Below are 57,671 nucleotides of genomic sequence, written 5' to 3' on the forward strand. Positions count from 1 at the left end.
CCTCTAAACATAATGGCCAAGGTTGAGGTAAAAAATTTGGTGGACATTCCAACCACGGCACTAACCCACATCCAGAAAACAGCTCCCGGACCACCAATGGAAATGGCCACGGCAACCCCTGCAATATTCCCCATGCCAATAGTAGACGACAATGCCGTAGTTAAAGCTTGGAAATGACTGATTTGCCCCGGGTCGTTTGGGTCGTCGTACCTGCCGCGAAGCACTTGAATGGCATGCCCAATTAAACGAAATGTTCCGAACCTCGACCGAATGAGTACATACAATCCGCCACCAATAAGAAGTATAAGCAAAGGCAATCCCCAAACTGCACTGGAAAAATCGGCAGTCAGTTGTGTAAGTTGTTCCATAAAAATGAATTAGTTTTCGTTATAAATGTATGAAAGATGCGTGAAACTATTAAAAATGTTTATACTTTAATAGGAATATGTCATAAAATTTATTGAAATAAAAATTACCTTAGCGTACGTTACTAGCTAATTAAAACACGCTTTTGTATGGCATACGACGAATTTTTAGCCGATAGGATACGGCAACAATTAAAAGAAAAACACGTGATTTTTACCGAACTGAAAATGATGGGTGGCCTATGTTTTAAGGTCGATAACAAAATGCTTTGTGGGATACATATCGATAAGAAATTTGGCGATAGTTTGCTTATGGCCAGAGTTGGTGAAGAAGCTTATGCACACGAAATTAACCATACCCATTGTTTACCCATGGATTTTACGGGTCGCCCCATGCGCGGCTATATTTTTGTAACCCCAGAGGGTTTTGATGCCGAAGTTGATTTGTCGCGTTATTTAGATTTGTGTTTGGCCTTTAATTCTTTGGCAAAAGCGAGTAAAAAGAAAAAATAATTAAGACTTTAAGTTTTATATTTGTTGATATTTATGCTTATTTCTATAGTTGGCCACCATTTAAAATGCCACAATCCTAATAATGATAATTGCAATAGACGAATCCGGTAGTTTTAATAAAGATTCAAATGATTTAAATTTATTTGTTGCTGCCCATATATTGTCTGAAAATGGACAATTGGAAATAAAGAGAAAACAATTTGAAAATTGGGAAAATGGCATTGCAGAAAAATTTATAGATAAAAATGGCGAAGTTAAGGGACAATTATTGGGTAAAGTTGAATTAAGAGATTTTCTAAAGAATGTGGTTCTTCAAAAACCTGAAGTTGGATTTTCAATTGTATCGATAATTCCAAAAAATAATAATTCAGAGGTAATAAACAAACATCATCGTTCGCAAATCGTGCAATTAGATTACAGCAAAGAATTATTTATAGAAAATAATGCGATTAAGAAAAACGTGAATTTTTTTGACCAATTCACAAAATGGCTGAATAAAAGAAATGAATCACAATTTCTTAAAATGCTTTGTTTAAAAAACTGTATTTATGAAAGCTTCTATAATGGTTTTGTCTTTGGCATTATAACTGAATTGAACGATGAGTTAATAAATCTCAAATTTAAAATAGACAATGATTTCATTTCCAACGACAACAAATATTGGAAAGGTTATCTTCTCAAATTCCTTGAGGAACACAGTAAAAGAAAACTTATACCAATATTAGATACTTGGACGGATAATCACCCTGTAATTCAAAAATATGTGAAAAACGGTAGATTTAATTTGAATATCCCGTTTAAGGAAAATCTTGATTTTTTTGATTCTAAAGATAATTTTGAAATTAGAATTGCAGATATTGCTGCTATAATTGTAAACAGAAATTTTAATTCGCAAGGATATAAATCTCTATACCAAAGTTTAAGAAAAAGATTATTAGGAAAAGATGGTCATTCCCAATTAGTTTTTAATGATTTTAATTTTGATAAAACAATGGAACAATTTAAGAGAGATTCCGAAAAGAAAAAAGGTGGTTAACAACGAACCAAGTTAAAAAACAAGTAATTTTAAGCTAATTTAGAAACAAGTTCTCATCATAAGGTAATCCGAATTTAGCAATGGCAAAAGCTTGTTTTAACAACTTGTTCACTTAATCATGAAACAACCCATATACAAACGCGCTATGATGAAAAACCTCATTATAATTTTACACCTACTTTTTGGTTTTAATATCGTTGTTTCACAAAGTTCCCAAATTTTAATTACGGGAAAAGTTTTAGAAAGCAATAACAACCTTCCTATTGAATACGCTACAATAGCCATATTGGATAATAATTCCAAAAAACCATTAACGGGCACAATAACTTCTGAAGATGGTACATTTTCCATCCGTACAACCGGCACTAATTACTATATTGAGGTTAGCTTTATGGGTTATGAAACAAAGATTTTTAACGATTTTGAAATAATAAACAACACGATAGATTTGCAGACCATTATACTGTCGGTAGACAATCATGCTTTAGATGAGGTTGTGGTTCGTGCCGAAAAATCCCAATTGGAATTTAAGTTGGATAAACGTGTGTTTCATGTCGGTACAGATTTAAGTTCTACTGGTGCCAGCTCATTAGAGGTTTTAAATAGCATTCCCTCGGTAAATGTGAATATTGAAGGCGAAGTTAGTTTAAGGGGCAGTCAAGGCGTGCAAATACTCATAAACGGAAAGCCGTCGGTTTTAGCCACTGCAGATGGCAATGCGCTAGGTAGTATTACTGCAGATATGATTGAAAAAATAGAGGTTATTACCAATCCTTCTGCTAAACACGACGCTGAAGGCACATCGGGAATTATAAATATCATTATTAAAAAATCAGAAAAACGCGGTGTAAATGGGTCGGCGACTTTAAATGTTGGCGTACCAAATAGCAATAGTTTTGGTTTAAGCGTTAATAAACGTACCGAAAAATTCAACCTGTTTAGCCAATTGGGTTTTGGCATTCGCACCTATCCGGATGAACGAAAATCTATTAATCAAGATTTAATAAACGGCACAACAATAACCAGTTTTGGCGAAAGTGAATTTGATGAAAAATTTGCAAACATCCTTATTGGAACCGATTATCACATCAATGCTAATAACGTGATAACGCTTTCGGGTTCTTATGCTTACGAGGTTGAAGACCAGTTCTCAAAAACCAATTTTAGTCAAACCGATGCTTCCAATTCGGCTACCGATAGCTGGCTGCGCAACGAAATAACCGAAGCAGACAACCCCAAATTGCGTTACGAATTGCAATACAAAAAGAATTTTAAGAGACACAAAGATCAAAGTTTATTGTTTAGTGCTTTAGGAAATTCTTTTAGAAAAGACCAATTTTCAGATTTTGAGAATACCGTTGTTTTAGGTAACGATGATGATTTTAAACAAAAAACACGTACGGATTACACCTTGGAAGATTACACGTTTAAGTTGGACTATACCCATCCTTTTTTAGAAAAATACACGATCGAGACAGGTTCGCAGTATGTTATAAATAGCGTGTCAAACGATTTTGCAGTAAGTGATTTGGTTAATGATGAATGGATTAACAATCCTGATTTAACCAATGTATTCGATTTCAACCAAAAGGTTTTGGGTATTTACACCACTGCCGCGTACGAAGGCGATACTTGGGGAATTAAACTAGGTGTAAGGCTTGAAAACACCAATCTTGATACCTTGTTGCAAACAACTAACGAACAAAACGGAGATAATTATACAAACTTGTTTCCCAGCATTCATACGTCTTATAAAATAAACGATAATTTTTCATTACAAGCCGGCTTTTCCAAAAGAATACGACGCCCTGGTTTAAGGGAATTAAATCCGTTTTCAAACATTCGAAACAATTTTAGCATTTCTACCGGTAACCCCGATTTAAAACCGGAATACACAGATTCATACGAGATTACCAGCATTCATAAAATTGGTAAAACCACATTAAATTTTAGTTTATACAACCGCTATACCGTTGATGTGGTTGAGCGTATTTCTACTTTTAGCAATAACGTAAGCACTTCGAGACCAGAAAATGTAGGCACAAATACCACCACGGGTTTTGAAGCCAACGGAAAATATGCTCCAACCAATTGGTTTTCCGTTAATGGCGATTTTAATATAAATTATTTTTACAGAAAAGGGGTGTTTGAAACAGTTTCTTTCGATTTTAAAGGCAATCAATGGGCAACGAGCTTAACGACAAAATTTAAACTTCCTTCCGAATTTGATTTAGAAATATCGGGCGATTATAGGTCCAGATACAAAACGGTGCAAAATGAAATTGCCGATAATTTTTTTACAGATATGGGCTTAAGAAAAAAAATCCTAAAAGGAAAAGTTATTTTAAATTTGAGTATTCGCGATGTTTTTGCTTCTAGAATAGATGAATCGACCACCAATCAACCAGATTTTTATTTGTTTAATAGCAGAAAGCGCGGACGTTTTGTAATATTTGGTGTGAGCTATGGCTTTGGAAAAGGCGAAGCCATGGAATTTTCAGGACAAAGAAGACGCTAGATTAACTTAAAAATTTTAACAATGAAAAAAGTATACTCCGTTGAAGAATACATTGAAGAAAACGCTCTTTTTAGTGAAGCGTTAAACATTTTACGAGCTATAATAAACTCGACCGAACTTGAAGAAACCGTTAAATGGAGCGCACCCGTTTATACCTTGAACAATAAAAACGTTATTGGTTTAGGAGCTTTTAAAAACCATTTCGGGATTTGGTTTTTTAACGGCGTGTTTTTAAAAGACAAGCACAATGTATTGGTAAACGCCCAGGAAGAAAAAACAAAAGCCTTACGACAAATGCGTTTTGAATCGGTTAGCGATATCGATAAAAACGTGGTTTTAGCTTACGTTAAAGAAGCCATTGAAAACCAAAAATTGGGCAAAGAAATTAAACCGGACCGAAGCAAGAAAGAAACCGTTGTTCCGCCAGAGTTAAAGGCTGTTTTGGTAAACGATTTAAAAATCGGTTTTGAAAGTTTATCGGCTTACAAACAGCGCGAATATTGCGAATATATCAGTTCTGCAAAACGGGAAGCCACCAAACAAACACGCTTGGAAAAAATCAAGCCCATGATTTTACAAAGTGTTGGTTTAAATGATAAGTATAAGAATTGTTGATTTTAAAAATTATGTCTTTCCGAACACTTTTGAAATCAAAATATATTTTGATTGCGCATACTTAAGCGAAGCTTATGAGGAGGCATCTCATAATTAAGAGAATTCTCGTCGCTGGTTCCTCGCTCTGTTGAAATGACACATCAAATGATAAACAATAAAAAAAAGCTTCCGATTCGGAAGCTTTTTCTGTTAAACTGAACTTGTTTCAGTTTCTTATTATTCTATTAAAAGTGTTCTGCGATTCTGAAATACTGATATAAATTCAGCACAAGTGAATTCAGAATAACAATGTCTAAACACCTATTTTTTTGCTACTACCGGTGCATTTAGTTTGCTACTCATTTCCATAGAAATCGCAGAGCGTTCAAACTTTACTTTCCCAGACATGGTTTCAATAACACAGCTGCCATCTTTATCGTTAAGCTCTAAAATTTTACCGTGCATACCGCTTTTGGTAATTATTTTATCGCCACGTTTTAATTCGGCTGCAAACTTCTTTTCTTTTTTTGCACGTTTCATTTGTGGTGCAATCATAAAAAAGTAGATCACTACAAACATTAATATAAACGGCATAAATTGCCCTATTCCTTCTCCCATTGTTATTGTTTTTTAATCGTGGTTGTGCCCTTCGTGACCTGGTCGTGTACTAGATTTTACCGGTTTACTTGGTGCTGTTAAAGTTGGTTGTGGTGTTGTGGTTTTAGCGTTTGGATCTGGTTTTACAAAAGCTGAAATTCTTACAACCTCTGTTCCCTTTTCGGTATTTGCTGTAATCGTTACGGCTTTTGAGACTTTGTTTTGCCCCGTGCCGTTAAATTTTACTGTAAATTCTCCAGACTCGCCTGGTGCTAATGGCTCCCTGCTCCAATCTTGAGGAACGGTACAACCGCAAGTACTTTTAATATCGGTAATTACTAAAGGTGCATCACCGGTGTTTGTATATTTAAACACTGTTTCCACGTTTGTTTTCGCTTCAATTTCGCCAAAATCGTGTTCTGTTTTATCAAACTCTAATTTTGGGAATTTAGACGATACGGCATCTCTTTCTGCTGCTGCTGCCAAATTGCTTTCTTCAATTTTTTTAGCGGCATTTTCTTTACATGATGTAAAAGCGATTAAGCACATGGCGCTCAATCCTAATATTACTTTTTTCATTTTAAATGGTTTTTATCATTTGGGGTGTAAAAATAACAATTATTTAACCGATTAAAAACTTTTATTATACTCTTAACAGATTATTACATTAAGCCGCGCCCTATTTTATTCAAATTCCCGTCGGCGGTATATTCTTTTACCAACTTATCTAAAATACCGTTAATAAAAATACTGCTTTTTGGGGTTGAATATTCTTTGGCTATTTCTAAATATTCGTTAATGGTTACTTTTACGGGAATTGAAGTAAAATGCTTCAGTTCGCAAATGGCCATTTGAAGCAACACATAGTCTACATTGGCAATACGGTCGGTATCCCAATTTTTGGTTTTTTGTTCTATCTCTTCACTTAGCGCCGTTTTATTTAAAAACGTTTTTCTAAACAGTTCAATTGCAAATTGTTTATCCTCGGTATCTTTATACAATTGGGGCGTGAAATGATTTTCCGGCGATGTGAGCTTAACTTTTCTAAGTAACTTTAAAATCGTGGTGTTTACCGTTGGAAGATCGTCTAACCAAGTTAGGTTTTTGTCTTCCATATAATCGTAAAGCTTGTCGTTTGGCGCAATGATTTCTTTAAAAATATCAACTATAAAATTTTTGTCTTCTTTAAAATCAGACACTTTGGTTTGCATATATTCTTTGTACAAATCACTGGAAATAATAGCTTTAAATATAATATCGACATACTCGTTATCTAAATTCCAATTGGTGATTTTGTACGTTTCAAGCTGATTTTTTAGCATCGTATTGCTTTTAAGTATGTGCAATACTTGATTGTTAACAAATTTCCGGTTCGGGTCTTTGTCTTCTTTGGTTGCTAAATGTTTATTCTGTTTTTTTTGTAAATCGGTTTCGGCTCTTTTTTGCACTTCAATAAGTAGCGCCATTAACAATAGGTACAGGTTGTACATATTATCTATACTAAACAGTAAAAACTTCTGGTCCTTGCTAAAGTCGTCGCTTTCGCCGCCTTTAAAGGCATATAGGGTTTGCATTACTTTTACACGAATATGTCTTCTGTTTAGCATCATTACAAAGAACTTTAAATTATAAAAACGAAAATTTAAGTGATTTTTCGTGCTGCAAAAATAATACTATTTTAAAAAAACACTTCATATTAAATTAATTTATTTAGGCTTTATTTAACAATGAGAAGTTTAAAGGTAAATCGATTAATGGTTTTAATCTATTATCTTTGTTTCTTCAAATTAAAGTACCGATACCGTTATACATGAAGGAACTTCAGCATTTAAACAAATACTTTTTAAAATACAAAACACACCTTTTAATAGGTAGCGTAATTACTGTTGTTGCCCGCATTTTTTTGCTTTTTACACCGCGTTATGTAAAAGAAATTTTTGTAACCATTGAAAGGTATACTGATAATATTATCACCAAAGATGTGTTTAAAGCAGAATTAACCGAAGCTATTTTGTACATTGTTGGAGCCGCTGTATTTGCCGGCATACTTACTTTTTTTATGCGCCAGACCATAATAAATGTGTCGCGTTATATTGAATACGATTTAAAAAACGAAATTTATGCGCAGTACCAAAAACTCTCGTTAAATTTCTACAAAAAAAACAGGACAGGTGATTTAATGAATCGGATAAGCGAAGACGTAAGTCGTGTGCGCATGTACGCAGGTCCTGCTTTAATGTACAGTATCAATACCGTAACGCTTTTTATAATTGTATTAATTTACATGTTTAATGCGGCTCCAAAACTGGCGCTGTACACCATTGCGCCCTTACCCGTTTTATCGATTGCGATATATAAATTAAGCCGGGAAATACATAAACGCAGTACCATAGTGCAACAATACCTATCGAAACTATCAACTTATACACAAGAGTCTTTTAGTGGTATTTCGGTAATAAAAGCTTATGGTATCGAACCTTTAACGGCTACAAATTTTAAAACCCTTTCGGCTACCAGTAAAGAAAAACAGGTTAGTTTGGCTAAAGTGCAGGCTTTGTTTTTTCCGATGATGATTTTACTTATTGGCGTGAGCAATTTGTTGGTGATTTACATTGGTGGCATGCAGTATATAAATGGCGAAATTGAAAGTTTGGGTACCATTGCAGAGTTTATTATTTACGTAAATATGCTCACATGGCCTGTGGCTACGGTGGGTTGGGTAACATCCATAGTACAGCAGGCTGAGGCATCGCAAAAACGTATAAATGAGTTTTTAAAGATTGAACCCGAAATAAAAAACAACACGGTTAATCATACCGAAATTACTGGAGATATTACCTTTAACAAGGTGTCTTTTACTTATGACGACACCAATATTCAGGCTTTAAAAAATGTAAGTTTCGAAATCAAAGAAGGCGAAACACTGGCAATTTTAGGGAAAACAGGCTCGGGAAAATCCACTATTTTGGATTTGATAGGAAGGCTTTACGATATTGACGCGGGGTCGATAACAATAAACGGTACCGAAATACATCAGCTGAATCTTAACGATTTGAGAAACAACATTGGTTATGTGCCACAAGATGCTTTTTTGTTTTCAGATTCCATAAAAAACAACATCAGGTTCGGAAAAGAAGATGCCACAGACGAGGATGTTATTGAAGCGGCAAAAAACGCACAAGTACACAAAAATATTATAAAATTTAACGAAGGCTACAACACGGTTTTGGGTGAGCGCGGGATTACACTTTCGGGCGGACAAAAACAGCGTGTATCTATTGCACGAGCCATTATTAAATCGCCCAAGATTTTATTGTTTGATGATTGTTTATCGGCGGTCGATACCGAAACCGAAGAGAAAATCCTTGAAAACCTGAACAAATTATCAAAAGGAAAAACAACGCTGATTGTAAGCCATAGAGTGTCTTCTGCCAAAAATGCCGATAAAATCATTGTGCTGGAAAACGGTGAAATTGTACAAAAAGGAAATCACGATTCACTGATTAATGCCGACGGTTATTACAAAGATTTGTATTTAAAACAACTAAGTGAAGCAGACTCCAAATAAATGGGAAACTAACTGGAATTAAGACAGATACATTGTTCTATTTTTCAATAAAACCCAACAAATATGAACTTAAAAAAAAGAAAACTCAATATTTGTTGGTTAATATGCGATTTTTTTAGATTTTTGATACAAATAACAAAGTATTCAACAAATTTCTAAATAACTATGAATAATAATGACATGATGGAGCGCGAAGAGATTTTTTCAAAAGTATTACGAGCTGGAAGACGCACCTATTTTTTTGACGTAAGAGCTACTAAAGCAGAAGATTATTACCTGACTATTACCGAAAGCAAAAAGTTTACTAATGATGATGGTTCTTATCATTATAAAAAACATAAAATATATATTTACAAAGAGGATTTTGCTGAATTTAAAGATATTCTTGCTGAAATGACCGATTATATCATTAAAGAAAAAGGCGATGAAGTGATTAGTGAACGTCATCAAAAAGACTTTAAAAAAGAATATAACAACAATGAACCAAGGGTTACTGAAGATGAGTTAAAAACCCCTGAAAGTTTCACGGATATAGATTTTGAAGATATTTAACAGACTTCTTTAGTCTTCAATAAATTATAAATAACGCGCCACCATTTCACCATTTATCTTTATGGGTGGCTTTGTGAATCATGTATGTTTTACAGGGCGAATAGAGTAGTGCTAAACGCCCATCCAAACCATATAAACTACAAAAAGGGAATAGCCGTAGTAATTCTTTTAAATATGCAAAACTACTAACGGTGTTATAGTTTACCTTTTGTTTTTAAGAGTTTTTGCTGTTGCTTAATGGTAAGTGTGCTTCCGTCATGGCTCCAACCTGGAGCAGCAAAGGCGTACATGAATTTATGGTACCAGTTTTTAGACTTTTTCATGTCGTTCCAAATATCTTTATATTCATGCGTTAAAATAATTAATGGATTATATGAATTTGGAGCTTTTGAAACACCATATTTAATATCGATGGTGTCGTCAAGCTCTTTCCAAGTTCCAAAGATTTTATCAAAAATATTTAAAAACCCGCCATGATTTTTATCCATGTATTCTAAATTTTGAGCATGATGTACTTGATGCATGGTATGGGTGTTGAACACTTTTTCAATAATACCCATTTTAGGAATATAAACAGAATGTAATTGAAATTGCCATAAGGCTTCAATGCCCAAACACACCACCAACATTTCCGGAGGAAAACCAAGTGCCGGTATCCACATATAGAAAAAGGGTTTGTAAAAAATAGTAAACCAACCGTTTCTTACGGCAGTACCCAGATTAAAATTATCTGAAGAATGATGCACCACATGGGCAGCCCAAAGAAAGCGTACATTATGGTTTTGGCGATGAAACCAATAATAACTAAAATCGTCAAGTAGTTGGCAAATTATCCAAATATACCATGCATATCCAAACGATTTCCATCCCATGATATTGGTGCGAATACCGTCTATTTCCGGATTGAAAACTTCGTAAACAAAATTAAAAAGCACAATGGCAGCTATGGTTTTTGTAAGGGGTGCTATAATGGTAGAGCCAATGCCCATTGTTAAACTCGCGGCCAAATCTTTCCAATGGTATAAATCTTTTTTGTCTTTTTTGTGTTTGCTATAAGATAATTCTAGTAAGATAAAACCAAGAAAACAAGGAACACCATAAACTAATGGGTTAGTAAAATTCATTAAAATATTATCGTTTGCTCAAAAATAGGTCGATTTTTATCCTTAGGCAGTTTATATTAGATTTTTTTGAAAACAAAAATCCTGTATCTACTTTAACGGGTAGATACAGGATAAATTATATTTATGCTATGTTATTTAGCTAAAACAGTTTCTTTTTTATTTGAAAAATCAACTTCAATTTGATTATTTAAAATATCATCAAAGGTTTCTCTTTTTCGTATTAAATGCGCTTTGTTATTATACCATAAAACCTCTGCAGGTCGGTAACGCGAGTTGTAATTGCTGGCCATTGAAAAACAATAGGCACCGGCATTTTTAAAGCATAAAATATCGCCTTCGCTAATTTCATTAATACGCCTGTTGTTTCCAAAGGTGTCGGTTTCGCAAATATAACCTACAACGGTGTAAAAACGCTCGCGACCGTTAGGGTTGGAAATATTAATAATATCGTGATGCGACCCATAAAACATGGGACGAATTAAATGGTTAAATCCAGAATCAACTTGAGCAAAAACCGTTGAGGTGGTTTGTTTTACAGCGTTTACGGTGGTTAAAAACCTTCCGGATTCACTCACTAAAAATTTTCCGGGTTCAAATGCTAGGGTTAACTCCTTACCGTAATCTTTACAAAATTGATTGAATTTTGAAGATAGCTTTTTCCCTAATTCTTCAATATTGGTTTCAATATCACCGTCTTTATAGGGTACTTTAAAACCCGAACCAAAATCGATAAAGTCTAAATTTTTGAATTGTTTTGCAGTTTCAAAAAGTATTTCGCTTGCATATAAAAACACATCAATATCTAGAATATCGCTGCCCGTATGCATATGAATTCCATTAATGGTCATTTTGGTATTCTCAACAATGCGCAGTAAATGCGGAATTTGATGAATTGAAATGCCAAATTTGGAATCGATATGACCCACAGAAATATTGCTGTTTCCGCCAGCCATAACATGCGGGTTAATACGAATACAAACCGGAACATTGGGGTGCTTCGTACCAAATTGCTCTAAAATAGCGAGGTTATCAATATTTATTTGAACACCTAATTTTGCAGCTTCTTCAATTTCAGAAAGCGACACGCCGTTGGGTGTAAAAATAATTTCTTCGGGTAAAAAGCCTGCAGCTAAACCCAATTGAACCTCTTGGATGGAAACGGTATCAATTCCAGAGCCTAAGCTTTTAAAAAGTTTTAAAATTGAAATATTCGATAAGGCTTTTACGGCATAATTCAACTTTAAGGTTTTAACATTCTTAAAAGCATTGGTTAAGCGGTTATATTGTGCTGTAATTTTTTCAGCATCGTAAACGTAAACAGGACTTCCGTATTCTTTTGCTATGTTGAGCAACTGATTATTGGTCATAAGTACAACATTATTTTTTTCAAAGATATTTCATTATTTTCAAAATAAAATTAATAAACACAAAATTAATTAAATTACACAAAATGTTAAATATATAACAAATTATGGGGTGCAATTTTAATTTTCCTCATTCTTAAATAAAACATTAGTGTAATTAATAGCGATTATTTACATTTGTGCATCTTAAACTATTAAGCAAGTTATGAATTTACACGAATATCAAGGTAAAGAAATATTAAGCACCTTTGGAGTGCGTATTCAGCGCGGAATTGTTGCTCAAAATGCACAAGAAGCGGTTGCAGCAGCAAAACAATTAACACAGGAAACAGGTACGAGTTGGCATGTTATTAAAGCACAAGTTCATGCCGGCGGACGAGGTAAAGGTGGCGGTGTAAAGCTTGCAAAAAATTTACAGGAAGTAGAAACCATTGCTGGACAAATTATTGGGATGAACTTAATTACTCCCCAAACTTCTGCCGAAGGTAAACGCGTGCATCAGGTTTTAATTGCCGAGGATGTGTATTACCCAGGCGAAAGTGAAACCAGTGAGTTTTATATGTCGGTTTTATTAAACCGTGGTACGGGGCGTAATATGATTATGTATTCTACCGAAGGTGGGATGGATATTGAAACCGTAGCTGAAGAAACACCACATTTAATTTTTACCGAAGAAATAGATCCATCGGTAGGTTTAATGCCGTTTCAAGCAAGACGTGTGGCTTTCAATTTAGGATTATCCGGATTGGCATTTAAGGAAATGACAAAGTTTGTTTCTAATCTTTATACGGCTTATGTGAAATCGGATTCGTCTTTATTTGAAATAAATCCCGTTTTAAAAACAAGCGATAATAAAATAATGGCTGTTGATGCCAAGGTAACCATTGACGATAATGCCTTATACAGACATAAAAATTATGTTGATTTACGTGATATTCGCGAAGAAAGTGCCATTGAAGTTGAAGCGGGAGAACTCGGTTTGAATTATGTGGATTTAGACGGAAACGTGGGTTGTATGGTTAACGGTGCTGGTTTAGCCATGGCTACCATGGATTTAATTAAACAAGCCGGTGGTGAGCCAGCAAACTTTTTAGATGTTGGCGGAACTGCTGATGCCGCACGTGTTGAAGCGGCTTTTAAAATTATTTTGAAAGACCCAGCGGTTAAAGCTATATTAATTAACATTTTTGGAGGTATTGTACGTTGCGACCGTGTGGCGCAGGGTGTTATTGATGCGTACAAAAACATGGGCAATATTACCGTACCAATTATTGTGCGTTTACAAGGTACCAATGCAGATATAGCAAAGGAATTAATTGATAATTCCGGTTTAGATGTAATGAGTGCTACGGAGTTTCAAGAAGCTGCCGATAAAGTACAGGAAGTTTTGGGTTAATAAACCTATAGTTATATAATAAAAAAAAAGAGCAACTATATCAGTTGCTCTTTTTTTGTGTTTTGGCTTCGCCCTTTTTTGGCATAGGCCCTCGTAAATGAATCACCAAACCATTTAAAAAATTTCTTAAAATTTGGTCGCCACATTCCATGTATTTGGGGTGGTCTTCTTTTCTGAAAAAAGCTCCAAGTTCGCTTTTGGAAATTCTAAAATCCACAAGACTTAAAATCTTTACAATATCATCATCTCTCAGTTTTAGAGCGACTCGTAATTTTTTTAAAATATCGTTATTAGTCATAAATAATAATATATCGTTTTTTCAATCAATGCATTTCATCGATTTAATTTTCAAGAATACACGTTCTTGACGTTTTTAATTTTTCATAAAGATACTTTAAATAATGATTTTATGCTCAAATAATAAATGCTAAAATTATTCATTTAATTTATTGATAATGAGAAAATTAGTTAAAAAAATGCTTTAATGGCATGTTATTTCACCTCTGTGTTTTACGTAAAAATCGGATAAAAAAAATGGGTTTATGATGAAATAATTAAAATCTTCGATTAATAACGCCCTGTTTTTCGATAAGTTACATTATATCTACGATTATCAAAGAACTCTTCTGTGTATCTTTATACTATAATTAATTAATCCCTTCAAGTCATGATTAATAGAGTCGAAAAATTGAGTCTTCTATCCGAAATGATTGCTTTTGCAAAATATGATAAAGACATAAAAAACATAGAATATAACTTTTTGTTGGGTGTGGCCAAACAACTTGAAATATCTCGTGAAGATTTTGAATATTTAATAGAACATCCAGTTACTTATACACATTTAAAATCGCATAGCGAGCGCATCGTTCAGTTTCACAGGTTGGTTTTACTAATGAATATTGAACAGGAATACGGCGATGAAAACAACTCTGCGGGTGTTGTAAAGCTTTATAATTTTGGGTTGAGAATGGGATTGAGCCACGAATCGATAACCAAGGTTTTGTATTTAATGGAAAGTTTTCCAAATAAGATTGTTCCACCAGACGTATTAATAGATATTTTTAAAACACAGTACAATTAAATTTTTATCTGCTAAGTTTAATTTACTTGTGTTGTGAAGCCCTTTTTGGGTTATGGAAAAGCTAAAGGTTTACACTTTTAGCTTTTCTAGTTTATTTTGGTAGCTTTTTATTTCGTCTCGTAGTTGGGCCGCCACAATAAAATCCAGGGCTTTAGCGGCTTCTTCCATAATTTTGCGCTTTTCGCGAATTTTCTTTTCCAGTTCTGGTTTACTTAAATAGGCGCTTTCCGGTTCGGCGGCTTTGGCGGCTTCCAATTCGTAACTATAGGTGCTTACCGAGTTTTTAGATAAGGCATTGTCCAAACTTTTGTTCAGTGCCGTCGGGGTAATGTTATTTGCCGTATTGTAAGCAATTTGTTTTTCACGTCGGTAATTGGTTTCATCAATGGTTTTCTGCATGCTTTTGGTAATTTTATCGGCATACATAATGGCCTTCCCGTTTAGGTGTCGTGCGGCTCGTCCAACGGTTTGGGTCAGTGAACGGGCCGAACGTAAAAAGCCTTCTTTATCGGCATCTAAAATAGCAACAAGCGATACTTCGGGTAAATCTAACCCTTCACGAAGGAGGTTTACACCAACTAAAACATCAAACAAACCTTTACGTAAATCTTGCATAATTTCAACGCGCTCTAAAGTATCGACATCACTGTGAATATAACGACAACGTATTTGAATGCGATCCAAATATTTGGTCAATTCCTCAGCCATACGTTTGGTTAACGTGGTTACCAAAGTACGTTCGTCTTTTTCAACACGTTGCTGAATTTCTTCAATTAAATCGTCAATCTGGTTTAAGCTTGGTCGAACCTCGATAACTGGATCTAGCAATCCCGTTGGACGAATCACCTGTTCCACATAAATACCATCGGATTTTTGAAGTTCGTAATCTGCGGGCGTCGCACTTACATAAATAACTTGATTTTGTAAGGCTTCAAATTCCTCAAATTTTAATGGCCGATTATCCATAGCGGCGGGTAATCTAAAACCATATTCCACTAAGTTTTCTTTTCGGCTTCTATCGCCGCCATACATAGCGTGCACTTGCGAAATGGTAACGTGGCTTTCATCGACCACCATTAAATAATCCTCTGGAAAATAATCCAATAAACAGAATGGTCGGGTTCCGGGTTGCCTGCCGTCCAAATACCGCGAATAGTTTTCAATACCTGAGCAATAGCCCAATTCGCGTATCATTTCCAAATCGAATTCGGTGCGCTCTTTCAGGCGTTTTGCCTCCAAATGTTTACCGATTTCTTTAAAATAATCGTACTGTTTTACCAAATCATCCTGAATTTCTTTGATGGCACCTTGCAAAACTTCAGGCGAGGTTACAAACATGTTCGCTGGATAAATGGTAAGGATGTCATATTTTTCAATGACTTCGTTGGTTTGTATGTTAAAGGATTCAATATCTTCAATTTCATCGCCAAAAAAGTGAATTCTAAAGGCATCATCGGCGTAACTCGGAAAAATATCAACCGTATCGCCTTTTATCCTAAAATTACCGTGATTGAATTCGCCTTCGGTACGCGAGTACAAACTTTGTACCAATTGATGCAATAATTTGGTGCGCGAAATTACCTGATCTCTTTTAAGGGTGATGACGTTTTTTTGAAATTCGACCGGGTTCCCAATACCATATAAACAGGATACGGATGCCACAACTATAACATCACGACGGCCAGAAAGCAACGAAGATGTTGTACTTAAACGCATCTTTTCGATTTCTTCGTTAATGGATAAATCTTTTTCTATGTAAACGCCTGAAACGGGAATGTAAGCTTCGGGTTGATAATAATCGTAATACGATACAAAATACTCGACAGCATTCTCAGGAAAGAACTGTTTAAACTCAGAATATAATTGCGCGGCGAGCGTTTTATTATGCGCCAACACCAAAGTAGGGCGTTGCATGTCTTCAATCACATTGGCAACGGTAAAGGTTTTTCCCGATCCGGTTACACCGAGTAAAGTTTGGTACTTTTCATCCGTATTAATGCCATTGACCAACTGCTTTATGGCTTGCGGTTGATCGCCGGTAGGTTTGAATTCTGAATCTATTTTGAATTTCATTTTGCAAAATTACACAAAATATATGGGTTAGCGTTTTAGGGTGAAATGCCCCATAAACTGCCTGCCATCTTCGAGAAAAACTTTAAACCAATAATCGTCGGCGTTTAACAATTCGCCATTAAAAGTACCGTCCCAACCAGCAGATGCGGTTTGAATTTGTTTAATTAATTTTCCGTAGCGATCAAATATTTGAATGGTGCTATGGGGTTGAAACTGATTATTTACACCTAAAATTTGCCAATAGTCGTTATCGCCATCGCCATTGGGTGTAAAATATTTAGGATAACCTATAACAGATATTTCAATGGAACTTGTGCCACAGCCTTTTTTATCCCGCACATAAATGGTGTGAAAACCTGCTTTTATATTATCGAAAAAAGGTTCGTCTTGATAGAATGAAAACTCTTCATCCAAAGCATACTCATAATCTCCGAGTCCGAGATTGGTTTCATTTATGGTGATTGAATTATTATCTGAAATATCAACAATCGAAATATCATTTAAAGTAATGGTAGCAAGTTCCGATGCATTTACAAAAACATCACGAGTTCTTGAGCATCCGGTGCCATCGGTTTTTGTGAGTGTAATGGAATAAGTTCCGGGTGTTGAAACCGTTAAAGTAGGGGTGTTGGACAGTGTCGTTCCATCTTCGTAAACCCATTCATAAAGATAATTTTCTGAAGAATTAGCTTCCAAAGGATCTAAAAAAATTGTAAAAGTGGGGTCGGAAGAACAAACAATTTGGGGCGTTTCAATAGAAAAATCGGGTAAAGGATTTACTACAAAATCAATATTTGTAGATGCTGTACAGGTAGGATTTATGGGGTTTACAACATCAACCCTAATGCTTTGCGTTCTCGAAACAAATGGATTTGGTAGCGACGGACTATTGGTAATTTGATTCCCGAATTCATCTAAATACGTATAGTAAACTTCCATGCCCGTTTGCATCCCCAAAATGGTATTTTGGATGGTTGAGGTATCAAAATGATGTAACCCATCTGCGTCATCTAATCCATCATCGCCATCGCAAACTGCGGGTATGGTAACGAGGTTTGCAACAGGTTGTGCGTCAACAATAAACGTAATGGTTGTTTCATCGTAACATGGGCCATCGGGGTCTGCTGTTGCATTATTTGTTACACGAGCGGTAATGGTTTGGCTTGCTGTTAAAAAAGGGTTTGGTAACGGACTTGGTAAAGGTGTATTGTTTTCATCAAAATAAGTAACCGACACATCAGCAAGCGACTGCCCGTTGAGTATATCGGTTTCAATTTGTGACGTGTCAAACGGGTAGTTTATTACCGTATCGGTTGTGTCGAAATCACATTGTCTATCAACCGTTACAGGGTTTGCCGTGGGCAATGCTTCAACATTTAGTAAGTTGGTGAACTCTTTTAAACCTAAACAATTATTACCCAAATCGCTCTTTACTCGTACCCAAATTCTTTGTGTATTGGGAACGTTTGTATTTTGATAATTGGCAATATCGGTTATTTCATTTGTTTCCAATTCAGCATCTGTTTGACTTTCGTAAAAATGTACAGTAACGCTAAATGTTGAAAAAACAGTATTTGAAATATGGTTTTTAAGAGCGGACATATCAAAAGTAGAAATACCATCTCTATTATTTAATCCATCGTCACAAAGAGAAATTGGCGGCGGGTTATATTGGTCTAAAGCTGCGCTTGAAGGATTTACCTCTAATGTTAAAGGAACTACCCTAAAACAACCGTTAGGATGTTCAACTCTGATCCAAATTGTCTCTGGGGTGAAACCAATGCCATCTTGATAATTGGACGGATTTATAACGGGGTTTGTTGCATTTTCGGCCTGATTCTGGTTTTCATAATAGCTAAAAGTAAGTCCTTCGCTTAAATAACTAGGGTTTATTTCTTCTTTAATAGAATCGAGGGTTAAATTAAAATATGCTTGTCCGTCGTTTGCTGCATCATCACATTGACTATATGTACTTGGGTAATTGGCATTTGGTAATGGTAGCACTTCAATGTTAAAAGAAGTCTCTGTGTAACAGGATGGGTTTAAATTGTTCGTTAACCGCACATAAATGGTTTGTCCGCTAGCCGAAGTATTTACAAAAGCATTCGGTGTTGTAATTTGAGTTGTGTAAGCCGAATCAGTAAAGTATGCAATTGTGAAATCTGATGAAGACTGACCATTTAAAATTTCGGTTTCTTTTAAGGTTAAATCGAATACATTATAGCCGTCGGTATCAGTGCCAGAAGTGGTGTTATCGCAGTAACTAAGTGCACTTATGGGTTGGTTAATTACCGTGGAGTAAACTTCCAAATTGAAGTTAGTTGTGGTATAACAAATATTGCCCAATAATTGGGTGTTGTTTTCTACCCGTGCATAAATGGTTGCATTATCGCTGTTATACATGTTTGGCAATGGGGAATTTCCCGTGTCGGCATCGGCTTGAGAACTATGATAGGTAATTGTTACGCCGCTATCTGCGTTTATAAAATTGTTTTGCGAAGTTAAATCGAATAACGCTGTGCCATCACCGGTGTCATCGCACAATTGCATATTGGGCGCGATGTTGGCATAGGTTTTATTATAAGTTAAAACCTCTGATAAAAAATGACATTTAGAATTAAGTAAATTGGCTAAACTGTGGGCAAATTTAAGCCGTATTAAATGCGTTGAGTTTGAGTTAGCAGGTATGGTATGGTTTAAAACGCTTGACGTTTCATTTGGAATATCAACCCATACACCTGGACTAGTAGATTCCTGCCATTGCATGGCAAAGCTGTTAGGGACATTGCCCGATAAACTAATGGAATTATTAGAGACATCGGTGATACAAAATGAATTGTTATTGGAGTTACTTGTTAATTGGTCAATGCTATCAATTACCGGACCGCATGGCCTTATTTGAATATCATCAATGGCCAAATCGTTTCCATCTAAGCCAGCAACATTGTTTTTTAACATAAAATAGATGTTCTCGGTTCCCGATGGCACGGAAAAAACGAGACTCCTGCGATGCCATCTGTTGGTGCCCACGCCTTCAATGGGACCTGTGTCTGTTTCAACAATGCTACCAATATTCTGGTCGTTAATATCCGTGAAACCAATTATTAGCTTAATATTTGGGTCTATAAAGTAATCGGGTGCATTTGTTTTTGCAAACCAAGCAGAAAGTTCATATTCTATATCATCACACAGGCCATCAATCTTTTGGGCATAAAATACATTTAAATCTTCCTTGGCATCGCAATAATATAAGTAGCCATTCGTGTTTCCGGTATGGTCTGGAAAATCATCATTCCAATCGGCACCATTGGGAGCAGCGTCTTTAGGGGTTTTCATTATGCCATATTGGTCTTGACCAACATTTCCGGTTCCCACGTACGTGTACAAATCGGCAGGCCTGAAATTTGGATGTACATTGTTTGGGTCTTGATTTAGGGAAGGACCAAGTCTCGCTGTACCCGAACCAAAATTTTCTTCAAAAACAGCGACACCAAACGTACAGTTTGTTTGGGATTGAATGGAGTTACAGAAAAAAGTAAATAGTGTGATAAAACATATAGTAACGATATATAATCGAATTTTTAATTTCTTCTTATAAAAAATCATACAATCAAATATGTTAATGCACATTATATTAAAGGAGCGACTAAAATATAGTATTTAATTAAGTTGAACTTATAAAAAAGTTAAAGGTTTAATTATTTAAGATGAAGTGAGTTGTATTAGTGTTGAGGTGTTGTATTCAAATGAATTTTATCATAAGCGATTGTGTCTGTTTCTGTTCTTTTTTTTCCATTTAAAGAAAATATGATTTGAGTTTATTATTGGTTGCTTAATAGTTATTTGCTATATTGAATGTTGTAACATTCTTGAACAAAGCCTTGAAAACAATTAGAGTATTACTTCATCCAATTGAAAAAACCGAATCAGTTAGAATAGATTTTGAAACTGAATTGAATGAAACTGATGTTTATGAAAGTTTGAAACTTGTAGACTACAAAATCTATCAATTTATTCAAAATGACTATTTGTATAAAATGAAAATGAATGAACTCGATTCTGAAAACATAAAGTACCATAAATTTAAACGTGAAAAAACAACTTGGTTCGGGCTTTTTAAAAAATCTGTAACAGATATTCTTATTCATCCAAAAAGCGGATTTTATTACCCATATGATTTTGGACATTACTTTTATCTATTCACTAAACATAAAATCAATATCAACGATTTTGAGAATTGGTTAAATCTTCATTTTTCAAATCCATTTGCGGATTTTGATAAGTGTTGGGGAATTGGAGTAAGTAAAGGTTTTAAGTTATTGAATAAAGATGATTACTTTTTGATTACTAATCATGATTTACAAAGTGATATCGGAATTACAGCGAGTGAAATTGTAGCTGATAAATTATTAGAAAAACTTGATGCCATTGAAAATCACAAAAAATTAGTATTCGAAAGAAAATAAAGCGCGTTACACAAAATGTAGAATTAATTCCTAGGGATAACATTTTACCGCTTTAAAGCAAAATGACCCCGAATATCGAAAGCTTCACCATTTTGAATCACTTTTGCCACAAACCAATAATCGTCCGAGGGCATATTCTGGCCGTTAAAAGTCCCGTCCCAACCAATTGAAGTGTGTGGGAGTGTTTTTAATAATTTGCCATGTCGGTTATAAATATAAACCACGGTTCCTGGAATTTCCTGTACGCCAACAATATGCCAGGTATCGAAAGTACCATCGTTATTTGGGGTTACAAATTTTGGGATATCAACAACAACAACCTCGGTGGTTACGTCTTTACAACCGTTTAAATCGCGTATAGTTACTATGTGAAGACCAAAAGTTACGTTTTCAAAAACATTTGATGTTTGTGGTTCGCCATCATCTAAAATAAACACATAATCGCCAATACCGCTAACATCAACAGTTATACTATTGGGGTCTGCAAAATCAACTTTAGTTGTAAAATTAATGGTGGCATCTTCAGATTCAATAACCGTAAAGTTTTTGGTATACGAGCAGTCTGAACCTATAATATAAGGTGTTGTAACGGTTACCCAATAATCGCCAATATCCGTGACATCATCTAAAACAATTTCGGTCGACGTTTCGCCAGTAGACCATAAATAGGTGTCGTTTGGGTTTCCGGTATCTGCACTAATAATCAACGGTAAGTCGTTTATACAAAGTGGCACAAAATCATCAATGGGAATTATTGGATTTGGATTTATTCGAGTTGCAAATTGCGAAACGGCATAACATCCTGTATTGTTGTTTTGAATGCGAGCAAAAATAACTTCACCATCAAAAGCAGCGTGCAAATTTGGTAATGCATTTGTAGCAGCTTCGGCATTTGTAACATCGCTATAATACGTAACCGTATGTATTGAAGCATTTTGTGAGCCAATTATTGCACTGGCGCTTGCCGATAAATCAAATTCAAAAAAGCCATCATAATCATCATCACATTCCACCAAATCTGGAGATGTATTTGCAATGGGATTTGCATTTATTTGTAAGTTGAAAGGCACTGTTATTGGACAATTGACCAACGGATCGTTAACCCTTACATAAATAATATGATTACTAGCAGTATAGTTGAACGTGGTCCCAATAGGGTTTTGATCGTTATCAGCATCATTTTGGTTATCGTGATACGAAATGCTTACAGCGCTTGGGTCGTTAACAATTTGGGCATCTACGGTTGCTAAATTAAACGTGGCGGTATCGTTATCACAAATTTCAATGGTACCAATATTATTGGTTGGCGGAGGAGAAACAACAACCAGATCCAGCGGAATAACACTAAAACAACCGGTTAAGGTATTGGCAACCTTAATATAAACCGTTTTTGTGTCTGACATGTAATTTGTTGGATCTGTAATTTCGTTGCTGTTGTCTAAACCATCATTTTGATTAATGTCTGAAAAATTTTCAAAGTAATTGGTGATGAGGTTATTTTGTAATCTGTCATTAATTTGAAAATCGGCATCTTCTAAATTAAAGCTTACAAAACCATCGTAATCGGTATCGCAGTTTTCAAAAGGTGTTGCATCCGTTAAATCGGGCGATGCAATGATGTTTATACCCAATTCTTCAACAACATAACAAAACGATGCGCTATTTTCTATTCTTACATAAAGCGATTGCGGATTTGAAACATTGGTATATTGCAGTGGTTGCGGGTTCAGATTATCTTCGGCATCTTGTCGGTTTAAATGAAATGTAACATTAAGATTATCTGGTGAGCCTTGGGATATTTCGGTAACCTTTTCTGATAAATCGAAAACATGAATTTGGTCGTTGGTAATGTCATCACAAATCAAATACGGGTTAAACGCATTGTAAACAGGATCGGACGATACTTGTATTGTAAACGAAGATGTTGCAGAGCATGTGGCATCGGTAATATTCTCGACACGAACATATATGGTTTGCGACGGACTTGTATTTTGGTACACTACATTTTTATCAATAGGAATTGTAAAAGCCGCATCTTCAAAATAATAGACTTCTTTCCCTGTTTGACCGTTTAAAATTTCGGCATCTTTATCTACCAATAAAAAATCTGCTGTAAACGTGCCATCGTCGTTACATATTTGAAATGGGGTTATGTCCGGAATTACGGGTGTGGTGTTTACGGTAATTTCATATTCCACAATATTATAACACCCCAGGCTATCGTTATTTCCAACCCGAATGTAAACGATTTGCGTGTTGGCATTATAACTGGTGGTGTTTGTAATTGGGTTGACGTTATTATCGGCATCATCAAAGGAATTGAAAAAATCGATGTCAAGTCCTGTTGGGTTCGCTACAACCTCAGAGATAGCACCATCAAGATTGATGATTGAAAATCCATCTTCAGGGTTGCTGTCATTATCGCAAATCACTTCTGGACTTGGCGATGTCGCAGCTGGCGCTACAAAAATTTCAATATCAAAGGGGTTGATGGTGCTACAGCCCGTATTTATATTTTCAATGCGTGCGAAAATGGTTTCTATCGGACCGGTATTGGTGTAAAACGGAGGTAACTGGTTAGTGTTATTTTCGGCATCTGTATTGGTGGGGTAGTATCTTACTTCAAAATCTGTATTTCCGTTGGTTACAATATCGTCTAGAGATGCCAAATCGATGCTAACAATACCATCATCATCGGTATCGCAATACGGTAATGGTGTTGCGGGATTGAATAATATAACAGGGTTTACCAATAATGTTATTTCTGAAAAATCAGAACAACCACTGGCAGTATCATCTATTTTGATATATAAGGTTGTGGGGCTGGTCGCGGGATATAGTATGCTATCATCCAAAGGGTTTGTATCGGTGTCCCTATCAGTTTCGGTTTCATAAAACGTAACGAAAATATTAGGTAATTCATCCGCAATATAAAGGGCAACTGTAGTTAAGTCAAATGCTAAAGTATCGGTGGCATCATCATTTGTATCACATAAGGCAAAATCGCCCGTATCTGTGCCTGTAAGCAGTAAATTGGTATGAACTTCAAGTGGCACTATGGATGCACAACCCGTATTATCGTCTACAATTCTTATGTAAAGCGTGGCGTTTCCGGGTTCTAATAAAGCATTTTGATATTGATAATTGGTTTCGTTTGCAATTGGATTATCTCCCGATTGAGCATCGGGCAAGGTTTCATGAAAGGTAAAGGTTACTCCAGTCAAGCCCATTAAAACATCGTTGATGACTTGTGTTAAATCGAATTCGGCACTACCATCATGATCCATATCACAGGCATCTAAATACTGAGTATCCCTATTTACAATTGGACTTGTTGTAATATTAATGGTTAAAGATGATGAGGAGTTTACACAACCCGTTTGCGTATCAATTACCCTTATGTAAACCACTTCAGTTGGTGTGTTTGTGTTAACATATGGTATAGGGATTGGGTTTGCCCCACTGTCTGCATCGGCACTAGTGTAATGATAACTTACTAGTAAATTGCTTTGTCCGCCTGTTATTTCGTCGTCTTTTTGAGTTAAATCTATAACGGTGTATCCATCAGGTTGGGTGTCGCTATCGCATACCTCTAAATCTGTTGGGTCAGTTATGGTTGGTACTGGATTTACTATTAAATTAAATGTAGTAAACCCATAGCAACCCGAATCGTTATCTTGAATACGGACATAAATGGTTTGTGGATTTACGGTATTGGAAAAATTACCCGAAACAGGATTTACATTGTTTCTGGCATCGGCATCGGATAAATGATAAGAGAAGTCATAATTTGAAAAAGGAATATTATTAATGACCTCGGTGTTTTTGGAGCTAAGATCAAATACTTCAGTTTCATCACCACTAATATCATCGCATAATATATAGTCTGTTACCTGGTTAATGGGCTCTTCGGTATTTAAAACGACTACGATTTCGTCGGTTTCAACACAAGCAGTACCATTTAAATCTACAGTTACTTCAACTCTATACGTACCATCTTGAGTGGCGCTTATTGTTGAGAGCGTTGTTGCTAACGGGCTGTTATCTAAAAACCAAGCATAAGTTGCGAGTGGATTGTCTATATCGGCATCTAAGGTTACTGAAGGCGCGCATGTGGAAACATCTTCGCCCAAATCTAAAATTTTAAAACTATTACCTTCAATAAAAACAGCCGAATCAAAAGAACCATCGGTTTGATCGGCAATTACCAATTTTATATGATATTGAACATAAGGTGTTATGGTTGCTTGAGCTGTTAAAACGGTGGTTCTGCCATTATAATTGGTGTCACCAACGTTGTATCCATCAAAATACTGGTCGTTTTGAGCTGGACAAACTCCAAAAATCTCATCATGTATGGTATTAGTATTAACCGGTGTTGAAGTACCAGGAACTAAGGCGATATTTTGATAGGGTAGTGGGCTACCGGTTTCTTTAATTAAAAACGCAAAACCATCGGAAAGCTGACAAGGGTTAATGCCGAAATATTCTTCGGATGCCAATAAATAATTAAATTGAAGCTGACTTGATATAGATACAATATCAAACTCGATGGAAGTGGCATTCAGAGTATTGGAAATCCCCAAAGCAGCTTCTAAATCCGGGTCTGTTCCCCAAACGGATGAGCCTTCGCTAAGTGTTGGTGTAGTTACACCATTTCCACCAGAGGTGGCATTACCAGTGGAAAGCATAATACCATTTTGAAAAGGGAAGTTGGAACTTGCACGGTCAAATTGTGCATAACTTGAAAAACCACTGGCGCTTCCGTTTACAAACGAGGTAATATTAGTAATTTCAACACAACTATTTTGTACCAGGTTGTCTTCTATAAGTTGTTGTAAACCAACAGAATCATCGACAGAAATTTGTTGCGAAAACGCATAGCTACCCCAAAGCAAAAGTAGTCCTAATAAGTAGTTAACAAATTTCATAGCAGTAGGTTTCTTTTTTATTTGGAAAACTCAATTGAATATGCAAACTGAATTCATTATGAAAAATAGACTTTTTTCAGATGAAGCGCAAAATATAACCGATAAAATACAATTTTAATTGGTTTTCATGATTAATTAATTAATATTTTAGTGTAAAATGATTTTTAAAAATCCTTCCATCTTGTAAGGTGACCGCAAACCAGTAATCGTCGGCGGGCAGTTTTTCGCCATTAAAGAGTCCGTCCCAACCTTCGCCCAAAGGGTTCAACTGTTTTATCAACTTGCCAAACCTGTTAAAGATGAGGATGTTGGTATTGGGCTGGAACATGCCGGAAATGCCTTGGACCTGCCAGGTATCGTTGTCGCCATCGTTATTGGGCGTGAAAAATTTGGGGAATCCGATAACCGACACCAGGTCTTGCACGGTGCCACAGTTGTTTTTAATGTCGCGGACGGTTAGGGTGTAAATGCCCGGTGAAACGTTTTCGAACATATTGCTTTCCTGATAGGGTGCGTACACCACATTGTTCTCGTCCAGCAATCGGTACTCGTAAACCCCTTCGCCAGAAACCAAAACGGTAATGGTATTGTTTTGGGTGGCATCGACCACTTCAATGGTTTCAAAAGTGGCAATGTTTGAGGGTTCTACGGTAATGGTGCGTTGTTTGGTGCAGCCATTGGCATTGGTAACCGTTACGTTGTAAGTGCCCGCTTGATTTACATTGATTTGATAGGTGCTTTCCCCGGTAGACCAACTGTAGGTATAGTTTGAAGGCGAATCGTTTATTACCGCGGCGTCCAAAGCGATGGTGTCCGGGAAAAAGTTGAGGCAATAATACGCCAAAGCTTCGGTTTCAATATTCGGCAGCTCGTTTACGGTCAGGGCCACTTCGCTTATGCCGTAGCAGTTGTTGGCGTTTTCAACCCGCGCATAAATAATTTGTGAGTACGGATTTGTGTTTGTAAATGAGGTTCCTAAATTATTAGTTTCAAGTAAAGCATCATCATATGTTTCGTAGTAGGCAATGGTCAAGCCGGTTGGAAGGCCGCTCACAATAGCGCTATCGGCATCGCTCAGGTTAAAGTTGAAAAAACCGTCTTCAGCACCATCGTCATCACAGGCAATAAGCTGGGTATCGCCGGAATCGGTGACGCTTACATTCAGGGTCAGTTCCGAAGGTGAGGAGCAACCCGTTGCATCGTTGACCACGTCCACGTAAATGGTTTGCGGATTGCTAGTGTTGGTAAAGGCGTTGCCGTCAACTTGGGCGGTCCTCGCCGCATCGGTATAAAACCTGGTTGAAAGTCCGGAGACGTTGTTGGTTAAAACAGCGTTCGCTTGGTTGAGGTTGAACAGCGTGCGCCCATCGGCCGTACCATCCTCGTCGCACTGCAACAGGGTGTGGTTGAAGGCTTCGGGGTTTAAATACACGACTAAATTTAAAGGCGTAACATTTTTACAATCTGTATTTAAGGCATCTTCAATTCTCACAAAAACCTGTTCGTTAAACGGTGTTGAATTATAATAAGGATTTGGCAAAGGGTTTGCCCGATTTTCGGCATCAAACTGTGAAGTATGATAGGTAATATTGAAATCTGCTGGATTTTGACCATTTAAAATTTCAGTATTTCTAGAGGATAAATCAAAATTTACGCGCCCATTTGTGTTGTTTCCATCAGTGGCGTCATCACAAAGTTCGTAATCTGTTGGCGGTGCAAAGTTGGGGCCCAAATTTACATCCAATTGAAAGCTAGTCAATTCAAAACATCCCGTAGTGTTATTGGTGATTCTGGCATGAATGGTTTGTGGATTATTAATGTTGGTGTATGGACTACTTAATTCATTTATCCCAATATTGGCATCACTTATATTTTCGTGATACGATATGGTAATATCGCTTTGTGTTCCCGTAATTAAACTATTGTTGGCAGATAAGTCGAATGTAGTAAATCCATCATTAAAAGGCGCCACGACATCGCAACTTTCTAAATTTAAAGGAGTACCATTTGCATTGGATTGATCCGAAGGTGGATCGGAAAATTGTGCAGTTCCAGTCCATTGCAAACTAAAAGGGCTGTTGCCAATGGGTCTATCTATTACTATAAAATAAGTTTCTCCAGCCAGTACGTCCAACCACCTTACGAAGCTGTCGCCATCAGCACCGGGGCCTTCGGCAGTATCGCTTGATGACGCATTCATTCCTGTTAAGTTGTTGCCTTGGCCAGCTGCTTGCGGATTTGTTGTTGAGCATCTAATGGCTTGCCCTATATTGCTACAGGAAACATTTGGACCAAATACAAAAAAATCATAATCTTCACTTATAGCCGTGCTATTTGGGGTTAATGTAAAGCCCAAAGTACCGCTGGTTACTAAAGTAACTTTTAACCAAACACTGTTGTTTTCTTGACTGGAACAATTGTTGGAACCGCTTAGTTCCTGAGTGCCAACACCACTAACATCAAGGTTGATATTTGAGTTTCCACAAGCGATAACGGCGTCAATACAATCCGTTGGCTGTTGCCCTCGTACAATATTATACTGCAATAGAAAAATGAATATAACGAATAATTTTGGGGCTAATTTCAAATGTTTAGTATTTTAAAGTAAAATGGTTTTTTAATACCCGTCCATCCTGCAGGGTGACCGCAAACCAGTAATCGTCGGCGGGCAGTTTTTCGCCATTAAAGAGTCCGTCCCAACCGTCGCCCAAAGGGTTCAACTGTTTTATCAACTTGCCAAACCTTTTAAAGATGAGGATGTTGGTGTTGGGCTGGAACATGCCGGAAATCCCTTGGACCTGCCAGGTATCGTTGTCGCCATCGTTATTGGGCGTAAAAAACTTGGGGAACCCGATAACCGACACCAGGTCTTGCACGGTGCCGCAGTTGTTTTTAATGTCGCGGACGGTTAGGGTGTAAATGCCCGGTGAAACGTTTTCGAACATATTGCTTTCCTGATAGGGTGCGTACACCACATTGTTCTCGTCCAGCAATCGGTACTCGTAAACCCCTTCGCCAGAAACCAAAACGGTAATGGTATTGTTTTGGGTGGCATCGACCACTTCAATGGTTTCAAAAGTGGCAATGTTTGAGGGTTCTACGGTAATGGTGCGTTGTTTGGTGCAGCCATTGGCATTGGTAACCGTTACGTTGTAAGTGCCCGCTTGATTTACATTGATTTGATAGGTGCTTTCCCCGGTAGACCAACTGTAGGTATAGTTTGAAGGCGAATCGTTTATTACCGCGGCGTCCAAAGCGATGGTGTCCGGGAAAAAGTTGAGGCAATAATACGCCAAAGCTTCGGTTTCAATATTCGGCAGCTCGTTTACGGTCAGGGCCACTTCGCTTATGCCGTAGCAGTTGTTGGCGTTTTCAACCCGCGCATAAATAATTTGTGAGTACGGATTTGTGTTTGTAAATGAGGTTCCTAAATTATTAGTTTCAAGTAAAGCATCATCATATGTTTCGTAGTAGGCAATGGTCAAGCCGGTTGGAAGGCCGCTCACAATAGCGCTATCGGCATCGCTCAGGTTAAAGTTGAAAAAACCGTCTTCAGCACCATCGTCATCACAGGCAATAAGCTGGGTATCGCCGGAATCGGTGACGCTTACATTCAGGGTCAGTTCCGAAGGAGAGGAGCATCCCGTTGCATCGTTGACCACGTCCACGTAAATGGTTTGCGGATTACTTGTGTTGGTAAAGGCGTTGCCGTCAACTTGGGCGGTCCTCGCCGCATCGGTATAAAACCTGGTTGAAAGTCCCGCGACGTTGTTGGTTAAAACAGCGTTCGCTTGGTTGAGGTTGAACAGCGTAAGCCCATCGGCAGTGCCATCCTCGTCGCACTGCAACAGGGTGTGGTTGAAGGCTTCGGGGTTTGGATTAAAAACCACAAAGGCTTCACCTTCAATGGCACAGTCACCGTTATTGGGATCAATATAAACTTCGTAATGCCCATTTTGAGTAACCACTAAATCATAATCACTTTCAGCTAAAGGATTTCCATCACGGGTCCAGCTATAGGAAGCACCAGTTATTTGGTCGGCCGTTAAAGTGTACGTATCATTGACACAAAGCGCAAGGTTTATGGAATTCCTGCCGTTTTTAATAATGTCTATTTTTTCATTAAAAAAAGAAGCTATAAAAGGCGGCAACCCTTGTGACGAATTATTTGGTGAAACACTAATGGCATTGTGGCTATAGTTTGCACTAAAACCAACACCGTTCGGATTATTGATTACCCCAAGATAAGGTAAGCCATCGTTGTAAGTTGCGCTTAAAGCTCTGTAAATTTTACCGTTTGGACCAAGTTGCAAACCACCTCTATATAATTCTCGATCATCTATAACAAATGAAGATGTAGAAATATTTGATGCTAGAAGATTGTATTGGAGTAATGATGAGGTGTGATTTGATGGGATATTATTGTTGGCCGGCGTTTCAAAATCGAAAAAATTGTTATACGAATGCACATAAAGCAACTGACTGTTTGGTGAAAATTCTACACCATAACTCGCATAATTAACAGATGGTAAATTAAGTTCCAATTGATTGCTTACAACACCTGTGGTTGCGTCGAAATCATACAAATACAAACCATCTCTAACATTGGCACATGCCACTTTTTCGCCATCGGGCGAGAGTTTTAAATAGCCTCGTGCATCAGAAACAAAAAGACTAAACGTTGAAGCGACCGATGTGGTGTTAACGCCTAAATTGTTAACTTCAAAAGCGTGAAAGGTGTTAAAAATATCTGCATCGCCATTTTCTGATGCTAGGGTAAGCACCCAAATGGATTTGGTAATGCAATCCTTTAAAACCGCCGTAATTTTTTCGGAACAACGCTGAAGTAAATTTGTGTTTCTAGTAGTAACTGCACCTAGGCCACCATCTAAAGTCATGTCGACTTGCGAATAGTTCAAACCGAAATCATTTCCGTCAAGACCATTATCAACTGTGAAAATGTAATAAATATTGTCATCGTCTGGTTTAGGTACAATAATAGCAGATTGTGTACTGGACGAATCGCCATACAAGCCCAAGCCGTTCATCATGGTGGCATGGTTTTTATTCCAAACGCGAGTGCCATCTGTATAAAACAACAAATTCCCAGAACTGTCTGATATGGATGCACAACCTTCGTTTGTAAATAATTGCCCATCACTTACTGAGGTCACAGAATTGTTGACTTGGTTAAATTTTATGCCACCACCAAAGCCAAAGTACCAATTGGCGGCTTCACTTTGGGCAAAACCATTTAAACCGATTAAACAGCTTATTAAGAATATGGCAATTTTTTTCATCTTTCAGTAGCGAATGCCACCAAAGGTATTATAAATCTCGCTTTTTTAATAATCTGTACGATAAAAAGATAAATAGAGCAGTCCAACCTATTACAATGGCAAATTCGTGCCAATGTACAGCATAGTCATAAGCTAATTCTCCTTTGTCTGGAAACTTAGTCATGGCTATACGTTGGAATGGTTGGTCGATTAATTTATACATGGATTTTAACGGAAAGAAGTTTTGAATCCTTTCTGCAATATTAGCATCAAATTTCCAAACGATTAATCCAAATACAATCCATTCTAAAATATATAAAATGAATAAAAAGGCCAATGCAAAGGCAGATCGTTTTACGAGCATCCCAAAAAACAAACACAAACTAAAAAAGGCAATAAGCTTAACAAAATAGGCGAGTATAAACTCGGTTTCCCTGAGCACAATGGAAGCTTCGGTATAGCTGGAATAGTACAAACCAATACATAGCGAAATAAAACTTATTAATACTGTAGAAACAAACGAAAAGAAAATAATGGTGTAGAATTTTGATAGGATAAATTCCTTTTTACTTAACCCGTCAATTAAGTTTTGTTTGATGGTTTTGTTGCTGTATTCGTTACCAATCATACTTACAACTACAATGGCAAAAAAGAACTTGAATTGCGATGCGAAAAAGGTGGTTAAATGCCATATAATCGGGAAGTTGAAAATGCCCAATTCACCCAATTCCAATGTAAAAAAACCGAATACATTAATCCTTAATGAGGATAATAATATAACAAAGAAAGGCAGAATGAACGATACGAATATGAGTATTTTACTGGTTCTGTTAAGTAGCAGTTTTTGTAATTCTAAGTTTAAAAGACGTAACATAAAGTTAGTTTGTATTTTGGTTGGATTTAGTTTTATTTATTGTCTGTTAATTGTAAAAATTGTTCTTCTAAACTCTCTTTACGCTGTACTAAATGGGTGAGTATAATACCGTTTTCAAAAAGGTATTTATTAAAGTCTTCAGAAAGCATCGGTTCGTTTAAAAAAGCGGTTATCAATCCATCTTTTTCTTTTATCGATTTGAACGAAGCATTGTTTTCCAAAAGTTTTATCAAATCCTTTTGCTTGTTACATTTCAATTCAAAAAAACCGTGACTTGAAATCATTTCGTCAACACGACCCGAATATAATTTTACGCCTTTGCGCAATACCACAACGTGCGAGCATACTTTTTCAACTTCATCCAACAAATGCGATGCCAGTAAAATGGTGGTGCCTTTGGCTGCAATTTGCTTAATGATTTCCCGAATTTGATGAATACCTTGGGGGTCCAACCCATTTGTGGGTTCGTCTAAAATTAAAATTTCCGGATCGTTTAATAGTGCCGAGGCAATGGCTAAACGCTGTTTCATCCCTAAAGAATAGGTTCTAAACTTACTGTCTTTTCTATCTAACAAGCCAACAATTTCGAGCTTTTCTTCAACCTTGTTATAATCAACGCCTTTAATTTTGCAAACCAGTTTTAAATTCTGTGTCGCCGTCATATATGGGTAAAAGTTTGGTCGCTCAATTATGGCACCAACTTTTTTTAAGGCATCGTGTGTGGTTGTTTGCCCGTCAAACCATTTAAAATCGCCATGTGTTTTATTGACAACATTTAAAACAATGCCTAAGGTTGTGGATTTTCCGCTTCCGTTTGGTCCTAAAATGCCATAAACGTTACCTTTGTTAATGGTAAACGACAAATCTTTTACAGCGGTTAAATACCCAAATTTTTTGGTAAGATTATTAATTGTAAGTATTGGTTCCAATATGCGTGGTTTTTATGCTGAATTAATATCAACACGGTTAGTTATTAAAGTATGACGATGCTCAACTTGTTTTGTTACACGATTATCAATAAAAGCTTTAACTTTGAATAATTTTATAAATATATGCAAGATTTAAAAATATCTAAAAAAAAGCCATCGTTCCCAATATCGGATCAGTTGAACGACTATCTTTCTGAATACAACAGAAATATTGAAATTCCCATCTTTTATGATGATTTGTTGCGCTTTCAAGGTTCGGTAGTGGTTTATGATAAAGATGATAACGATACGTTGTGGATACGGGTTTATTATAACGATTACGAGCGCGAAGAGATAGATTTGTCTTTAAAAAAGGTGTACACCATTTTACATTCTGATGGTAACGAAAGCACCATTCCGTTTTTAAATGTTGATGCCATTGATTACTGCACCTTTGGAAACTCGAAACCATTTAGAATAAAAATCAGAAATATTTTAAATGACAATTACACCTATTTTTATGTGAAAACTGCCGATGCATCGCGTGTTTATGGGCTTGAACTGGAGCACATGCTATCGCCTTATAACCTGAATTTTTTGGTGTACAATAATACCTTGATAGAGGAGCACATTGCAGGAATTCCGGGTGATGAGTTTATAAAAAAGATGCTTCCAAATTGTTCTAAATCTGAAAAATCTCAAATCGCCAAAGAGTTTGTCAAGTTTAACGAACGCTGTATGATTAGGCTTTTGGGCGATATGCGCTCTTACAATTATGTAATTGTGCCCACCCACGATTTTGACCATGTGGTGTACAAAATAAGACCAATAGATTTTGACCAACAATGTTACGAAGGCAAGTTTAATATTTACAGGCCCCAGTTTTTTAAGGAAAATTTTGAAATGGTAGAATTGGTAGCCAATAGTTTCCAGAAATTTTCGATAGACCAATATAAAATTGAAGAACGCTCTACGCTTGTAAAACGGTTAAAAAGCTTTCACGGTAGGATAGATGAGCTTATGTCATGTATGCTTAACGATTCCATATCCAAAGATGCCAACATAGATTTGCTTAAAATGAAAATATTTGAGTATACCCAAGACGTAAACTTTAAGCGATGCAATAACATGGGGCAAATCCTTAAAGCGGCACTTGAGTTTTTGGTAAGAAATTATGAAGATGTCAACCTTAAAAGGCTTAAAGCTTAATTCCAGTTTTCATCAAAATCCAGATTGTCGTAGTCGTCAATATCCAGCTCGTCTTCAAATTCATTAAAGGTGTCATCATCATCAGCTTCAAATAATTTTTCTGGAGCGTTATCCGGTACTTGACCTTGCACAAACATAAGGTTGGGGTAGTCATAACCCTCCTCTTCCTCAACAATTTCAGCGAGCTCAACATAAAAGGTCCACATGCTTAAAAAGTCGTAAACGTAAATTAGTTTGGTTTGTGCTTCGTGCACCACGCTATCCAAAGCCGTTTCGTTCATTAAACGTGCAGAATTATCGTCGCTTAAATCGAACAACGAAATTTCTTCACCTTGATCCCATTGATCGTTGCTTAAATAGAACGATGCCATTTCAGAACCATCAAACCCAAAAGACTGCGTGATGATGTTGTGCAAATCCTCAAGCGTATCGGTTTCCCGGATTTCTACATCGCGAAAAACATCCTCTTCGGTATCGTTATCAAGTATAATTCTAAATCTGTAAATCATTCTGAAAAATTATTGCTGCAAAGATAAGTCTTTTTGTGCTATTTACTAAAACGGTGCAAGGTAAATGTCATGGCACTTAATAAGAAAAAAGCACCCATTTGATGCGCCACACCTAACCATAATGGTACGGCATATATTATAGTGAATACACCCAATAAAAATTGAAAACCAACCAAAATAAGCAAGGCATCTACACCTTTTTTCTGCAGATTCGTAAGCGTTAGTTTTCGAGCTTTTAACCATAAAATTACAATCGAAATGACTACGATATATGCTAAAGTGCGGTGAATAAATTGAATGCCACTTGGGTTTTCAATTAGGTTTTTATAGAAGGGTTCAAGGATATACACCGTGTGATGCATAAATTCATTTTCATTCATTAAAGGCCAGTGGTTATGCAGCAATCCAGCCTTTAGGCCAGCTACAAATGCACCATAAATTATCTGAACAATTAGGATTAAATAGCTTACGATAATAAGATTTCTAAATTTGGTGCTTATTGGTTTTTTGTTTGGGTAAATTAAATCCAAAGCCACCCAAAGTGTGGCCGCAAACGTGAGGAATGCTGTGGTTAAATGCGCCGCTAAACGGTAATGGCTTACATCGGGTCTATCAACCAACCCGCTTTTAACCATATACCAACCCAAAAAACCTTGAAAGCCACCAAGCACCAATAAAATTAGGCATTTTTTAATCGTTTTGTTGGTGAGCTGTTTGGTTGCAAGAAAGTATAAAAACGGAATGATAAACACCAAACCTATAAGCCTGCCAATAACACGGTGCAGCCATTCCCAGAAATAAATACTTTTAAAATCATCAATGGTGAAATGCGAATGCAATTTTTGGTATTCCGGGTATTGTTGGTACAGTTCGAAGGCCTCTTGCCACTCGGTATCGTTTAATGGCGGAATGGTGCCTGTTATTAATTTGTAATTTGATATGGACAATCCCGAATCGGTAAGCCTCGTAATGCCACCAACTACCACCATTATAAAAACGAGGACACAGCCCGTAAGTAGCCAGTAAATAACTTTTTTGTTGTCTTTCTTCATTTTCTGTCATTCCCGCTTTCGCGGAAATATTATTAATTAAAACTCAAATCGTTAGCTTATTTTTTTAGAACTTTCCTAAAACATAAACTGTTTTCTACATTTTTGTACGGTTCGAAATTTGGAATGGTGGCGTAATTATTTTTCTTATAAAACCCAACCGCTTCCACTTGACGAATACCGGTTTCTAAAACACAAGATTTATAACCCAATTCGTGGCTCCAAATTTCCAATGCGTTTAAAATTTTTGAAGCAACGCCTTGGCCTCGGTATTTTGGATTGGTGTACATGCGCTTGATTTCTACACTGTTTTTATCAAATTCCTTAAACGCACCGCAACCCACAGGGGTTTTATCCGAATAAGCCATTACAACGTGTTTTAATACATCAATGTTATTGTATTGGTTATAAAAATCATGCTCTTCACCATCAACAATAGCGAGGTAATTATCTAGTTGATTTACTAAATCTTTAAAGTCTTTATTATCAGAATTTGTCCTAACAATGTGCAACATTATTACGTTGATGCTTTTAAGCCCAAGCGTTTCCCCTCCTTTAACATGAGCTGATACGCAGCTTCATATTCATTAGGAATATCGCCTTCTAAAATGGCTTCTTTTATGGTTTCTTTTATCATGCCAATTTCGCGTGACGGTTTTAGGTTGAAGGCTTTCATAATCGCTTCACCGGAAATGGGCGGTTGAAAATTACGAACGTGGTCACGCGCTTCAACTTCTGTTATTTTTTCTCGAACTATTTTAAAGTTATTGTGATATTTTTTGAACTTTTTTGGATTTTTCGTGGTAATATCGGCTTCACAAAGTGTCATTAAATCTTCAATATATTCCCCAGCATCAAAAATCAAACGGCGAACGGCTGAATCTGTAACATCTTGCGCCAGGGCAATGGGTCGGGAACTCATAAACACCATTTTTTGTACAAATTTCATTTTGTCGTTTAAAGGCATTTTTAATCTTTTGAATAAACGATATACCATTTTTGAGCCTTCAAACTCGTGCCCGTGAAACGTCCAGCCTACTTTTTTGTTGAATTTTTTTGTTGGTGCCTTACCAATATCGTGTAATAAAGCGGCCCAACGCAACCACAGGTTATCAGTGTGTTTTGCAATATTATCAACAACCTCTAAAGTGTGGTAAAAATTATCTTTATGGCGTTGGCCTTCAATTTCGTCAATGCCTTTTAAAGCCGTAAGTTCTGGCAGAATATGCTGTAGCAAACCCGTTCTGTCCAATAGTAAAAACCCTATTGACGGCGTTTCGCTTTCCAAAATTTTATGAAGTTCGACAACAATCCGTTCGTTGGTTATAATTTTAATCCGATCGCAGTTTTTGCTAATGGATTTTAATGAATCTTCTTCAATTTTAAAATCGAGCTGTGTGGCAAAACGTATGGCGCGCATCATGCGTAGAGGGTCGTCGCTATAAGTAATATCGGGATTTAACGGCGTTTTTATAATTTGATTTTTTAAATCTTCAATGCCGTTAAACGGATCGAGTAAATCGCCAAATTTATCTTCGCTTAAATCTAAAGCCAGTGCATTAATTGTAAAATCCCGTCGATTTTGGTCGTCTTGTAAAGAACCATTTTCCACTATAGGATTTCGGCTGTTTTCGTTGTACGATTCTTTGCGAGCACCAACAAATTCTATTTCAATATCATCGTACCGAAGCATCGCCGTTCCGTACGTTTTAAAGATTTGAACCTTGGGTTTATTGGGCAAATTTTTGGCGACTTGTTTAGCGAGTTCAATCCCGCTGCCTATGGCCACAATATCAATGTCTTTGGCAGTGCCACGCTTTAAAATATAGTCGCGTACAAAACCACCAATAACATAGCTGTCTAAATTCAATGTTTTAGCAGATTGGGATATGATCTTAAAAATGGAATGCTTGAGTGCGGTTTTATAATTCATTTTTTTTGCTGCCACGAATTCACGAATGTTTTATAAAACAATTCTTTTGTGGTCTAATAAGTCTTTGTGAAAATTTGCTAAAATTGCGAGCTTACATTGCGATACTTTTAAATAATTTAAACATTGGGCAGTATGCTTATCGTGCAGGTTTTCGGTCGATTTTATTTCTAAAATAATTTTATCAAAAACTACAAAATCTGCATAAAATTTATGTTTTAACAACGCATCTTTATACGCAACGCCAAATTCTTTTTCTCTTTGAAATGGAATATTCAAGCTTCTTAGTTCGTATTCGATAGTATCTTTGTAAACAATTTCTGAAAAACCACTTCCCAAATTATTATAAACTTCAAATAAAGCCCCAACAATAGCGTAGCTTTCATCCTTATAAATAATTTTAGACATAAATATTCGTGTATTAGTGGCTATTTTTTATTCCCGAATCACCTTAACAATCCCGCTATTGCTCAATTTAATAATTGAAGAAGGTTTGTCGCAGATTTTTTCGTGATGCAAATTTACAACATAGTCCACACCTTTTAAAATGGCAGGCGCTATTTCTTTAAATGATTTAGGCGTAGGTTGTCCGCTAACATTTGCCGAGGTTGAAACAATGGCGCCATTAAGTTTTCTTGATAGTTGATAGCAAAAATCATCGTCGGGAATACGGATGGCTATCGTACCATCGTCTGAAATTAAATTTGAAGCCAAATGTTGTGCTTCATCATAAATGATTGTGATTGGTTTTTCAGAAATATCGATGATGCTATATGCGGCTTCGGGTATTTTTTTTACGTATTTTTTCAGCATTCTGTCGTCGGCAACCAAACAAATTAAAGCTTTGCTGTCCTCACGCTGTTTTAGTTTGTAAACCTTTTTAACCGCTTCAGGGTTTGTAGCATCACAGCCAATACCCCAAACGGTATCGGTTGGATAGAGTATAAGTCCACCGTTTTTTAAGACTTGGAGTGCATTTTTAATCTCGGTATTCATCAAAAAATTTATGAAAGACTTTCTTTTTTTACCAATAAAACTTGATAGGCATCAATTAAAATTTTCCAATTTTTTTCAAGCATATAGGCGATTACGGTTTTGCCTTTTCCGCCGCCCGGTAACCCGCAATCGTCGATAAGTACTATGGAATCTTTATGCAATTTATCTTCGATGGTTTTAAATTCTTTTAAGTGATGCTCCTGACTTTTCATTTGAATCTCCGTATCGGTTTTTGAATAGTCGTAACTATCCAAATACAAGAAATCTACGGGTTCATCAAAGGTTTTAAGAAACGCTAACGAATCGTTTAAATGCACCGTAACCGTATCGTTTAAGTTTTGGTTGTCAACTTCGCTTTGCGAGCCTTTTACCGAATCTTCGCTAATATCAACAGAGTGCATTTTGGCATGGTTTTGCTGCGCCCATTTTCCAAAAACTATGGTCGCGCCACCATCGCCTTTGGTATTATTCAAGCCTTCTCTGGAAGTGCCGGTTTCAATAATGGTTTTAACTTTTCTTTCGTCCAGTAGTTTAAGTGTTTTTGCAAAAGTTATTCTGCGTCTTCTAAAATTATATTTAAAAGGCATAAACGGATATAATGATTTGTGTTTTGCGAATTTTATGGCATAGTGAATCAAGACTGCCAATAGGATAACTGCAATAATTATTTTAAAAATCATTATAGGTTTTTTTAATGGTTAGGTAGCAAATTTAGGATTTACTTTTTAAATAAAATGCTTTTATAAACTTCAATATATTGTTTTGCGGCGTCATTCCAATTAAAGCTTTTGGCGTGTTTTACGTAATTTTGGGATAATTCGGTTTTGTTTTTATTGAAAATATTTAAACCGTCTTTTAAAACTTTGGCCATGTATTTAGGTTCGAAATGATTCCAATAAAAAGCGTGTTCGCCGCCAATTTCGGGTAACGACGTGTTGTTTGATAGAAAAACGGGTTTCCCAAAACGCATGGCTTCAATGGGCGGAATACCAAAACCTTCGCGCAACGACGGAAACACAAACCCTTCGCAGTTTTGCATGTAATATTGTTTGTCCAATTCGGATATTTTTCCGGTGATGATAACGCGGCTTTCCAGTTTTAACTTTTTAATGGTGTCTTGCAATCTGCCACTGGCATACCCCGTATTGTTGTTGCCCGAAAGGATTAAATTGTATTCCGGCAAAAGCGCTAACATTTCAACTAGTGCATGAAAGTTTTTACGTTCGGTAAATTCGCCAATGCTAAATAGATATGGTTTTTTAGAAGTTAATTTCGGCTTATGGTTTTCGGGAATTTCAATATCGATAATCGGGTTGCCGTTATAAATAACGAATTCCGGTACATTTGGCACCCTAAAATATTGATGGGTAGATTGTTTTGCATAGTCCGAAATGTACGTAATGGCAGTGCTTCGGTTGAGTTTGTTTTGAAATTTGATGTTTCTTTCGTGGTTTAAATCGCTTGAAACTTCATCAATAAAATTGACATCGTGCACCGTTAACAAATACGGCATATCGTAATGGGGTTCAATTTTAATATTCTGATTTAAACAATGCCATAAATCGTATTTTTTCCTTATTCTAAAAGCTTTGTGCCGTCGTAACGAATAGTATTTTTTATAGTTAAAATATGTGCCGAATTCTTCCTTTAAAACATGGGTGTCTTTGGCGTGAAGCGTAATTTTAAAGCCCTCGATATTTGCATTATATAGCCCTTTTATTAAATGATAATTAAATTGGCCAAAGCCAAAATGTTGGTTCTTAATATTGTGCGATTCTAAAAAAATATGCTGCATGCCGTGTTTTTTACAAAGAAAAACAAATATAATATGAAATGCTTTGGATTTTTTAAAAGAAAAACTAATCGTAATATTGTGGCATGAATAAAGTGTTTCATAAAACCTACGAACCCTTTGAAAGCGAGCTCGATAATTTCATCGAAAATTTTGATGTGCTTGGTGAAGATTTTGGCAATCAAGAAAGAAATTCACTCAAATTATTTCAATTGGGTGATGAAACGATTAACGTTAAATCGTTTAAAGTTCCGCATTTAATCAATCAAATCGCGTATCGTTTTTTTAGAAAAAGCAAAGCGCAACGCTCATTTGAATACGCCAATACGCTGAAAGATTTAAACATCGGCACTCCACACCCTGTGGCGTATTACGAATTTAAAACTCCTTTTTTATTCAAAAAAAGCTATTATATAAGCGAGCAGATTGATTGCGATTATACGTACCGGGAATTAACAACCGATTTTAACATTCCAAATTACGATGCCATTCTCAGGGCCTTTACACGATTTACATTCGATTTGCACGAAAATGGGGTGCATTTTTTAGATCATTCCCCAGGAAATACGTTAATTAAAAAAACCGAAAAAGGTTACGATTTTTATTTGGTGGATTTAAACCGCATGGAGTTTAAGGATTTGGATTTTGAAACCCGGATTAAAAACTTTTCTAAATTGACCATTCATAAATCGATGGTTGAAGTGATGAGTGATGAATACGCCAAATGTTCCGGAGAAGATTACAATGCCATTTTTAATTTAATGTGGTACGAAACCGAAGCTTTTCAAGAAAAATACCACCGAAAAAGACGCTTAAAAAGGAAACTTAAATTTTGGAAGACCTATTGAGTTTTTTAAGTTCTTTATAGCGGTAATAAACCCCATAAGCACTTAAATAACAAATTTGAAAACCAGCTTTTCCATCTAAAATACCGAGCCTAAAAACATAGTTTACCACAAACTTGTAAAATGGCCTAAATATAAAATGGAAAACGTTGGCTTTTTTGCCTTTTTTAAAAAGCTCTAAGGCTTTTAGGCTTGCGTAATGTTCCATTTTTGTTTTATAGTGGGCAGCACTATCAAAACAATAATGTAACATGTTGTGTTTTAAAATACCACTTTTACCATCAATTTTGGGCATTTCGTGTACTATTTTATCTTCAATATATTTAACCTTGTTCCTTTTAAATAACCGGTAAGTGGTATCGGTTTGAAAGCCGCTAAAACGTATTCTTTTTTTCTTAAAATAATACAGCCGTTTAACCATAAATGCCGCAATATCCGTGGGATTGTTTACTGTAGTAATAATTTCGGTTTTTAATTTATCGGTTAAGCGCTCATCGGCATCAATAAACAAAACCCAGTCGTGAGTGGCCTGTTGCAAGGCAAAATTCCGTTGATCTGCAAAGTTTTTAAATTTGCGTTTTATGGTGGTAACGTGTTTAAATTCAGATAGCTTTTCAAGCGTTCCGTCTGTGCTAATGGAATCTACAACTATAATTTCGTCAGCGAAACTAATATTGTTTATAACGGCTTCAATGTGATTGATTTCGTTATAAGTGATGAGTAAAGCTGATATTTTACAATTTTTGTTTCTCAAAATATAAATTTATGGCATATATTTATAGTTGGTAAAAATAGTTATTTTTGTTTCAATGAAAGCATTAGATATTTCGGTAATTATTAGTACATACAATCATCCTGATTGGTTAGAAAAAGTATTTTGGAGCTACGAGTTTCAAACTTTTAAAAATTTTGAAGTTGTAATTGCTGATGATGGCTCTGATGAAGCTACAAGGCTACTAATCGATAAATTGAAAAGTGAAGTAAATTACCCTATTCAACATGTTTGGCATGAAGATAATGGTTTTCAAAAAACAATTATATTAAATAAGGCTATTGTAAAAAGCAAAGGGAAGTATTTAGTGTTTACCGATGGAGATTGTATTGCTAGACAAGATTTTTTAAAAGTACATGCTTATAAAAGGAGAAAGGGTTATTTTTTGTCTGGAGGTTATTTTAAACTACCAATGAATATTAGTAGTTTGATTTCCAAAGAAGATATAAAACAACAGTTGTGTTTTGATATTAATTGGCTCAAAGCTAATGGCTTAAAATCCTCATTTAAAAATAATAAAATTAGTGCTAGAGGTATTAAACAAATCCTTCTTAATACATTTACACCAACTACTAAATCTTGGAATGGGCATAATTCCTCTGGTTATAAAAGCGATATTATCGAAACCAACGGATTTGATGAACGTATGCAATATGGAGGGGAAGATAGAGAAATGGGAGAACGACTTTTTAATGCCGGATTAAAAGTTAAGCAAATTAGGTATTATGCAATTTGTTTACATTTAAATCATAAAAGAGGCTACGTAAAACCTGAAATGATTGAAAAAAATAAAAAAATAAGAGGCGAAACCAAACGTCATAAACGTAAACGAACTGCATTTGGAATTGTAAAGTAATGCTTATTCAATTGCCTTTACTTGATATAATTAACTACCTAAAAAATCCTCAAGTTTATCAATAAACAATTCGGGTTTAAAATTTTGATATAAAGCTAATGCTTCATTTTTGTATTCCTTTTCAGGTTTTGTGTACAATTCGGGCATGTAATCTTTTAAATGCACGCTTTGGTTGTTTTCATCTTCAAAAAGATTCCACGAGGCTTTGTCAATCCACGGGGAATAAATGGCAAAGGTCTTAATATTTAATGCTTTCGCCATATTTATAGCGCCACCTTCGTTGCCAATTACCGCAGCGCAATGATGCGTTATCGCTAAAAAATCCCTTAAACTTTTCCCGAAAACATGAAATTTAATATGCTTTTTTGTTTCGGTGTGGCATAAATTTAAAATGGCTTTAGCTTCAGTTTCTTGTTTCGGAATGTAATTAAACAGAATTTGTGCACTGGTTTTCTCAACAATGGCATCAATAACCTTAGCCATATAAGGAAACGGATAGGTTTTGTTTTCTCCGCTACCCAAAACGCTGATCATAAACAACTGTTTGTTTAAATCTATTTGATGTTTTTCTAAAAATTGTTTGCTATTCGAAATCTCGCTATCGGTTAAATAAATTTTCGGTTTAATCGATGTTGTCTCAATTCCTAAAGGCTGTAACAACTGCATTCTATTAATAATGGCTAAGCCAGATTTTCCATTAGTGCTTTGTTGTCTTTTTATATGATGATGATAGAAGAGCGAACTATAATATTTATAATAAGAAATTTTGATTTTTGCCTTAGAAAAAGCCGAAATCAAATTACTGGAAAGCTTTGAATAGACATCAATTACGACATCGTATTCACGCTTTCTAATAGCTTTAGCAAGCTTTAAAAGAGCAAGTTTACTAGATTCGGCTTCCTTGGTAAAAAAGATAAAATTATCAATAAACGGATGGTGCTCTACAACAGGAAAAGTATGCTCGTTAATCAAATAGTCCAACTGGGCATTTGGGTATTTCTGTCTAAGTGCCTCAAACAGTATACTGCTTGTAAGCACATCGCCAATCATTTTTTGTTGTATTACTAAAATTTTCATACTTCAAATTTAAAATCCCAAATTCCAAAAACTAAATTCCAATAAAAGTTTCTATTGGAATTTGGTTTTTTTACTTTTTGAAATTTACGAGCAGAGCGGGTTTAAACTGCTACATCGTGCTCGCGTAACGCATCGTTAAGCGATGTTTTTTTGTTGGTACTTTCTTTACGCTTACCAATTATTAAAGCACAAGGTACATTATAGCTGCCCGACGGAAAATCTTTAGCGTAACTGCCCGGAATAACCACAGAACGTGCGGGTACTCTACCTTTATATTCAATTGGCTCATCACCAGTAACATCTATTATTTTTGTACTCATCGTTAAAACCACACCAGCGCCTAAAACCGCTTCGGTCTCTACGCGAACGCCTTCAACAACTATACAGCGACTGCCAATAAAGGCATTGTCCTCAATAATTACGGGTGCTGCTTGTAAAGGTTCTAAAACGCCACCAATACCAACACCACCAGATAAGTGTACGTTTTTGCCAATTTGCGCACAGCTACCAACAGTGGCCCAAGTATCAACCATAGTGCCCTCATCAACATAGGCACCAATATTTACATAACTCGGCATTAATATGGTACCGCTGGAAATGTAGGCTCCGTGGCGTGCAACTGCATGCGGTACAACACGTATGCCTTTTTCTGCATAACCTCTTTTTAAAGGAATTTTATCATGAAATTCCATGGGCCCAGCTTCAATAGTTTCCATTTTTTGGATAGGGAAGTATAAAACCACGGCTTTTTTAACCCATTCGTTAACCTGCCATCCATTTGCAATTGGTTTGGCCACTCGCAGTTCGCCTTTATCTAATAACTCGATAACGCTTCTAATGGCAGAGGTTGTTGATTCTTCCTTTAAAAGATCTCTGTTGTTCCAAGCGTTTTCAATGGTTTGTTGTAATTCTGTCATTGGTAATTATATTTTAAGCAAATATAATGTCTATCATTCGAAAAACTAAGGGAAACGGCTATAATATCCGTTGCATATTTGGTAAAAATTACAGCTTTATATAACGAATTTTATAAAAATATAAAGATGATTTTCACTTTTAATGAAACAAATAAATCGGTAAAATGCAATTCGAGAGTATTTAATCCATGAAAACATGCTGTTTGTCTGTTCGTCGATAGAAATCATACCGTTTTCTAATCATCGAGAATCTAAGGTCTTATAACTAATTTATTGTGTTAAACTTTAATGCGCTTCTATATTTGAACCATCAAACAAATAAACCTGATGAAAACAAAGATTTACACATTATTAGTTTTATTACTTTCTTTTTCTTTTGCAAACGCTCAAGATACTGTAGTAAAAGTTGAAACTGAAAATACGATTACGGTTTCTGACAATAATGAAGATGTTACTATTACTGTTGAAAGTGATGAGAATGTTGTAAATAAAGTAGAAGTTAAAACGGATAAAACTGAAGCTACCGAAGTAAAAGAAAATATAGCACGAACTAATAGCGATATCAGAGTATATTTAAACCGTGTAAGAAAGGTTGAAAATATTAAATGGTTATTTCCTAAAATAAATAAGGCTAAAGTAGCATAAAAAGAAAGTTCAAAATTAATATTTAAGGTTAAATTACTGGAAAGACTGTCTGTAAAGACGGTCTTTTTTATTTTATTAAAAAATAATTCTTGAGGATAATTTGTCTCAAGATTTCCATTGAAATTGTCATTCCCGTGAAATCGCAAGATTTATGAATTCATTATTATAAAATCATTAAGCAATGAATAAAACTGGGATCTAAATAAAGGATTCAATAGAATTCTTTATTACTTTTGCGCAAAAGGTATTTATGGCTCGCATTTTAGCAATAGATTATGGTAAAAAGAGAACTGGAATAGCGGTAACAGACGAGTTGCAGATTATTGCTTCAGGCCTAACCACTGTCGATACCAAAGTACTTATTCAGTTTTTAAAAGACTATACAAGTAAAGAAAAAGTGGAGTTGTTTTTAGTGGGCGAGCCTAAGCAAATGGATAATACAGCTTCTGAAAGCGAAACACTCATACAACCATTTTTAATAAAGCTAGAGAAGCAATTCCCTGATACTCCAATAGTTAGGGTCGACGAGCGCTTTACCTCAAAAATGGCTTTTCAAACCATGATTGATAGTGGTTTAAAAAAGCAACAACGCAAAAACAAAGCCCTAATTGACGAGATTAGCGCCACACTTATTTTGCAAAGTTATTTATATTCCAAATAATTTTTTTTTATCATAAGAAAATATGTACTTTTAATTTTTTATTTACAAAACCTAACCTTATTTATTATGAAAAAAAATTACATTATTTTATTATTGATTTCTGTATTCAGCTTTAGTCTAGCATATGCAGAGCCTTGTCCCAACGGTGGAGGTACAACTTCTTCTGGGGGCACAAAAATCTTTTTATCTTACTTGCCGGCAACCTCTTTTTGTGTAAACAGGCCCGCCAGCATTGAGGTTAATGGAACCTCTACCTTTACACTGGAAGTAGCTTCCTGCTCCGAAACTACATCTGTTTATAACCTTACAAGCGGTCCAGCTATTGTTGGTCAGGATTTTACAATAACATCTGGTTTCGATACCAATTGTTCATATTCTGGAGGTACGCTGCCTGTAGATAAAAACACTCTTGAAGCTAATATGGAAATATCCCCTAATCCACTTAAAAGCGATAATACACTAAAATTGTCATTTGCTTTTCCGGTAAAGGCCAGTATTGGTGTTTATAATATTACTGGAAAAAGAATAATTGAAGATAATATGAGTAACCAAGATAATAAGGAACTTAACATTGCCCATTTGCCTAATGGCATTTATATCTTGAATATTTCAACCGAAAAAGCAACTGCTATTAGAAAAATTGTAGTAGCGCGGTAATGAAACTTGTTATAAAAAAAACTCCTTTTTAAGGAGTTTTTTTTATGCCCAAAAACCGCTAATTAACTAGTAAGTATTGTATTTTTGCAAAAATTAAATATTGAAACCGGAATGATTTTACCAATTGTAGCCTATGGCGACGCTGTTTTAAAAAAGAAATGTGCCGATATTACCAAAGAATACCCAAATTTAGATGCACTTCTAGAAAACATGTTCGAAACCATGTACAATGCTTTTGGCGTTGGTTTGGCAGCTCCACAAATAGGATTACCAATTCGTTTGTTTTTAGTCGATACAACTCCATTTTCTGAAGACGAAGAGCTTTCAGAAGACGAGCAAAAAGCGTTAAAAGGGTTTAAACGTGTTTTTATCAACGCTAAAATTATAAAAGAGGAAGGCGACGAATGGGCATTCAACGAAGGCTGTTTGAGCATTCCAGATGTTAGGGAAGATGTGTTTAGGCAACCAAAAATTACGGTTGAATATTTGGATGAGCATTTTAAAAAACACACCGAAGTTTTTGATGGTTTAATTGCCAGAGTGATTCAGCATGAATACGATCATATTGAAGGCATTTTGTTCACCGACAAATTATCAAGCTTAAAAAAACGCTTGATAAAAGGAAAACTAAATAATATTTCCAAAGGAAAAATCAATGTCGATTACCGCATGCGTTTTCCGGTCCAAAAAAAGAAACGATAATAGTTGCATCATTGTATTAAACAGTTGATATTTGCCACTTTCAAAAAAATAAAAATTTATGGGTTTAGATAAAGTTTTAGCCATTTCGGGAAAACCAGGTTTATTCAAATTAATTGCGCAAACCAGAGGCGGTTTTGTTGCAGAGTCCTTAATAGATAACAAGCGTATATCTGTAAGTTTACAGCAAAACGTAAGCGTTTTAAGCGAAATTGCAATATATACTTTAACCGAAGAAATTCCATTAAGAGATGTGTTGGCGAAGATTAAAGAAAAAGAAAACGGCGAGCCAACAAGCATTAAACCAAAAGACAGTAAAGATAAATTAGAAGAATATTTCTTTGACGTGTTGCCAGAATACGATGAAGATAGGGTGTATGCAAGCGATATAAAAAAGGTTTTGCAATGGTACAACTTATTGCAACAACACAATATGTTAGAGCTGTTGGACGGTAATAAAGAGGAGACAAAAACCCAAGATGAAGAAGAATAGTTTAAGCTATTTTAAATAGAAGAAACCTCCAAAATTTGGAGGTTTTTTTATGCCTTTTTTTAAGAGTAATTTAAGATATGTAAGGATATAAAAAGTGTTTTAAGTGCTTTATTTTGGTTAGTTTTGAGGAGTTGTTTTACATTATATTTTTTATACATCATGAAAATTAATAAGCCCAAAAAAAGTACCATCGTTTTTTTAATCATTGTAGCCGTTTTATTAATTCCGCAAACTCGAAAACCTATACAAGTGTTTGTTCAGAAAGGCTTAGCGTTAATTGGCCCATCCATAATAGATGATAATAAGCAGTCTAGTATAGCGGATTACAATTGGAAGTTGAAAGATGAAAGCGGAACCATTTTTAATTTCGAAGAAAACAAAGAAAAAGTCATATTGATTAATTTTTGGGCCACTTGGTGTCCGCCGTGTATTGCGGAAATGCCTAGTCTTCAAAAACTTTACGATGACTATAACGATAAAATTGAGTTTGTATTTGTTTCAGATGAATCATTCAAAAAAATAAATTCGTATTTAGAAAAAAACAACTATACTTTTAAGGTTTATAATGAAGCTTCAAGATCAGATTTCTTCGATGTGAGAGGTATTCCAAGAACGTTTTTAATTGACAAGCAAGGCAAGGTGGTAATTGATAAAACTGGTGCTGCCAATTGGAACAGCGATTCGGTTAGAAATACCATTGATGCGTTGCTTAAAAAATAGAACGCTTTAATATGTTTTCTTTTTTCATAAAATTTGCTATAATTTTAATGCCTATAAAAAAGGATATTTATGAAAATTGTGGTATTAGATGGTTACACCCTTAATCCAGGTGATTTAAGTTGGGAAGGCATTGAGCAATTTGGCGATTTGGTGGTTTATGACCGAACGGGTTTTGATACTGAAGAAATCATAAAAAACATAGGAGATGCAGAGGCTGTTTTTACCAATAAAACACCTTTACCAAAAGCTGTTTTAACACAAGTGCCTCACTTAAAATACATTAGTGTTTTGGCAACTGGTTACAATATAATCGACGTTGAAGTTGCAAAGACCTTAGGCATTGTAGTTGCCAATGTGCCCACATACGGAACACAGGCTGTTGCGCAATTTGCTATGGCATTACTGTTAGAGATGTGCCATCATGTTGGCGATCATTCTAAAGCAGTAAAAGATGGCGAGTGGACCAAATCATTGGATTTTTGTTTTTGGAATACACCACTAATAGAGTTGGATGGAAAAACCATGGGCATTATTGGTTTTGGGCAAATTGGTCAAGCCACTGCCAAAATAGCCCAAGCTTTTGGATTGAATATTTTGGCTTATAACCGAAGCAAAAACCTAGAATTAGAAACAGAAACTTGCAAATATGTTTCGCTGGACGAATTATTAAAATCATCAGATATCATTAGTTTGCACTGTCCACAAACCAAGGCTACAACCGGCATTATCAACAAAAATAATATTGATAAAATGAAAGATGGCGTAATGGTAATAAATACATCTCGTGGCGGATTGATAGTTGAGGAAGATTTAAAAGAGGCCCTAAACTCGGGTAAAGTATCAGGGGCAGCCGTTGATGTGGTTGAAGCAGAACCGATACAAGCAGATAACCCCTTGTTAAAAGCTAAAAACTGTATTATTACGCCACACATTGCTTGGGCGCCAAAGGCATCTCGAACTAGAATGATGGAAACTGCAGTTGAAAATTTAAAAGCTTATTTAAATGGGCATCCAATTAATGTGGTCAATTAGCGGTTTTTTAGCATAAAACTGTTGTAAAACCCATTTTTGCTTTTAATCAGAAACAATACTGATCTTCTAATTATTAATACCTTTGCAATTAATACTAATGGCTAATATGAGTATTCGGAATATCAAGTGCCTTAACTGTGGTATTTATAATGTTAACAGAGATTATTGCTCTAATTGCAATGCGGTTTTATCGTATAAAAAACGTCGTGAATTAGCATACAAAAAAGAAGAAGAAGCCCGTTTGGAACGACGCCGTTTGGAAAAAGAAAACAACCCGTCGTTTTATGCAAGATACAAAGACCATCGTTTTTTTCTTGTGCGTGCATTTGTGAAGCTACTTAGGTCCATTTGGGTGGTTGTAATGTCTATTGGTATGTTTATCGCTTGGATAATAACAACTATTGCGGCATGAAGATTTTAAAACATCCTCTATTTATAATAGTTTGCATCATGGCCATTGGTATTTATGTGTCAAAAATAAGTCATGTGGCATTACCTAATTGGGTCTATTTTTATCTGGGTGATTTACTGTGTATGCCTTTTGTTTTAAGTTTATGTTTGGTGGCAGTTCGCATAATAAAAAACGACGATAGTTTATATATTCCGTTGGGACCTATTATAGCGTTAACAGCATTTTATGCCTTGTATTTTGAGTGGTTGTTGCCGCAGTACAATGCCCGTTATACTGGTGATATTATTGATGTTGTCATGTATATTCTAGGTTCAGCCCTGTTTTATGTATTTCAAAAACGATTAAGTTGGTAGTGTTTTAGACGCACTTTAAAACCACAAGTTCTTAACTAAAGCGTTCTAAAAAAAGCCTTTATAAAACTCAGGGAAAAAAGAGAGGACATAATTTTTATGTCTTCAAAAAAAGAAGATTCCTCATCAAGAAATTTAAACAAGGTTTCCACCGAATTTTCAACATAAAACTGTTGGAATATCCATTCGCCTTTATGGTTTTCATCTTTTAAAACCTTTAAAAACACTTTATCATAAAACTTGTATTTGCTTTTAAACAAATGGTTTGAAAGCGTTTTGTTGGCTTTTATATTCTCAATAATTTTTGCAGTCTTTTTTTCGGTGTGTTTAAACGAATAGCCCGTAGAACCTTTAACCCAACCACCGCCTGTGCCAATTTTAGTGATGCGCCTGGTGTTGTGTTTTTCAAAAGGAAAACTGGTCATTGGTATTTGTCCGGTTTCGGTTTCAACAATGGTATAATTGTCAATTTTCAGATATTCCTTAATATAGGTTTTAATGAATTTGTCATAAATTTCTTCATCTACAAGCTGCTCGGTAAAATAAGTAAACTCCACCAAAGCTTCGGTTTTCGAGAATGGCAAAACGTAAGTGAATGTAGTTTGGTTGCCGTCTTTTAAACGATAATCCATCATAATAACTTTAGAATCATCAAACGCCTTATAATCAGTGTTAATGATCCAACCTTTAAAATGTTGGATGATGGAAATACCGTGATTTGGATTTACTGAAAAGGATTCCGGAATTCGGCTATCAAATAAATGGACAGCTGTAAAAGTATTTTGTCTGGTGGTTACAAATACGCTGCCGTTTTCTTCTTTAACAGATTCCACACGGTCTATTATAAAATGAATGTTATTGTTTTTTTTCAGCTTTGCTTTGGCTTCTTTATAAAAATCAATAGAACGAATGGATTTATAAACATAGGGCTTTAGCTGTAAATCGATGATTTTTTTTGAAGTAATTACCGATGCTTTTCTCCAGGATTTATGAATGATATTATTCCATTGAGAATCTTCGGTTTCCCAAAAACTCCAGGTTTTGTCGTTTACGTTTTTTTCAGAAGAGTCGATTAACGCAATTTCCTTATCATTAAAAAACGCATCGGAAGCCATTTTTAAAGCCAGTTGGAAACCCGCTAAACCATTTCCTATAATGATGTAATCGAAATGGGATTTATCAAACATCGAATATAAAAGGTGTTATTTTTTAAAATATTTAAAAGGCACGAACAGCATCCCGAAACATTCGCCCTTTTCTTTGCCTAAGTGCTTGTGGTGTATTTTGTGGGCACGCCGTACACCTTTGGCGTACCAATTATTGGCGTTTCTAAAGAGTTTAAAACGCTGGTGAATAAAAATATCGTGTACAATAAAATACGATAAGCCGTAAGCGAAAATACCAATGCCAATGGGCAGACCAATCCAAAGCTCGTTATACCTCCAAAGCAAAAAAAAGGTAATGCTAACTATGGCGTAAAAAATAAAAAACAAATCGTTGCGCTCAAACCAACTATCGTGGTCTTTTTTATGATGGTCTTTATGTAAATGCCATAAAAACCCGTGCATGATATATTTATGTGTAAACCACGCCATAAATTCCATAAAGCAATACGTGCCTAAAAAAACAAGTATCCAAAGTAAAGTTTGCATAGCTTAAAATTACATTAATTTTAGTTGATATTTTACATAACTTCGCATTAAGAGTTCTACTTTTTTCGGGTTTGAAACTCTAATGCGTGTATTTTTAATTTGTAAAGCTGGTGTTTTTTTTAGTTTCTTCAATAACTGTCTGTAATATCTGTATGCCATAAATACACCAAATTTGGCTTCAATAGGCAACTTTTTTATACCGCTCAATCCTTTTTCAAAATCCAATTCAATATCATCAATGATGTTTTGTTTAGAGGTTTCATCAAGGTTTTTCAAATCTGTATTCGGAAAATAAGTTCGGTTCAATCCTTCAAAGTCTGCTTTTAAATCTCTTAAAAAATTCACTTTTTGAAACGCAGAGCCCAATGCCATAGCCGTTTCCTTTAGTTCATTGTATTTTTCGGCATCGCCTTTTACAAATACTTTTAAACACATGAGCCCAACAACATCGGCCGAACCATAAATGTATGCTTTAAATTCCTCTTCGGTTAAATATTTGGTTTTGTGTAAATCCATTCGCATACTATTCATAAAGTCATCAACTAAATCTTTATCGATGTTGTATTTGTGAAAGGTGTGTTGAAATGAATTTAATATAGGGTTTAAGCTGATTTTATGTTTTAAGGCGAGTTCTAAATCTTCATTAAATCTATTAAATAGCACTTCTTTGTTGTAATTATGGAAAGAATCAACAATTTCGTCTGCAAAACGCACAAAACCATAAATGTTATAAATATGACCTCTTATAGTACCATGCAACATTTTTGTAGCCAACGAAAAAGACGTGCTGTACGTTTTGGTTACAAGCTTGCTGGAATTATACGAAACGGTATCGAAAAGTGATTTCATGTTATTAACTATGGTGTTTAGATACGAGGTTTGCCACTAATTTTCCTGAGATTAACGATGGTGGTACTCCGGGACCAGGGACCGTTAATTGCCCCGTGAAATACAAATTGCTTACTTTTTTACTTTTTAATTTAGGTCTTAAAAAGGCTGTTTGAAGTAGCGTATTAGCCATACCGTAAGCGTTGCCTTTGTATGAATTGTAATCGTTTATAAAATCGTTAATGCAAAAACTTTCCTTAAATATAATATTGTTTTTTACACTTTGCGAGGTTAAATTTTCAAATCTTGTAATTATTTTTTCAAAGTATTGCTCTCTAAGTTCTTGGGTGTCTTCAAGACCCGGTGCAAGCGGAATTAAAAATATGCCGGCTTCTTTTCCTTCGGGGGCGGTACTAGAATCGGTTTTACTGGGGAAACTGGCATAAAAAAGTGGATTTTCCGGCCATTTTGGGTTATCGTAAATCGCTTTGGCGTGGGTTTCAAAATCTACATCAAAAAATAAAGTGTGATGATTTACATGTTTTAGTTTCTTGTTAAAACCAACATAAAACAGTAGGGAAGATGGAGCGAATATTTTTTTGCTCCAATATTTTTCTGAGTACTGTCTGTATGGTTTTTCCAAAAGGGTTTCGGTATGATGATAATCTGCGCCACTAACTACAATATCAGAAATATAGGTTTCACCGTTTGAAACAATGCCTTTAGCCACACTGTTTTTAACGATGATTTTATCAATAGGAGAATTTGTTTTAATGGTTACACCAAGCTCTCTTGCGAGGTTTTCCATAGCTAAAATTACTTGATACATGCCTTTTTTGGGGTGAAATGTGCCCAAACCAAAATCGGCATAATTCATAAAACTGTAAAATGATGGTGTGTCACTGGGTTTGGCGCCTAAAAATAAAACGGGGAATTCTAAAATTTTAATCAATCTCTCGTTTTTAAATTCCTTTCTAACATTTCTTTTTATGGTGCTAAAAAACTGATTGATTTTTTTAACGGTTGTTGGTGTGATGAGTTCTAATGGAGAAATTCCCGGGTTGTAAACCAAATCTTTTATGGCCACATCGTAATTATCTTTAGCGTCTTTAATAAATTTTTTCAGTTTATTGGAACTTCCGGATTCTTCTTTTTCAAACGCTAGAATAATTTTTTCGAGAGTGTCTTCAATGGTGATAAAATCGTCTTTTCCAAAATAAACGCTGTAAGCTGGGTTCAGCTTTTCTAATGTATAATAATCTGAAGGTTTTTTGTTGAAATCGGCAAAGAACCGCTCAAAAACATCGGGCATCCAATACCAAGTGGGACCAATATCAAAAACAAATCCGTCTTTTTTAAGTTGCCTTGCGCGACCACCAATGGTTTTGTTTTTTTCAAAAATGGTTACGCTGTAGCCCTCTTGTGCTAAATAACAAGAAGCAGCTAACGACGAAAATCCTGAGCCTATTATATTTACTGTTTGTTTCATTTGTTTAACAAATATACAAAAAAGTTAAACAAATATACAAATTAATTATAAATCTTTTATCAGGTTTTCAATAGAATTAAACACATTTATCTTCTTTGGTAGCTTTGATAATTCTACAGAAGCGAGTTTTGGTCCTAAAACCAAAAAATCAGAGGTTTTGTCTATTAGCAACAATTCGTTAAATTTATTTAAATAATCTTCAATGGTTTCTGCTTCAGGATATATTGTGAAATAGGATATAAATGTGATGTCGTCAAAAAATTCGTGTAAATCTTTTAAACTATCCATGGGGACGCTTTCGCCAAGAAAAATAGTGTGGTAACCTTTGCTTCTTAATTGATAGTTTATAAATAACAAACCAATATCGTGAATTTCATTTTCCGGCAAAAACAGCACAAAGGTTTTTGATTTTGGTTTAGGTTCTAAACTTTGTAACCTTTCAATATTTATAAGAATTTTTTGTTTTATGTGATTGGATATAAAATGTTCGTTCGCAGGTGTAATGGTGCTTGTTTGCCATAGCAACCCAACGTCGTTTAGTAAAGGCAGAAAAACAGTGTAAAATATTTCGCTAAAGGTTTTCTTTTCTATAAGGTTATTGTAGGTGTTGTAAAAAAGAACTTGATCAAAATTAATCATGGCCATTTTAAAGGCGTTAATCGCATGGTCTTCCACCTGAGCCCTGGACGCAATTTCTCTAACTTTTATTGGTATTTCTTCTTCTTTTAAATTCGCAATTTTGGAGATTTTTAATCCGTTGTTGTTTAAATAAGAGATGTTTAATAGTTTTTGTAAACTGGATAAACTGTAATTTCTAATATTGGTTTCTGTTCTGTTTGGGCTAAGTAAGTTATAGCGTTTTTCCCAAATTCTTATGGTGTGAGCCTTTATACCGCTAAGGTTTTCCAAATCTTTTATGCTGAAGTTGACCTGAATATTGTTCATTTATAATTAATTTATGTTAAACAAAAATATAAATAATAATCAATAAATTGGCCAAATAAAACTAAATACTTGATATGGGAATTTTTTTTTGAAGTAAAAGTGCGCACGAGAAGATTCGAACTTCCACATCCTAAACGGATACTGGCCCCTCAAGCCAGCGCGTCTACCAATTCCGCCACGTGCGCATAATGAAGAGTGCAAAAATAAAGAAAGTTAAGTGAATAAACTCAACTTTTTCGTCACTGATTTTTGAAATTTCAATTTAATTCTGAATTTTAGGCAATCGCAGGTTTTTGATCAATTATTAAAAACTAGGATGAGCAGGTGATAGGTTTATTGAATTTTTAATACATCAAATTTGTTTTCATTCATATTCAGTATTAATACAAAGGTTAAATAGACGGTGTAGACCTAAAATAATTTCAGCCACACCATACACGAGGTTTGCTTAATTTCATATAATTTTGAAAAAAATGCTTTAATCAATTTAAAGAATACTATAATTGTTAAAGTAAAATTTGAGTTAAGTTGAACCTGGTTATCATAATTTAAAAACAAACTATGGGTTTTAAAAAAGTAAGTCTAAAGGATATTTCAAAAGAATTAGGGGTCTCTCAGTCTTTGATTTCATTTGTTATGAATGGAAAAGCAAAAGAGATGCGGGTAAGTGATGCCATGGTTGAAAAAATACTTAAAAAAGCAGATGAAATGGGCTATAAAGCCAACCCCATGGCTCAAGCTTTAAGAACGGGAAAATCGAATACCATTGGACTTATAGTTGCAGATATTTCAAATTCATTTTATTCTAAAATAGCTCGTAGCATTGAAGATGAGGCGACCGAACATGGGTATCATGTAATTTTTGGAAGCTCGGACGAGAGTGATAAAAGATCTACAGAGTTGATCAATTTATTTTATGACAAAAAAATTGATGGCCTAATTATATCTCCAGCCAAAGGCGATCGAGATAATTTATTGAAGTTGCAAAACGATGGCTTTCCCATAGTATTAATAGATAGATATTTTTCAGAAAACGAAAGCAATATCGTAGTGGCCAATAATTTATCGGGATCTTATGAGATTGTAAAAAGGTTAATTAAAAATGGCAATAAAAAAATAGGATACATTACCCACGGAACGGATTCTTCGGTGGTGATGTACAGATATCAAGGGTATGTTCAAGCACTTGAAGAGTTTGAATTAGAACTCAATCACCAAATAATTAGAGAGGTTTCCCATATTAATAATGAGAAAGAAATAGAATCTAATGTTAAGGATTTGATAGAGAACCACAATATTGACTCGATTTTTTTCTTTAACAATACCATGGCCATTGAAGGCGGAAAGATCATTAGGGAATACAACAAGTTAAGTGGTAGAAATTTGGGAATTGGTTGTTTTGACAGTTCTAGATATTTGGAGTTATTGGATATTCCTTATGTTTCCGCAGTTCAACAAGTTGAAAAATTAGGCGAAGTTTCAATGAGGCTGTTAATGCGCCAAATAAATTCAGTTTCTCAACTGAATGAAAAAAAAGTATTAACAGCAAGACTTATAGATAAACTTAACTAAAATAGGGCGGTTTGCTCTGTTTAGAGGAATTAAAAAATCAGAACCAATCGTTTTATTGAAAATTCAATTAGGATTTTAACAAATAATTATATATTATTGTAAGCTAAATGGATTTAGCAATACATTTTTAATGATTTTAAGTTCAGAACAATTAAAGTGTTTTTTTTATATCATAATTCGCTAAATCGATTTAGCAATCAACTATTAACCAATTGGAGGCTATAAAACTCCTCCTTAACTAATTTAAAACCATACTTAGTATGAAAAAACTTAAACTCTGCAGGCTTCTTTTATTAAAAAAGCCTTACAAACAATTAAAAACCAG

General features: G+C 35.5%; 53 protein-coding genes and 1 tRNA gene (2 of these 54 cut by a window edge). 23 read left to right on the forward strand and 31 right to left on the reverse strand.

Annotated elements, in window-relative coordinates:
• Nucleotides 1-368, reverse strand: partial view of an alanine/glycine:cation symporter family protein gene (locus tag RNZ47_RS11925; RefSeq protein ID WP_311940275.1) — the 5' portion only. 1,012 nt of this gene lie to the left of the window's left edge; only the first 368 of its 1,380 coding nucleotides appear in the window; its start codon is at nt 366-368; the stop codon falls past the left edge of the window.
• A gap of 147 nt (nt 369-515) precedes the next feature.
• On the opposite strand from RNZ47_RS11925, the gene RNZ47_RS11930 reads away from it, so the two are divergent.
• The 4 genes from RNZ47_RS11930 (at nt 516) to RNZ47_RS11945 (ending at nt 5,047) form a co-directional block, all read left to right on the forward strand.
• Entirely contained in the window at nt 516-878 is a 363-nt protein-coding gene (locus RNZ47_RS11930; RefSeq protein ID WP_311940277.1) for an RNA methyltransferase, read from the forward strand.
• Nucleotides 879-960: 82 nt separating this feature from the next.
• Nucleotides 961-1,914, forward strand: coding sequence for a hypothetical protein (locus RNZ47_RS11935; protein WP_311940279.1), 954 nt, complete (start codon nt 961-963; stop codon nt 1,912-1,914).
• A gap of 118 nt (nt 1,915-2,032) precedes the next feature.
• Nucleotides 2,033-4,432 (forward strand): TonB-dependent receptor, encoded by a 2,400-nt coding sequence (locus RNZ47_RS11940; RefSeq protein WP_311940281.1) that lies wholly within the window; start codon nt 2,033-2,035, stop codon nt 4,430-4,432.
• A 21-nt stretch (nt 4,433-4,453) separates the two neighbouring features.
• Nucleotides 4,454-5,047: a YdeI/OmpD-associated family protein gene (locus RNZ47_RS11945; RefSeq protein WP_311940283.1), complete on the forward strand. Its 594-nt coding sequence runs from the start codon at nt 4,454-4,456 to the stop codon at nt 5,045-5,047.
• Nucleotides 5,048-5,347: 300 nt separating this feature from the next.
• Here RNZ47_RS11945 and yajC read toward each other — a convergent pair whose 3' ends face one another.
• From yajC to nusB, 3 genes are all read right to left on the reverse strand, one after another.
• Nucleotides 5,348-5,644 (reverse strand): preprotein translocase subunit YajC, encoded by a 297-nt coding sequence (gene yajC / locus RNZ47_RS11950; RefSeq protein ID WP_311940285.1) that lies wholly within the window; start codon nt 5,642-5,644, stop codon nt 5,348-5,350.
• Nucleotides 5,645-5,656: 12 nt separating this feature from the next.
• Nucleotides 5,657-6,202, reverse strand: coding sequence for a DUF1573 domain-containing protein (locus RNZ47_RS11955; protein WP_311940287.1), 546 nt, complete (start codon nt 6,200-6,202; stop codon nt 5,657-5,659).
• Between the two features lie 83 nt (nt 6,203-6,285).
• A complete protein-coding gene (gene nusB, locus RNZ47_RS11960) occupies nt 6,286-7,233 on the reverse strand; it encodes a transcription antitermination factor NusB (protein ID WP_311940289.1) in 948 nt (315 codons plus the stop codon).
• A gap of 200 nt (nt 7,234-7,433) precedes the next feature.
• Between nusB and RNZ47_RS11965 the strand changes: the two genes are divergently transcribed.
• Together RNZ47_RS11965 and RNZ47_RS11970 are read left to right on the forward strand one after the other, a co-directional pair.
• Complete coding sequence (locus RNZ47_RS11965; RefSeq protein ID WP_311940291.1) at nt 7,434-9,191, forward strand: ABC transporter ATP-binding protein; 1,758 nt, start codon at nt 7,434-7,436, stop codon at nt 9,189-9,191.
• Nucleotides 9,192-9,356: 165 nt separating this feature from the next.
• Nucleotides 9,357-9,743 (forward strand): PUR family DNA/RNA-binding protein, encoded by a 387-nt coding sequence (locus tag RNZ47_RS11970; RefSeq protein WP_311940293.1) that lies wholly within the window; start codon nt 9,357-9,359, stop codon nt 9,741-9,743.
• 194 nt (nt 9,744-9,937) lie between these two features.
• Here RNZ47_RS11970 and RNZ47_RS11975 read toward each other — a convergent pair whose 3' ends face one another.
• Together RNZ47_RS11975 and lysA are read right to left on the reverse strand one after the other, a co-directional pair.
• On the reverse strand, nt 9,938-10,867 hold the full coding sequence (locus tag RNZ47_RS11975) for a sterol desaturase family protein (RefSeq protein ID WP_311940295.1): 930 nt from the start codon (nt 10,865-10,867) through the stop codon (nt 9,938-9,940).
• A 131-nt stretch (nt 10,868-10,998) separates the two neighbouring features.
• Complete coding sequence (lysA, locus tag RNZ47_RS11980; protein WP_311940583.1) at nt 10,999-12,261, reverse strand: diaminopimelate decarboxylase; 1,263 nt, start codon at nt 12,259-12,261, stop codon at nt 10,999-11,001.
• 175 nt (nt 12,262-12,436) lie between these two features.
• Between lysA and sucC the strand changes: the two genes are divergently transcribed.
• Nucleotides 12,437-13,627, forward strand: coding sequence for an ADP-forming succinate--CoA ligase subunit beta (gene sucC, locus RNZ47_RS11985; RefSeq protein WP_311940297.1), 1,191 nt, complete (start codon nt 12,437-12,439; stop codon nt 13,625-13,627).
• Between the two features lie 40 nt (nt 13,628-13,667).
• On the opposite strand, the gene RNZ47_RS11990 is transcribed toward sucC, so the two are convergent.
• Nucleotides 13,668-13,925: a DUF1456 family protein gene (locus RNZ47_RS11990; RefSeq protein ID WP_311940299.1), complete on the reverse strand. Its 258-nt coding sequence runs from the start codon at nt 13,923-13,925 to the stop codon at nt 13,668-13,670.
• Nucleotides 13,926-14,294: 369 nt separating this feature from the next.
• Between RNZ47_RS11990 and RNZ47_RS11995 the strand changes: the two genes are divergently transcribed.
• Entirely contained in the window at nt 14,295-14,708 is a 414-nt protein-coding gene (locus tag RNZ47_RS11995; protein ID WP_311940301.1) for a TerB family tellurite resistance protein, read from the forward strand.
• A gap of 69 nt (nt 14,709-14,777) precedes the next feature.
• Here RNZ47_RS11995 and uvrB read toward each other — a convergent pair whose 3' ends face one another.
• Both uvrB and RNZ47_RS12005 read right to left on the reverse strand, forming a co-directional pair.
• The gene (gene uvrB, locus RNZ47_RS12000; RefSeq protein ID WP_311940303.1) at nt 14,778-16,781 is read right to left on the reverse strand and encodes an excinuclease ABC subunit UvrB; all 2,004 of its coding nucleotides are present in this window, start codon (nt 16,779-16,781) and stop codon (nt 14,778-14,780) included.
• A gap of 27 nt (nt 16,782-16,808) precedes the next feature.
• The gene (locus RNZ47_RS12005) at nt 16,809-20,387 is read right to left on the reverse strand and encodes an FIDD domain-containing protein (protein WP_311940305.1); all 3,579 of its coding nucleotides are present in this window, start codon (nt 20,385-20,387) and stop codon (nt 16,809-16,811) included.
• A 275-nt stretch (nt 20,388-20,662) separates the two neighbouring features.
• On the opposite strand from RNZ47_RS12005, the gene RNZ47_RS12010 reads away from it, so the two are divergent.
• The gene (locus RNZ47_RS12010; RefSeq protein WP_311940307.1) at nt 20,663-21,247 is read left to right on the forward strand and encodes a hypothetical protein; all 585 of its coding nucleotides are present in this window, start codon (nt 20,663-20,665) and stop codon (nt 21,245-21,247) included.
• Nucleotides 21,248-21,291: 44 nt separating this feature from the next.
• On the opposite strand, the gene RNZ47_RS12015 is transcribed toward RNZ47_RS12010, so the two are convergent.
• The 5 genes from RNZ47_RS12015 to RNZ47_RS12035 all read right to left on the reverse strand — a co-directional run bounded on the left by RNZ47_RS12015 (nt 21,292) and on the right by RNZ47_RS12035 (nt 33,260).
• A complete protein-coding gene (locus RNZ47_RS12015) occupies nt 21,292-26,178 on the reverse strand; it encodes an FIDD domain-containing protein (RefSeq protein ID WP_311940309.1) in 4,887 nt (1,628 codons plus the stop codon).
• A 139-nt stretch (nt 26,179-26,317) separates the two neighbouring features.
• Nucleotides 26,318-28,765, reverse strand: coding sequence for a T9SS type B sorting domain-containing protein (locus RNZ47_RS12020; RefSeq protein ID WP_311940312.1), 2,448 nt, complete (start codon nt 28,763-28,765; stop codon nt 26,318-26,320).
• 4 nt (nt 28,766-28,769) lie between these two features.
• Nucleotides 28,770-31,478, reverse strand: coding sequence for a T9SS type B sorting domain-containing protein (locus RNZ47_RS12025; protein WP_311940314.1), 2,709 nt, complete (start codon nt 31,476-31,478; stop codon nt 28,770-28,772).
• Between the two features lie 28 nt (nt 31,479-31,506).
• On the reverse strand, nt 31,507-32,331 hold the full coding sequence (locus tag RNZ47_RS12030; RefSeq protein WP_311940315.1) for an ABC transporter permease: 825 nt from the start codon (nt 32,329-32,331) through the stop codon (nt 31,507-31,509).
• Between the two features lie 32 nt (nt 32,332-32,363).
• Nucleotides 32,364-33,260 (reverse strand): ABC transporter ATP-binding protein, encoded by an 897-nt coding sequence (locus RNZ47_RS12035; protein ID WP_311940317.1) that lies wholly within the window; start codon nt 33,258-33,260, stop codon nt 32,364-32,366.
• A gap of 123 nt (nt 33,261-33,383) precedes the next feature.
• Here RNZ47_RS12035 and RNZ47_RS12040 point away from each other — a divergent pair, with 123 nt between their 5' ends.
• Nucleotides 33,384-34,448 carry a hypothetical protein gene (locus RNZ47_RS12040; RefSeq protein WP_311940319.1) on the forward strand — a complete coding sequence of 355 codons (1,065 nt, stop codon included), beginning with the start codon at nt 33,384-33,386 and terminating at the stop codon, nt 34,446-34,448.
• On the opposite strand, the gene RNZ47_RS12045 is transcribed toward RNZ47_RS12040, so the two are convergent.
• From RNZ47_RS12045 to RNZ47_RS12080, 8 genes are read right to left on the reverse strand one after another with little or no spacing between them, the layout of a single operon-like run.
• The gene (locus RNZ47_RS12045; RefSeq protein WP_311940321.1) at nt 34,445-34,957 is read right to left on the reverse strand and encodes an IS1096 element passenger TnpR family protein; all 513 of its coding nucleotides are present in this window, start codon (nt 34,955-34,957) and stop codon (nt 34,445-34,447) included. The genes RNZ47_RS12040 and RNZ47_RS12045 overlap by 4 nt on opposite strands.
• A 38-nt stretch (nt 34,958-34,995) precedes the next feature.
• Nucleotides 34,996-36,009 (reverse strand): COX15/CtaA family protein, encoded by a 1,014-nt coding sequence (locus RNZ47_RS12050; protein WP_311940323.1) that lies wholly within the window; start codon nt 36,007-36,009, stop codon nt 34,996-34,998.
• Between the two features lie 56 nt (nt 36,010-36,065).
• Complete coding sequence (locus tag RNZ47_RS12055) at nt 36,066-36,521, reverse strand: GNAT family N-acetyltransferase (protein WP_311940325.1); 456 nt, start codon at nt 36,519-36,521, stop codon at nt 36,066-36,068.
• A gap of 2 nt (nt 36,522-36,523) precedes the next feature.
• Nucleotides 36,524-37,939, reverse strand: coding sequence for a CCA tRNA nucleotidyltransferase (locus RNZ47_RS12060; protein WP_311940326.1), 1,416 nt, complete (start codon nt 37,937-37,939; stop codon nt 36,524-36,526).
• A 30-nt stretch (nt 37,940-37,969) separates the two neighbouring features.
• On the reverse strand, nt 37,970-38,344 hold the full coding sequence (locus RNZ47_RS12065) for a GxxExxY protein (protein ID WP_311940328.1): 375 nt from the start codon (nt 38,342-38,344) through the stop codon (nt 37,970-37,972).
• 27 nt (nt 38,345-38,371) lie between these two features.
• Nucleotides 38,372-38,932, reverse strand: coding sequence for an L-threonylcarbamoyladenylate synthase (locus tag RNZ47_RS12070; protein WP_311940330.1), 561 nt, complete (start codon nt 38,930-38,932; stop codon nt 38,372-38,374).
• An 8-nt stretch (nt 38,933-38,940) separates the two neighbouring features.
• Nucleotides 38,941-39,612, reverse strand: coding sequence for a class I SAM-dependent methyltransferase (locus tag RNZ47_RS12075; protein WP_034040985.1), 672 nt, complete (start codon nt 39,610-39,612; stop codon nt 38,941-38,943).
• Nucleotides 39,613-39,650: 38 nt separating this feature from the next.
• On the reverse strand, nt 39,651-40,727 hold the full coding sequence (locus RNZ47_RS12080) for a glycosyltransferase family 4 protein (protein ID WP_311940334.1): 1,077 nt from the start codon (nt 40,725-40,727) through the stop codon (nt 39,651-39,653).
• A gap of 83 nt (nt 40,728-40,810) precedes the next feature.
• Between RNZ47_RS12080 and RNZ47_RS12085 the strand changes: the two genes are divergently transcribed.
• On the forward strand, nt 40,811-41,572 hold the full coding sequence (locus RNZ47_RS12085) for a lipopolysaccharide kinase InaA family protein (RefSeq protein WP_311940336.1): 762 nt from the start codon (nt 40,811-40,813) through the stop codon (nt 41,570-41,572).
• Here the strand turns inward: RNZ47_RS12085 and RNZ47_RS12090 are convergent.
• Nucleotides 41,550-42,323, reverse strand: coding sequence for a glycosyltransferase family 2 protein (locus RNZ47_RS12090; RefSeq protein WP_311940338.1), 774 nt, complete (start codon nt 42,321-42,323; stop codon nt 41,550-41,552). The genes RNZ47_RS12085 and RNZ47_RS12090 overlap by 23 nt on opposite strands.
• Nucleotides 42,324-42,378: 55 nt before the next feature.
• On the opposite strand from RNZ47_RS12090, the gene RNZ47_RS12095 reads away from it, so the two are divergent.
• Complete coding sequence (locus RNZ47_RS12095) at nt 42,379-43,197, forward strand: glycosyltransferase family 2 protein (protein WP_311940340.1); 819 nt, start codon at nt 42,379-42,381, stop codon at nt 43,195-43,197.
• 30 nt (nt 43,198-43,227) lie between these two features.
• Here RNZ47_RS12095 and RNZ47_RS12100 read toward each other — a convergent pair whose 3' ends face one another.
• Together RNZ47_RS12100 and RNZ47_RS12105 are read right to left on the reverse strand one after the other, a co-directional pair.
• On the reverse strand, nt 43,228-44,274 hold the full coding sequence (locus tag RNZ47_RS12100; protein ID WP_311940342.1) for a glycosyltransferase family 9 protein: 1,047 nt from the start codon (nt 44,272-44,274) through the stop codon (nt 43,228-43,230).
• Between the two features lie 101 nt (nt 44,275-44,375).
• Entirely contained in the window at nt 44,376-45,191 is an 816-nt protein-coding gene (locus RNZ47_RS12105; protein ID WP_311940345.1) for a 2,3,4,5-tetrahydropyridine-2,6-dicarboxylate N-succinyltransferase, read from the reverse strand.
• 327 nt (nt 45,192-45,518) lie between these two features.
• Here RNZ47_RS12105 and RNZ47_RS12110 point away from each other — a divergent pair, with 327 nt between their 5' ends.
• The 9 genes from RNZ47_RS12110 to RNZ47_RS12150 all read left to right on the forward strand — a co-directional run bounded on the left by RNZ47_RS12110 (nt 45,519) and on the right by RNZ47_RS12150 (nt 50,863).
• Nucleotides 45,519-45,836, forward strand: a complete 318-nt coding sequence (locus RNZ47_RS12110) for a hypothetical protein (RefSeq protein WP_311940347.1) — start codon at nt 45,519-45,521, stop codon at nt 45,834-45,836.
• Nucleotides 45,837-46,086: 250 nt separating this feature from the next.
• Nucleotides 46,087-46,497, forward strand: coding sequence for a Holliday junction resolvase RuvX (gene ruvX, locus RNZ47_RS12115; RefSeq protein WP_311940349.1), 411 nt, complete (start codon nt 46,087-46,089; stop codon nt 46,495-46,497).
• Between the two features lie 66 nt (nt 46,498-46,563).
• A complete protein-coding gene (locus RNZ47_RS12120) occupies nt 46,564-47,154 on the forward strand; it encodes a T9SS type A sorting domain-containing protein (RefSeq protein WP_311940352.1) in 591 nt (196 codons plus the stop codon).
• A 111-nt stretch (nt 47,155-47,265) separates the two neighbouring features.
• The gene (def, locus tag RNZ47_RS12125) at nt 47,266-47,856 is read left to right on the forward strand and encodes a peptide deformylase (RefSeq protein ID WP_311940354.1); all 591 of its coding nucleotides are present in this window, start codon (nt 47,266-47,268) and stop codon (nt 47,854-47,856) included.
• Between the two features lie 58 nt (nt 47,857-47,914).
• Entirely contained in the window at nt 47,915-48,346 is a 432-nt protein-coding gene (locus RNZ47_RS12130) for a DUF5606 family protein (RefSeq protein ID WP_311940356.1), read from the forward strand.
• 159 nt (nt 48,347-48,505) lie between these two features.
• Nucleotides 48,506-49,066 carry a TlpA family protein disulfide reductase gene (locus RNZ47_RS12135; protein ID WP_311940358.1) on the forward strand — a complete coding sequence of 187 codons (561 nt, stop codon included), beginning with the start codon at nt 48,506-48,508 and terminating at the stop codon, nt 49,064-49,066.
• 69 nt (nt 49,067-49,135) lie between these two features.
• Nucleotides 49,136-50,098, forward strand: coding sequence for a D-2-hydroxyacid dehydrogenase (locus RNZ47_RS12140; protein ID WP_311940361.1), 963 nt, complete (start codon nt 49,136-49,138; stop codon nt 50,096-50,098).
• An 82-nt stretch (nt 50,099-50,180) separates the two neighbouring features.
• Nucleotides 50,181-50,510, forward strand: a complete 330-nt coding sequence (locus tag RNZ47_RS12145; RefSeq protein WP_311940363.1) for a hypothetical protein — start codon at nt 50,181-50,183, stop codon at nt 50,508-50,510.
• Nucleotides 50,507-50,863, forward strand: coding sequence for a hypothetical protein (locus RNZ47_RS12150; protein WP_311940365.1), 357 nt, complete (start codon nt 50,507-50,509; stop codon nt 50,861-50,863). The genes RNZ47_RS12145 and RNZ47_RS12150 overlap by 4 nt, the downstream gene beginning before the upstream one ends.
• Before the next feature lie 35 nt (nt 50,864-50,898).
• On the opposite strand, the gene RNZ47_RS12155 is transcribed toward RNZ47_RS12150, so the two are convergent.
• The 6 genes from RNZ47_RS12155 to RNZ47_RS12180 form a co-directional block, all read right to left on the reverse strand.
• The gene (locus RNZ47_RS12155) at nt 50,899-52,047 is read right to left on the reverse strand and encodes a lycopene cyclase family protein (protein ID WP_311940367.1); all 1,149 of its coding nucleotides are present in this window, start codon (nt 52,045-52,047) and stop codon (nt 50,899-50,901) included.
• 15 nt (nt 52,048-52,062) lie between these two features.
• Nucleotides 52,063-52,512 carry a sterol desaturase family protein gene (locus RNZ47_RS12160; protein WP_311940369.1) on the reverse strand — a complete coding sequence of 150 codons (450 nt, stop codon included), beginning with the start codon at nt 52,510-52,512 and terminating at the stop codon, nt 52,063-52,065.
• A 9-nt stretch (nt 52,513-52,521) separates the two neighbouring features.
• Complete coding sequence (locus RNZ47_RS12165) at nt 52,522-53,361, reverse strand: phytoene/squalene synthase family protein (protein WP_311940371.1); 840 nt, start codon at nt 53,359-53,361, stop codon at nt 52,522-52,524.
• A 4-nt stretch (nt 53,362-53,365) separates the two neighbouring features.
• On the reverse strand, nt 53,366-54,829 hold the full coding sequence (crtID, locus tag RNZ47_RS12170; protein WP_311940373.1) for a bifunctional phytoene desaturase/3,4-desaturase: 1,464 nt from the start codon (nt 54,827-54,829) through the stop codon (nt 53,366-53,368).
• A 45-nt stretch (nt 54,830-54,874) separates the two neighbouring features.
• Complete coding sequence (locus RNZ47_RS12175; RefSeq protein ID WP_311940375.1) at nt 54,875-55,774, reverse strand: MerR family transcriptional regulator; 900 nt, start codon at nt 55,772-55,774, stop codon at nt 54,875-54,877.
• A 100-nt stretch (nt 55,775-55,874) separates the two neighbouring features.
• Nucleotides 55,875-55,959: transfer RNA gene (locus RNZ47_RS12180), tRNA-Leu, on the reverse strand.
• A gap of 376 nt (nt 55,960-56,335) precedes the next feature.
• On the opposite strand from RNZ47_RS12180, the gene RNZ47_RS12185 reads away from it, so the two are divergent.
• Both RNZ47_RS12185 and RNZ47_RS12190 read left to right on the forward strand, forming a co-directional pair.
• Nucleotides 56,336-57,346, forward strand: coding sequence for a LacI family DNA-binding transcriptional regulator (locus RNZ47_RS12185; protein ID WP_311940377.1), 1,011 nt, complete (start codon nt 56,336-56,338; stop codon nt 57,344-57,346).
• Between the two features lie 260 nt (nt 57,347-57,606).
• On the forward strand, nt 57,607-57,671 hold the 5' portion of the coding sequence (locus tag RNZ47_RS12190) for a SusC/RagA family TonB-linked outer membrane protein (RefSeq protein WP_311940379.1). The gene runs 3,142 nt beyond the window's last position; the window shows 65 of its 3,207 coding nt (coding positions 1-65); it begins with the start codon at nt 57,607-57,609; its stop codon lies beyond the right edge, outside the window.

The sequence above is a fragment of the Hwangdonia seohaensis genome (assembly GCF_031932625.1).
Classification (GTDB): Bacteria; Bacteroidota; Bacteroidia; order Flavobacteriales; family Flavobacteriaceae; genus Hwangdonia; species Hwangdonia seohaensis.

Coding starts and splice junctions, on each gene's coding strand:
- RNZ47_RS11930 (WP_311940277.1), top strand. CDS start 516: ATGGCATACGACGAATTTTTAGCCGATAGGATACGGCAACAATTAAAA.
- RNZ47_RS11935 (WP_311940279.1), top strand. CDS start 961: ATGATAATTGCAATAGACGAATCCGGTAGTTTTAATAAAGATTCAAAT.
- RNZ47_RS11940 (WP_311940281.1), top strand. CDS start 2,033: ATGAAACAACCCATATACAAACGCGCTATGATGAAAAACCTCATTATA.
- RNZ47_RS11945 (WP_311940283.1), top strand. CDS start 4,454: ATGAAAAAAGTATACTCCGTTGAAGAATACATTGAAGAAAACGCTCTT.
- yajC (WP_311940285.1), bottom strand. CDS start 5,644: ATGGGAGAAGGAATAGGGCAATTTATGCCGTTTATATTAATGTTTGTA.
- RNZ47_RS11955 (WP_311940287.1), bottom strand. CDS start 6,202: ATGAAAAAAGTAATATTAGGATTGAGCGCCATGTGCTTAATCGCTTTT.
- nusB (WP_311940289.1), bottom strand. CDS start 7,233: ATGATGCTAAACAGAAGACATATTCGTGTAAAAGTAATGCAAACCCTA.
- RNZ47_RS11965 (WP_311940291.1), top strand. CDS start 7,434: ATGAAGGAACTTCAGCATTTAAACAAATACTTTTTAAAATACAAAACA.
- RNZ47_RS11970 (WP_311940293.1), top strand. CDS start 9,357: ATGAATAATAATGACATGATGGAGCGCGAAGAGATTTTTTCAAAAGTA.
- RNZ47_RS11975 (WP_311940295.1), bottom strand. CDS start 10,867: ATGAATTTTACTAACCCATTAGTTTATGGTGTTCCTTGTTTTCTTGGT.
- sucC (WP_311940297.1), top strand. CDS start 12,437: ATGAATTTACACGAATATCAAGGTAAAGAAATATTAAGCACCTTTGGA.
- RNZ47_RS11990 (WP_311940299.1), bottom strand. CDS start 13,925: ATGACTAATAACGATATTTTAAAAAAATTACGAGTCGCTCTAAAACTG.
- RNZ47_RS11995 (WP_311940301.1), top strand. CDS start 14,295: ATGATTAATAGAGTCGAAAAATTGAGTCTTCTATCCGAAATGATTGCT.
- uvrB (WP_311940303.1), bottom strand. CDS start 16,781: ATGAAATTCAAAATAGATTCAGAATTCAAACCTACCGGCGATCAACCG.
- RNZ47_RS12005 (WP_311940305.1), bottom strand. CDS start 20,387: ATGATTTTTTATAAGAAGAAATTAAAAATTCGATTATATATCGTTACT.
- RNZ47_RS12015 (WP_311940309.1), bottom strand. CDS start 26,178: ATGAAATTTGTTAACTACTTATTAGGACTACTTTTGCTTTGGGGTAGC.
- RNZ47_RS12025 (WP_311940314.1), bottom strand. CDS start 31,478: ATGAAAAAAATTGCCATATTCTTAATAAGCTGTTTAATCGGTTTAAAT.
- RNZ47_RS12030 (WP_311940315.1), bottom strand. CDS start 32,331: ATGTTACGTCTTTTAAACTTAGAATTACAAAAACTGCTACTTAACAGA.
- RNZ47_RS12040 (WP_311940319.1), top strand. CDS start 33,384: ATGCAAGATTTAAAAATATCTAAAAAAAAGCCATCGTTCCCAATATCG.
- RNZ47_RS12045 (WP_311940321.1), bottom strand. CDS start 34,957: ATGATTTACAGATTTAGAATTATACTTGATAACGATACCGAAGAGGAT.
- RNZ47_RS12050 (WP_311940323.1), bottom strand. CDS start 36,009: ATGAAGAAAGACAACAAAAAAGTTATTTACTGGCTACTTACGGGCTGT.
- RNZ47_RS12055 (WP_311940325.1), bottom strand. CDS start 36,521: ATGTTGCACATTGTTAGGACAAATTCTGATAATAAAGACTTTAAAGAT.
- RNZ47_RS12060 (WP_311940326.1), bottom strand. CDS start 37,939: ATGAATTATAAAACCGCACTCAAGCATTCCATTTTTAAGATCATATCC.
- RNZ47_RS12065 (WP_311940328.1), bottom strand. CDS start 38,344: ATGTCTAAAATTATTTATAAGGATGAAAGCTACGCTATTGTTGGGGCT.
- RNZ47_RS12070 (WP_311940330.1), bottom strand. CDS start 38,932: ATGAATACCGAGATTAAAAATGCACTCCAAGTCTTAAAAAACGGTGGA.
- RNZ47_RS12075 (WP_034040985.1), bottom strand. CDS start 39,612: ATGATTTTTAAAATAATTATTGCAGTTATCCTATTGGCAGTCTTGATT.
- RNZ47_RS12080 (WP_311940334.1), bottom strand. CDS start 40,727: ATGCAGCATATTTTTTTAGAATCGCACAATATTAAGAACCAACATTTT.
- RNZ47_RS12085 (WP_311940336.1), top strand. CDS start 40,811: ATGAATAAAGTGTTTCATAAAACCTACGAACCCTTTGAAAGCGAGCTC.
- RNZ47_RS12095 (WP_311940340.1), top strand. CDS start 42,379: ATGAAAGCATTAGATATTTCGGTAATTATTAGTACATACAATCATCCT.
- RNZ47_RS12100 (WP_311940342.1), bottom strand. CDS start 44,274: ATGAAAATTTTAGTAATACAACAAAAAATGATTGGCGATGTGCTTACA.
- RNZ47_RS12105 (WP_311940345.1), bottom strand. CDS start 45,191: ATGACAGAATTACAACAAACCATTGAAAACGCTTGGAACAACAGAGAT.
- RNZ47_RS12110 (WP_311940347.1), top strand. CDS start 45,519: ATGAAAACAAAGATTTACACATTATTAGTTTTATTACTTTCTTTTTCT.
- ruvX (WP_311940349.1), top strand. CDS start 46,087: ATGGCTCGCATTTTAGCAATAGATTATGGTAAAAAGAGAACTGGAATA.
- RNZ47_RS12120 (WP_311940352.1), top strand. CDS start 46,564: ATGAAAAAAAATTACATTATTTTATTATTGATTTCTGTATTCAGCTTT.
- def (WP_311940354.1), top strand. CDS start 47,266: ATGATTTTACCAATTGTAGCCTATGGCGACGCTGTTTTAAAAAAGAAA.
- RNZ47_RS12130 (WP_311940356.1), top strand. CDS start 47,915: ATGGGTTTAGATAAAGTTTTAGCCATTTCGGGAAAACCAGGTTTATTC.
- RNZ47_RS12135 (WP_311940358.1), top strand. CDS start 48,506: ATGAAAATTAATAAGCCCAAAAAAAGTACCATCGTTTTTTTAATCATT.
- RNZ47_RS12140 (WP_311940361.1), top strand. CDS start 49,136: ATGAAAATTGTGGTATTAGATGGTTACACCCTTAATCCAGGTGATTTA.
- RNZ47_RS12150 (WP_311940365.1), top strand. CDS start 50,507: ATGAAGATTTTAAAACATCCTCTATTTATAATAGTTTGCATCATGGCC.
- RNZ47_RS12155 (WP_311940367.1), bottom strand. CDS start 52,047: ATGTTTGATAAATCCCATTTCGATTACATCATTATAGGAAATGGTTTA.
- RNZ47_RS12160 (WP_311940369.1), bottom strand. CDS start 52,512: ATGCAAACTTTACTTTGGATACTTGTTTTTTTAGGCACGTATTGCTTT.
- RNZ47_RS12165 (WP_311940371.1), bottom strand. CDS start 53,361: ATGAAATCACTTTTCGATACCGTTTCGTATAATTCCAGCAAGCTTGTA.
- crtID (WP_311940373.1), bottom strand. CDS start 54,829: ATGAAACAAACAGTAAATATAATAGGCTCAGGATTTTCGTCGTTAGCT.
- RNZ47_RS12175 (WP_311940375.1), bottom strand. CDS start 55,774: ATGAACAATATTCAGGTCAACTTCAGCATAAAAGATTTGGAAAACCTT.
- RNZ47_RS12185 (WP_311940377.1), top strand. CDS start 56,336: ATGGGTTTTAAAAAAGTAAGTCTAAAGGATATTTCAAAAGAATTAGGG.